The sequence below is a fragment of the Pseudomonas sp. MAG002Y genome (genome assembly GCF_019400845.1).
GTDB lineage: Bacteria > Pseudomonadota > Gammaproteobacteria > Pseudomonadales > Pseudomonadaceae > Chryseomonas > Chryseomonas luteola.
Genome location: NZ_WOEJ01000007.1, coordinates 226,418 through 276,728, shown reverse-complemented (window position 1 = coordinate 276,728; position 50,311 = coordinate 226,418). Strand labels below are relative to the sequence as shown.

At 56.8% G+C, this 50,311-nt stretch carries 45 protein-coding genes and 1 tRNA gene (1 of these 46 only partly in view); 27 read left to right on the top strand and 19 right to left on the bottom strand.

Going from position 1 to position 50,311, the window contains the following annotated elements; genetic code table 11:
- Positions 1-115 precede the first annotated feature (115 nt).
- The 3 genes from GM154_RS12775 to GM154_RS12765 all read left to right on the top strand — a co-directional run bounded on the left by GM154_RS12775 (position 116) and on the right by GM154_RS12765 (position 1,840).
- Positions 116-191 (top strand) — tRNA-Glu (locus tag GM154_RS12775).
- Between the two features lie 177 nt (positions 192-368).
- Positions 369-1,496, top strand: a complete 1,128-nt coding sequence (locus GM154_RS12770) for a GNAT family N-acetyltransferase (protein WP_219652443.1) — start codon at positions 369-371, stop codon at positions 1,494-1,496.
- A gap of 11 nt (positions 1,497-1,507) precedes the next feature.
- Entirely contained in the window at positions 1,508-1,840 is a 333-nt protein-coding gene (locus GM154_RS12765) for a YnfA family protein (protein ID WP_073449370.1), read from the top strand.
- A gap of 13 nt (positions 1,841-1,853) precedes the next feature.
- On the opposite strand, the gene GM154_RS12760 is transcribed toward GM154_RS12765, so the two are convergent.
- From GM154_RS12760 to GM154_RS12745, 4 genes are all read right to left on the bottom strand, one after another.
- A complete protein-coding gene (locus tag GM154_RS12760) occupies positions 1,854-2,105 on the bottom strand; it encodes a YheU family protein (RefSeq protein WP_019365322.1) in 252 nt (83 codons plus the stop codon).
- Between the two features lie 91 nt (positions 2,106-2,196).
- Positions 2,197-3,387 (bottom strand): osmoprotectant NAGGN system M42 family peptidase, encoded by a 1,191-nt coding sequence (locus GM154_RS12755; RefSeq protein ID WP_010795101.1) that lies wholly within the window; start codon positions 3,385-3,387, stop codon positions 2,197-2,199.
- Positions 3,384-5,126 (bottom strand): N-acetylglutaminylglutamine synthetase, encoded by a 1,743-nt coding sequence (gene ngg, locus GM154_RS12750; RefSeq protein WP_219652442.1) that lies wholly within the window; start codon positions 5,124-5,126, stop codon positions 3,384-3,386. The genes GM154_RS12755 and ngg overlap by 4 nt, the downstream gene beginning before the upstream one ends.
- A gap of 18 nt (positions 5,127-5,144) precedes the next feature.
- A complete protein-coding gene (locus GM154_RS12745; protein WP_073449366.1) occupies positions 5,145-6,917 on the bottom strand; it encodes an N-acetylglutaminylglutamine amidotransferase in 1,773 nt (590 codons plus the stop codon).
- Between the two features lie 267 nt (positions 6,918-7,184).
- Between GM154_RS12745 and GM154_RS12740 the strand changes: the two genes are divergently transcribed.
- Together GM154_RS12740 and GM154_RS12735 are read left to right on the top strand one after the other, a co-directional pair.
- Entirely contained in the window at positions 7,185-7,451 is a 267-nt protein-coding gene (locus GM154_RS12740) for a type B 50S ribosomal protein L31 (protein WP_010795098.1), read from the top strand.
- A gap of 120 nt (positions 7,452-7,571) precedes the next feature.
- On the top strand, positions 7,572-8,549 hold the full coding sequence (locus GM154_RS12735; RefSeq protein ID WP_219652441.1) for an SDR family oxidoreductase: 978 nt from the start codon (positions 7,572-7,574) through the stop codon (positions 8,547-8,549).
- Positions 8,550-8,552: 3 nt separating this feature from the next.
- Here the strand turns inward: GM154_RS12735 and metR are convergent, their stop codons facing one another.
- The 5 genes from metR to GM154_RS12710 form a co-directional block, all read right to left on the bottom strand.
- Positions 8,553-9,470, bottom strand: coding sequence for a transcriptional regulator MetR (gene metR / locus GM154_RS12730; protein ID WP_010795096.1), 918 nt, complete (start codon positions 9,468-9,470; stop codon positions 8,553-8,555).
- A 109-nt stretch (positions 9,471-9,579) separates the two neighbouring features.
- Positions 9,580-11,121: a glycerol-3-phosphate dehydrogenase gene (glpD, locus tag GM154_RS12725; protein WP_010795095.1), complete on the bottom strand. Its 1,542-nt coding sequence runs from the start codon at positions 11,119-11,121 to the stop codon at positions 9,580-9,582.
- A 153-nt stretch (positions 11,122-11,274) separates the two neighbouring features.
- The gene (locus tag GM154_RS12720) at positions 11,275-12,030 is read right to left on the bottom strand and encodes a DeoR/GlpR family transcriptional regulator (RefSeq protein ID WP_010795094.1); all 756 of its coding nucleotides are present in this window, start codon (positions 12,028-12,030) and stop codon (positions 11,275-11,277) included.
- Between the two features lie 128 nt (positions 12,031-12,158).
- Positions 12,159-13,664 (bottom strand): glycerol kinase GlpK, encoded by a 1,506-nt coding sequence (glpK, locus tag GM154_RS12715; protein WP_219652440.1) that lies wholly within the window; start codon positions 13,662-13,664, stop codon positions 12,159-12,161.
- Positions 13,665-13,678: 14 nt separating this feature from the next.
- The gene (locus tag GM154_RS12710; protein ID WP_010795092.1) at positions 13,679-14,572 is read right to left on the bottom strand and encodes an MIP/aquaporin family protein; all 894 of its coding nucleotides are present in this window, start codon (positions 14,570-14,572) and stop codon (positions 13,679-13,681) included.
- Positions 14,573-14,875: 303 nt separating this feature from the next.
- On the opposite strand from GM154_RS12710, the gene ybaK reads away from it, so the two are divergent.
- Both ybaK and GM154_RS12700 read left to right on the top strand, forming a co-directional pair.
- On the top strand, positions 14,876-15,346 hold the full coding sequence (ybaK, locus tag GM154_RS12705; protein ID WP_219652439.1) for a Cys-tRNA(Pro) deacylase: 471 nt from the start codon (positions 14,876-14,878) through the stop codon (positions 15,344-15,346).
- 318 nt (positions 15,347-15,664) lie between these two features.
- Positions 15,665-16,450, top strand: a complete 786-nt coding sequence (locus tag GM154_RS12700; RefSeq protein ID WP_019365832.1) for a PhzF family phenazine biosynthesis protein — start codon at positions 15,665-15,667, stop codon at positions 16,448-16,450.
- A gap of 2 nt (positions 16,451-16,452) precedes the next feature.
- Here GM154_RS12700 and GM154_RS12695 read toward each other — a convergent pair whose 3' ends face one another.
- On the bottom strand, positions 16,453-17,487 hold the full coding sequence (locus GM154_RS12695; protein ID WP_219652438.1) for an ABC transporter ATP-binding protein: 1,035 nt from the start codon (positions 17,485-17,487) through the stop codon (positions 16,453-16,455).
- A complete protein-coding gene (gene argF / locus GM154_RS12690) occupies positions 17,484-18,401 on the bottom strand; it encodes an ornithine carbamoyltransferase (protein WP_125888248.1) in 918 nt (305 codons plus the stop codon). Before argF ends, GM154_RS12695 begins: the two co-directional genes overlap by 4 nt.
- A gap of 331 nt (positions 18,402-18,732) precedes the next feature.
- Between argF and GM154_RS12685 the strand changes: the two genes are divergently transcribed.
- From GM154_RS12685 to GM154_RS12630, 12 genes are all read left to right on the top strand, one after another.
- Positions 18,733-19,164, top strand: coding sequence for a hypothetical protein (locus tag GM154_RS12685; RefSeq protein ID WP_010795087.1), 432 nt, complete (start codon positions 18,733-18,735; stop codon positions 19,162-19,164).
- 226 nt (positions 19,165-19,390) lie between these two features.
- A complete protein-coding gene (grxD, locus tag GM154_RS12680) occupies positions 19,391-19,717 on the top strand; it encodes a Grx4 family monothiol glutaredoxin (protein ID WP_010795086.1) in 327 nt (108 codons plus the stop codon).
- Between the two features lie 118 nt (positions 19,718-19,835).
- Complete coding sequence (locus GM154_RS12675) at positions 19,836-20,978, top strand: MFS transporter (RefSeq protein WP_219652437.1); 1,143 nt, start codon at positions 19,836-19,838, stop codon at positions 20,976-20,978.
- 92 nt (positions 20,979-21,070) lie between these two features.
- On the top strand, positions 21,071-23,065 hold the full coding sequence (locus GM154_RS12670) for an FUSC family protein (RefSeq protein WP_219652436.1): 1,995 nt from the start codon (positions 21,071-21,073) through the stop codon (positions 23,063-23,065).
- Positions 23,052-23,255 (top strand): DUF1656 domain-containing protein, encoded by a 204-nt coding sequence (locus GM154_RS12665; RefSeq protein ID WP_219652435.1) that lies wholly within the window; start codon positions 23,052-23,054, stop codon positions 23,253-23,255. The genes GM154_RS12670 and GM154_RS12665 overlap by 14 nt, the downstream gene beginning before the upstream one ends.
- 42 nt (positions 23,256-23,297) lie before the next feature.
- Complete coding sequence (locus tag GM154_RS12660) at positions 23,298-24,200, top strand: HlyD family secretion protein (RefSeq protein WP_019365826.1); 903 nt, start codon at positions 23,298-23,300, stop codon at positions 24,198-24,200.
- A gap of 295 nt (positions 24,201-24,495) precedes the next feature.
- Positions 24,496-24,804 carry a DUF485 domain-containing protein gene (locus GM154_RS12655; RefSeq protein ID WP_010795081.1) on the top strand — a complete coding sequence of 103 codons (309 nt, stop codon included), beginning with the start codon at positions 24,496-24,498 and terminating at the stop codon, positions 24,802-24,804.
- Entirely contained in the window at positions 24,804-26,462 is a 1,659-nt protein-coding gene (locus tag GM154_RS12650; protein ID WP_197872340.1) for a cation acetate symporter, read from the top strand. Before GM154_RS12655 ends, GM154_RS12650 begins: the two co-directional genes overlap by 1 nt.
- 61 nt (positions 26,463-26,523) lie before the next feature.
- The gene (locus GM154_RS12645) at positions 26,524-28,323 is read left to right on the top strand and encodes a DUF294 nucleotidyltransferase-like domain-containing protein (protein WP_219652434.1); all 1,800 of its coding nucleotides are present in this window, start codon (positions 26,524-26,526) and stop codon (positions 28,321-28,323) included.
- Positions 28,323-28,946, top strand: coding sequence for a 3'-5' exonuclease (locus tag GM154_RS12640; protein ID WP_010795078.1), 624 nt, complete (start codon positions 28,323-28,325; stop codon positions 28,944-28,946). The genes GM154_RS12645 and GM154_RS12640 overlap by 1 nt, the downstream gene beginning before the upstream one ends.
- Before the next feature lie 174 nt (positions 28,947-29,120).
- Positions 29,121-29,279, top strand: a complete 159-nt coding sequence (locus GM154_RS12635; RefSeq protein WP_010795077.1) for a DUF3309 family protein — start codon at positions 29,121-29,123, stop codon at positions 29,277-29,279.
- Positions 29,280-29,629: 350 nt separating this feature from the next.
- Positions 29,630-30,043 carry a hypothetical protein gene (locus GM154_RS12630; RefSeq protein ID WP_074823589.1) on the top strand — a complete coding sequence of 138 codons (414 nt, stop codon included), beginning with the start codon at positions 29,630-29,632 and terminating at the stop codon, positions 30,041-30,043.
- 22 nt (positions 30,044-30,065) lie between these two features.
- Here the strand turns inward: GM154_RS12630 and dacB are convergent, their stop codons facing one another.
- Positions 30,066-31,526 (bottom strand): D-alanyl-D-alanine carboxypeptidase/D-alanyl-D-alanine-endopeptidase, encoded by a 1,461-nt coding sequence (gene dacB / locus GM154_RS12625; protein WP_219652433.1) that lies wholly within the window; start codon positions 31,524-31,526, stop codon positions 30,066-30,068.
- Between the two features lie 268 nt (positions 31,527-31,794).
- Here dacB and GM154_RS12620 point away from each other — a divergent pair, with 268 nt between their 5' ends.
- Genes GM154_RS12620 through GM154_RS12595 form a run of 6 tightly spaced genes read left to right on the top strand, consistent with a single transcriptional unit; the run spans position 31,795 to position 42,803 of the window.
- Positions 31,795-32,184 (top strand): hypothetical protein, encoded by a 390-nt coding sequence (locus GM154_RS12620; protein WP_219652432.1) that lies wholly within the window; start codon positions 31,795-31,797, stop codon positions 32,182-32,184.
- Positions 32,175-32,966, top strand: a complete 792-nt coding sequence (bcsQ, locus tag GM154_RS12615; protein WP_219652431.1) for a cellulose biosynthesis protein BcsQ — start codon at positions 32,175-32,177, stop codon at positions 32,964-32,966. The genes GM154_RS12620 and bcsQ overlap by 10 nt, the downstream gene beginning before the upstream one ends.
- 10 nt (positions 32,967-32,976) lie before the next feature.
- A complete protein-coding gene (gene bcsA, locus GM154_RS12610; RefSeq protein WP_219652430.1) occupies positions 32,977-37,350 on the top strand; it encodes a UDP-forming cellulose synthase catalytic subunit in 4,374 nt (1,457 codons plus the stop codon).
- Between the two features lie 2 nt (positions 37,351-37,352).
- Entirely contained in the window at positions 37,353-41,324 is a 3,972-nt protein-coding gene (locus GM154_RS12605) for a cellulose biosynthesis protein BcsC (protein ID WP_219652429.1), read from the top strand.
- The gene (gene bcsD, locus GM154_RS12600; protein ID WP_219652428.1) at positions 41,324-41,785 is read left to right on the top strand and encodes a cellulose biosynthesis protein BcsD; all 462 of its coding nucleotides are present in this window, start codon (positions 41,324-41,326) and stop codon (positions 41,783-41,785) included. Before GM154_RS12605 ends, bcsD begins: the two co-directional genes overlap by 1 nt.
- Positions 41,775-42,803: a glycosyl hydrolase family 8 gene (locus GM154_RS12595; RefSeq protein ID WP_219652427.1), complete on the top strand. Its 1,029-nt coding sequence runs from the start codon at positions 41,775-41,777 to the stop codon at positions 42,801-42,803. The genes bcsD and GM154_RS12595 overlap by 11 nt, the downstream gene beginning before the upstream one ends.
- Before the next feature lie 42 nt (positions 42,804-42,845).
- Here the strand turns inward: GM154_RS12595 and GM154_RS12590 are convergent, their stop codons facing one another.
- The 6 genes from GM154_RS12590 to GM154_RS12565 form a co-directional block, all read right to left on the bottom strand.
- Positions 42,846-44,177, bottom strand: a complete 1,332-nt coding sequence (locus GM154_RS12590) for a deoxyguanosinetriphosphate triphosphohydrolase (protein WP_019365814.1) — start codon at positions 44,175-44,177, stop codon at positions 42,846-42,848.
- A 110-nt stretch (positions 44,178-44,287) separates the two neighbouring features.
- Positions 44,288-45,466 carry an EAL domain-containing protein gene (locus GM154_RS12585; RefSeq protein WP_219652426.1) on the bottom strand — a complete coding sequence of 393 codons (1,179 nt, stop codon included), beginning with the start codon at positions 45,464-45,466 and terminating at the stop codon, positions 44,288-44,290.
- Positions 45,467-45,600: 134 nt separating this feature from the next.
- Complete coding sequence (locus GM154_RS12580; RefSeq protein WP_010795066.1) at positions 45,601-45,954, bottom strand: hypothetical protein; 354 nt, start codon at positions 45,952-45,954, stop codon at positions 45,601-45,603.
- Positions 45,951-46,346 carry a phage holin family protein gene (locus GM154_RS12575; RefSeq protein WP_010795065.1) on the bottom strand — a complete coding sequence of 132 codons (396 nt, stop codon included), beginning with the start codon at positions 46,344-46,346 and terminating at the stop codon, positions 45,951-45,953. Before GM154_RS12575 ends, GM154_RS12580 begins: the two co-directional genes overlap by 4 nt.
- A gap of 16 nt (positions 46,347-46,362) precedes the next feature.
- Positions 46,363-46,743: a YqjD family protein gene (locus GM154_RS12570; RefSeq protein ID WP_019365812.1), complete on the bottom strand. Its 381-nt coding sequence runs from the start codon at positions 46,741-46,743 to the stop codon at positions 46,363-46,365.
- Positions 46,744-46,839: 96 nt separating this feature from the next.
- Complete coding sequence (locus tag GM154_RS12565; protein WP_219652425.1) at positions 46,840-48,795, bottom strand: monovalent cation:proton antiporter family protein; 1,956 nt, start codon at positions 48,793-48,795, stop codon at positions 46,840-46,842.
- Between the two features lie 194 nt (positions 48,796-48,989).
- Here GM154_RS12565 and GM154_RS12560 point away from each other — a divergent pair, with 194 nt between their 5' ends.
- Together GM154_RS12560 and GM154_RS12555 are read left to right on the top strand one after the other, a co-directional pair.
- The gene (locus GM154_RS12560) at positions 48,990-49,232 is read left to right on the top strand and encodes a glutaredoxin family protein (protein ID WP_219652424.1); all 243 of its coding nucleotides are present in this window, start codon (positions 48,990-48,992) and stop codon (positions 49,230-49,232) included.
- A 226-nt stretch (positions 49,233-49,458) separates the two neighbouring features.
- Positions 49,459-49,743 carry a DUF3509 domain-containing protein gene (locus GM154_RS12555; RefSeq protein ID WP_010795061.1) on the top strand — a complete coding sequence of 95 codons (285 nt, stop codon included), beginning with the start codon at positions 49,459-49,461 and terminating at the stop codon, positions 49,741-49,743.
- Positions 49,744-49,900: 157 nt separating this feature from the next.
- Here GM154_RS12555 and GM154_RS12550 read toward each other — a convergent pair whose 3' ends face one another.
- Positions 49,901-50,311, bottom strand: the 3' portion of a protein-coding gene (locus GM154_RS12550; RefSeq protein ID WP_219652423.1) for a hypothetical protein. The gene runs 84 nt beyond the window's last position; only the last 411 of its 495 coding nucleotides appear in the window; its start codon lies beyond the right edge, outside the window; it ends in the stop codon at positions 49,901-49,903.

Genomic DNA, 50,311 nt, shown 5'->3' with positions numbered 1-50,311 from the left:
GCTATAGCTCAGCTGGGAGAGCGCTTGCATGGCATGCAAGAGGTCGACGGTTCGATCCCGTCTAGCTCCACCAAATTTCTAGGGCCAGCAAGTGCTGGTTTCAATCGAAGGTTTTGTCCCCTTCGTCTAGTGGCCTAGGACACCGCCCTTTCACGGCGGTAACAGGGGTTCGAGTCCCCTAGGGGACGCCATCTTTATAAAACCGCCTTTATAGGCGGTTTTTTTTCGCCTGCAATTTTGTCCTTTTAGCGGTCATATCAGCCGTACGAGGCTGACTGACGAATAAACCTGTTTAAGCAGACTAAACAATAGGTCACTATTCGAATCAGGTCTTGCCCGATAGGCCAGTGAATCAACAGGGGATATCAGTGATTATCGAGCGGCTAGATAACCTGTCCGAGCTGCCTGCGCAGGCGTGGAATGCGCTGTTACCAGATAACCAGCCGTTTATGCGGCATGAATTTCTACATGCTCTGGAGATCAGTGGAAGCGTAGGGCGTCGTACAGGCTGGAAGCCTGCGCACTATATTGTGCGTGATCTAGAGGGTACGTTGAGAGCGGCCATGCCTGCCTACATAAAGTACCACTCCTATGGAGAGTACGTATTTGATTGGGCCTGGGCTGATGCCTGCCACCGTACGGGTATTGATTATTACCCGAAGCTTCTTGCCGCTGTTCCCTTTTCCCCGGTAGGAGGCGCTCGTCTGCTAGGGGAGCGTACAGCTTGTGAGGAGCTACTGCATGTAGTGACCAGCAAGCTGGAGGGCCGCGGACTTTCGAGTCTGCATGTCAATTTTACCAACGAAGCGACAGATCACTTGTTGACTGATCAAGAAGGCTGGCTCGAACGGCTTGGGTGTCAGTTTCATTGGCACAACAGAGGGTATCGGGATTTTCAGGACTTCCTGGATGCGCTGGCGTCACGTAAGCGCAAGCAGCTTCGCAAGGAGCGTGAGCAAGTTGCAGGGCAGGGTATCGATTTTGAATGGCGAGAGGGCGGGTCGCTTACTGAGCAGGAGTGGGATTTTGTCTATGCCTGTTATGCCAATACGTACGCCGTAAGAGGGCAGGATCCCTACCTGACCCGTGAGTTCTTCAGCGAACTGGCTGAGCGCATGCCTGAGGCCATTCGCGTTGTGTTGGCTCGTCAGGAGAGCCGACCCGTGGCCATGGCATTTTACCTGTGCGATGAAAAGACCCTTTACGGACGTTACTGGGGCTGTCTGGCCGAGTTTGACCGGCTGCATTTTGAGACATGTTTCTATCAGGGGATTGATCATGCCATTAGTGAAGGGCTGACCCGCTTTGATGCGGGCGCGCAAGGAGAGCACAAGCTGGTTCGGGGATTTGAGCCGGTTTTTACCCATTCATGGCACTATCTGGTACACCCTGGGCTTCGTGAGGCCGTGAGCGAGTTTCTAAATCAGGAGCGCGAAGGCATCAGGCGTTATGCGCAGGCCGCTACAGACGCATTGCCGTTCCGCCAGGACGGCTAAGTGTAAATATCATGCTTAATTATTTCTGGTTCGCCTTAGCTGCCTGTTTTGAGATCGCCGGCTGCTACACATTCTGGTTATGGCTAAGACTGGGCAAGAGTCCGCTGTGGCTGCTCCCAGGGCTTTTATCGCTTACCCTGTTTGCGCTTGTGCTTACACGTGTGGAGGCGGCTTACGCTGGCAGAGCCTATGCTGCTTACGGTGGGATTTATATCGTGGCATCGCTGGCCTGGTTGGGCCTGGTTGAAAAAACCAGACCCGCCTGGACCGATCTGGCAGGGGCTGCACTGTGTCTGCTGGGCGTGGCGGTGTTAGTAATAGGGCCGAAATTGTCAGTGCACTGAATATTCAAGCCTGTCAGGAAAGTGCCTCTTCATCTGGAGTGTTTAGCCATTCCTTGGGAACGTCCCGTCTGAGCATCAGCTGGCACTGGCCGCTGTCCGGCTCGAATACAATAACGGCTTCTCCATTTTCCAGCGCCCGACGTGCACGTGCTACACGCGTCTCCAGAGGTGTTTCATCACCGTTATCCGTTCCTTCTCGCGTAACAAAGTCTTCGAGAAGGTTGCCTAGCGTATCGGGGTTGAGCATGTCGTAGGGTATGAGCATGGCGGCAGTTCCTGAAGCGGGCAGCGATGCTAACGTACAGCTTGGCCAGTTGGCGAGAGGACGCCGCCCAGCGGGGCGGCGTTATCGGTCCCTATGTTTTCCCGCCCTCTTTGATTAATTCCTCGATGTGAGGCAGATGCGTCTGGTTGTCCTGATGCGTCTCTTCCAAATCGAGCTGATGCGTAAAGCGGTCAACGGAATTATCTGCTGGCGCTGCGTCACTATCGAACACGGGCGGGCTGGTCATATAACCCACCAAGAGCTGGCTTAGTGCTGCCAGACTGACAATGTGCGTCCGCTCATAGCCGTGGGTGGCATCACAGCCAAAGGCCAGAAGCGCAATCCGGATGTCATGCCCTGCGTTGATAGCGGAGTGGGCATCGCTGTAGTAGTAGCGGAACAGGTCACGCCTGACCGGAATGCTGTTTCGCTCTGCGATACGCAGCAGATGGCGTGACAAGTGATAATCGTAAGGGCCGCTTGAGTCCTGCAGGGCGACACTGACCCGATGCTCATCGGACTGTTGCCCGGGAGCAACCGGAGCGATATCGATACCGACAAACTCACTGACATCCCAAGGCAATGCACCCGCCGCGCCAGACCCTACTTCTTCCGTGATGGTAAAGAGAGGATGGCAGTCTATGGGGGGTACGATCCCGGCTTCCTGAATCATCTTGAGCGCCGTTAGCAGAGCGGCTACACCTGCCTTGTCATCCAGGTGACGAGCACTGATGTAGCCGCTCTCCGTGAACTCCGGTAACGGATCAAAAGCTACGAAGTCTCCTACGCGTACACCCAGGTATTCCGTCTCTGAACGGCTTTTGGTGGTAGCGTCTAGGCGTAGCTCGATGTGATCCCAGCTGACGGGCATCTTGTCGACTTCGGTATTGAAGGCATGCCCAGAGGCGAGCAGAGGTAGTACGCTGCCACGTAGGGTTCCGTTGTCGGTAAAGATGCTGACCCGGCTTCCTTCGGCAAAACGGCTGGACCAATGGCCTACCGCCGCCAGGCTCAGACGGCCGTTATCCTTGATTTCCCTGACAATGGCACCGATCGTATCCAAGTGAGCGGAAACCGCTCGGTCGGGGCTTTCCTTACGTCCTTTGAGTGTGGCACGAATCGTTCCTCGTCGTGTCAGCTCGTAGGGAATGCCGATTTCACTCAAGCGCTCGGCCACGTACATGACGATTGTGTCTGTAAAGCCTGTCGGGCTTGGAATGGCGAGCATTTCCAGCAGGACACGGCGCAGATAATCCAGATCCGGTGTCGGCAGCTTATTCAAGCGGGCACCTCTCGAGACAGGGGAAACAACAGATCAATGAAGCGCTCCGCCGTAGGGCGGGGTTCATGGTTGGCCAAGCCCGGCCGCTCATTGGCTTCAATGATTACGTATTCACTTTGATCAGCAGCCGGTACCAATAGATCCATGCCTGTCACTGGAATATCCAAGGCCTTGGCAGCAGCTACTGCGGCTTGCGCCAGTTCAGGGTGAAGAATATCGGTAACATCTTCCAGCGTGCCCCCGGTATGAAGATTTGCTGTCTTGCGGACAAACAGGCGGGTGCCTTCTGGTAGGACCGTGTCATAACTGTAGCCGACAGACTTGATCGCGCGCTCGGTTTCTTCATCCAGAGGTATCCGACTTTCGCCTCCGGTTGCTGCCTGGCGGCGGCGGCTCTGGTGTTCGATCAACTCATGAATGTTTCGACGACCGTCACCAATGACCTCGGCAGGACGCCGTATAGCGGCCGCCACGACTTCATGACCAATGACAACAATGCGCAGGTCAAGACCTGCATGGTAGCTTTCGAGCAGCACGTTATCGTCGTAGCGACGAGCTTGGGCAATCGCGGCTTTCAGGTGCTCAGGATCACGTACATCTACGGCGACGCCTTTGCCCTGCTCACCGTTGACCGGCTTTACAACCAAGGCGCCGTGCTTGGCAAGAAACGTTTCGTTTTCTTCATCTTCACTGGCTAGACACTGATCAGGAACCCGTAATCCTGCTTCCTTGAGTGTCCGGATTGTGAGGGTCTTATCCTGACAAAGTGTCATGGTGACAGCGCTGGTCAGGTCCGACAGTGATTCGCGGCAGCGGATTCGGCGGCCCCCCTGTATGAGGGTAAAAAGACCAGCCTGGGCATTATCTACTTGTACATCGATCCCGCGGCGTTGAGCCTCATCTACGATGATCTTGGCATAGGGATTAAGCCCTGCTTCAGGGCCAGGGCCGAGGAAAAGGGTCTGGTTGATTGCGTTCTTGCGCTTGACGGTAAAGGTCTGGAGTTCCCGAAAGCCCAGCTTGTCGTAAAGACGCTTGGCTTGACTATTGTCATGCATGACCGACAGGTCCAGGAACGCCAGGCCGCGGCTGGCGTAGTGCTCAATCAGGTGACGAACCAGAGCTTCTCCCACGCCCGGACGAGGGCAGTCAGGCGCTACGGCCAGACACCAGAGACTTGAACCACCCTCAGGATCGTTGAATGCCTTAGCGTGGTTCAGCCCCATGACCGAGCCGATAATGGCGCCCGTGTCCTGATCTTCTGCCAGCCAGTAGACCGGCCCACCCTTGTGTCGGGGCGTGAGTTTTTCGATATCCACGGGAAGCATATGGCGCGTCTGGTAGAGACGATTGATCTCGCTCCAGTCGCTTTCGCTAAAGGCCCGGCGAATACGAAAGCCGCGGAAGGGCGCATGTGCGGGGCGATAGTCGGTGAACCACAGCCGCAACGTGTCGGATGGATCCAGGAAAAGCTGTTGCGGTGCATAGGCCAGTACCTGCTGAGGCGCAGCCACGTATAGGGCGATGTCTCGCTCGCCGGCCTCTTCCTTGAGAAGTTCCTTAGCCAATACCGATGCGTCGGAGAACGTATGGCCGATTAGAATTCGACCCCATCCGCAATGCAGGCAAACGGATTGGCACGTGGCCCGTTCAGCCCCAGTCATCTGGGCCTGTAGACGCTCATAATTGGGCGTCTGAGCCCTTTGAAGACGCTGATTGTTATAGTAGGCGGCTTTCATCGTGCAATACTCCAACACTTATAGGCCATGTTCACTCAGCCACAAATTAAGGGCGGCGAGCTGCCAGAGCTTGGAGCCCCGTAGCGGTGTAATCTGGTCGTCAGGGTTCTTCAGGAGTCGATCGATTTCTGCAGTATTGAATAGCTGGCGATCCTGGCTGGGATCAAGCAGCAACTCACGTACCCAGGTCAGGGTATTACCTTGCAGATGCTTCAGGCCCGGTACCGGGAAATAGCCTTTGGGGCGGTCAATGACTTCTGCCGGAATCACCTTGCGAGCTGCTTCCTTGAGGACGTGTTTGCCGCCGTCTCCCAGCTTGAACTGCGCCGGAATACGGGCAGACAGTTCCGCCAGCTTATAGTCAAGGAAAGGAACACGCGCTTCCAGGCCCCATGCCATGGTCATGTTGTCGACTCGTTTGACCGGGTCGTCTACCAGCATCACAGTGCTGTCCAGGCGTAGCGCCTTATCAACGCCAGCTACTGCGCCAGGTTGTGCAAAGTGCTGACGAACGAAATCACCTGCAGCGTCGTGATCCAGACGGCGGCTGTCCTGAACAGTAGCTGCGTATTCAGCATAGTCACGATCGAAGAAAGCGGCTCGGTAAGCTGTAAACGGATCTGCCGCACCATCAACCTGTGGATACCAGTGGTAGCCTGCAAAAAGCTCGTCCGCACCTTGGCCACTCTGTACAACCTTGCAATGCTTGGACACTTCACGCGACAGGAGGTAGAAGGCGATACAGTCATGGCTTACCATCGGCTCGCTCATGGCTCTGAACGCGGCGGGCAATTGCTCAATGATTTCAGATTCGTTGATGCGCAGCCTGTGATGCCGTGTACCGTAGCGCTGAGCGATCAGGTCTGAATACTGAAACTCATCCCCACGCTCTCCACCTGCATCTTCAAACCCGATGGAGAAGGTCAGCAGATCGCGTACCCCGGACTCGTGCAGCAAGCCGACCAGCAGGCTTGAGTCCACACCGCCAGACAGCAGCACACCTACATCGCGGGCTGCCCGCTGTCGAATCGAGACAGCATCGCGCAAGCTGTTCAGGACTTCGCCGCTCCAGTCTTCCATGGTGTAGTTGGCTTCATCGGCAGTTGGGCCGTAATTCAGCGTCCACCAGGTTTGCTGTTCGGTTTTGCCGTTGGCGTCAATGACCATCCAGGTGGCTGGCGGCATCTTTTTTACGCCGTTCAGGATGGTACGGGGCGCTGGTACAACAGCATGGAAGTTGAGGTAGTAGTTCAGCGCGACGGGATCGAGAGAGGTATCGATATCATCTGCTTCAAGCAGGGCGGGCAGGCTTGAAGCAAAGCGCAGGCGTTCATTGGTCTGACTCAGGTACAAGGGCTTGATGCCCAGGCGATCGCGTGCAATGAACATTTGCTGCTTATCGCGATCCCAAATAGCGAAGACGAACATGCCGTTGAGTTTGGGCAGCATCTCCTTGCCCCAGGCGTGATAGGCCTTGAGCAGAATTTCGGTATCGCCGCCAGAATGGAAGCGATAACCCTTGGCCTCCAGCTCGCTGCGTAGCTCTGGGTAGTTGTAGATGGCGCCGTTGAAAACCATCGACAGGCCCGTGTCCGAGTCAATCATGGGCTGACCAGAGGCTTCTGCCAGATCCATGATTTTCAGGCGTCGGTGGCCTAGCGCAACAGGGCCTTGGCTATGAAAGCCCCAGGCGTCGGGGCCGCGTTGAGCGAGGCGATGGGTGACCCGTTCCAGCGTGGCCAGGGTGACGGGACGATTATCGAAACGTAATTCTCCAGCTATACCGCACATAGTTCCTTACCGGTTGCTCCGTTGGGGTGGGGAGGTATTGCTCCACAGGGAAACGACAAGCATTTGTGGGGGTAAGTTGCATTTTTCCGCCCGAATGACTCAAGGCAACAGGCTATTACGGGGACTGGGTACCGTTTTCAGACCTTAGTGAAATTAATCTGCTGGTAAGGGTTGAAAGCCACCGGCAAGACCTTATATTAGTAATGTATCGTTATAATGTAACGAAGCGGCTCGATGTAGAGTCCAACCGAGTATCCAGGAGGTACCATGAAACCGAATATTCATCCTAACTATCGGCCAGTGCTTTTCCATGACACCACGGCAGATCATTACTTCCTGATCGGCTCTACGGCACAGACTGATCGTACCCAGGAATTTGAAGGCAAGACCTATCCCTATGTGGCACTGGACGTGTCCAGTGCTTCGCATCCAATCTATACCGGTGAGCAGCGCCAGTTGAAAAGCGAGGGTCGCGTCTCTAGCTTCAACAAGCGTTTTGCAGGGTTTCCGGGCGGAAGCAAGTCTTCCCAGTAATCCGGCCTCACTGAAAAAAGCCCTCATGATTTTGAGGGCTTTTTTATGTCTGAATGAAGGAATGGCTGGCGGTAAGCGGGGTCCTCTTTTAATCAGCTTGAAAGCAAAAGAGGATACCTGATGAAAGCACGCAATCTAGATAGCGCCATTGTGGTCATTACTGGCGCTTCCAGCGGGATTGGTCGGGCCACCGCTCAGGCGTTTGCACGGCAGGGGGCTTACCTGGTATTGGCTGCTCGAGATAAGGCGGCATTAGACGATACGGTTGCCGAGTGTCTTCTCTTGGGAGGCCGGGCGATTGGTGTGCCTACGGATGTCACGTTGATGAAGTCAGTCTCGCAATTGGCCGAGCGTGCGCTGGAATTTGGATACGGACGGATTGATATCTGGGTCAACAATGCGGGTATCGGTGCGGTAGGCAAGTTTGATGAGACGCCTTTTGAGGCGCATGAACGCGTCGTGCAGACCGACCTTCTAGGCTATCTGCGTGGCGCCTACGCCGTTGTGCCGGTTTTCAAACGGCAAGGGTCAGGGGTTTTGATCAATACCTTATCGGTAGGCAGCTGGGTACCGCTTCCCTATGCAGTGGCCTATTCGGCTGCCAAGTCAGGCCTGAGAGGGTTTACCGAAGCCTTGAGAGGCGAGCTTACGCGCTGGTCCGATATTCATGTCTGCGATGTTTACCCTGCGTTCATCGATACGCCAGGGCTGCGAGACGGCGGTAATTACAGTGGAAGGACAATAAAGCCTACGCCACCTGTTTATGATGCTCGAAAGGTCGCCAGAGCCATCCTCTCCATGGCGCGTTATCCACGCAAGTCTACGACAGTAGGGCAGGCCGCCACGGTACTTCGTGCAGCCCATGCGCTGGTGCCTGGTTATGCTCGGCTGTCCCGGATCTTTATGGATCGCGCCTTGAGTCGAATGGAGCCGGTAGAGCACTCCTCGGGCAATCTGTTCAGCCCTCCCAGTGGCAATCGCAGTGTCGATGGAGGATGGCGTCGTCCTGATGAGCGCATGGTCGTGGCAGCAACCAGTGCTGCGGCGCTAGTGTTTGGGGCGTACCTGTACCGGCGACTGACGGAGCGGTCAGATTGATCCCTAACGTGCCGCACTGACGCCTTCAAGCGTAGCGAAGGATGTGTCCTTGGCTGTTAGTAAAAAGTCCTGCATGAAGGGAGCTTCCAGCATGTCCTCTCGAATACCGGCATACAGTGTGGCATACAAGCCTTTCTCACCCAGACGCTTCGCGGTCACATAGCCACGCGAGCTGTACTCATGGAGCGCCCAGTTAGGAAGACAACATACGCCCCGGCCGGATGCTACCAACTGCAGCATCATGACCGTCAGCTCTGCCGTACGTATGCCAGCAGGCTCGACGCCGGCCGGGTCGAGAAATTGCCTGAAGATATCCAGACGCTCACGGTCGACCGGATAGGTGATCTGCGTTTCTTCAGCCAGATCCTCAGGCACGATGTAAGGCTTGCCAGCTAAGGGATGCTGGTTGGCCATGGCTAGCTGCGCTTCATAAGTAAAAAGCGGAATGTAAGTGATGCCGGTGAGATCAATCGGGTCTGACGTGACGACAAGGTCAAGATCGCCACGTGCCAGGGCTGGTAGCGGGGCGAATGAAAAGCCCGAGGCGAGATCCATCTCCACTTCAGCCCAGGAATCACGAAACTGATCAATGGTAGGCATCAGCCACTGAAAGCAGCTATGGCATTCAATGGCAATGTTGAGGCGCCCGGCAGTGCCGCCAGCAAAGCGTGACAGGTCACGTTCCGCACTGCGAAGCTGAGGTAATACCGCATCGGCCAATTGCAGGAGGCGCAGGCCGGCACTGGTAAAGCGCACTGGCTTGGTCTTGCGGACGAACAGGCTCAGACCAAGGCGCTCTTCAAGCTCTTTGAACTGATGAGACAGTGCAGATTGGGTCAGATGAAGACGTTCGGCAGCTTCGACAAGGCTGTCAGCCTCACGCAGTGCGTGTAGCGTTTTCAAGTGACGAAGTTCGAGCATGGCCTGGATCCTGATGAGTGCAGCAGGTATCCATTATGAATGATTTCCAAGCCAAGGAGGGCATGAATGAAACTGGCTCATGATTCGGCCAGTTTCATTCACGTATCCATTACGCTGCTGCGTGACTGGCCTTGCGGATATCCAGACTGCCTAGATAGGTTTCCAGCTTGGTCTTGTCACCAGGGGTAAACTCAAGGCCCAGCTTGGTCCGGCGCCAGAGTATGTCGTCTGCCGCGTTGGCCCATTCGTAAGCATGGAGATAATCCACTTCACGCGCATACAGGTCCGCCCCCAGGCATTCGCCTAGGTCGGCCATTTGCGTAACGCCTTCCAATAGCTTGCGCGTGCGGTTGCCATAGGTGGTTGACCAGCGCTGGGCAAGTGCTGCTGGCAAATCCTTGACCTGTGCCTGTAACTGTTTGGCCAGTGCTTCAGGCGTCGTCATGTCTTCTCCGCCCGGTAGCGTAGCCTTGGCTGTCCAAGGCTGTCCCATCGTCTTGAAGAACGGCTGCAACTGCTGCATGGCCGACTCGGCCAGCTTGCGGTACGTGGTCAGTTTTCCACCAAAGACCGACAGCAAAGGCGCATCGTTTTCAGGAGCCGACAGTGACAGGGTGTAGTCACGAGTAATGGCTGAAGGATTGTCTGACTCGTCATCACACAGGGGACGTACGCCCGAGAACGTATGCAGGACGTCACTGCGGGTCAGCTTGTGGCGGAAGTGTGCGTTTGCCACACCCAGGATGTAGTCAGTTTCCTGCTCGGTAATCTGTACGTTGGCTGGATCACCTTTGTACTCACGATCCGTGGTACCAATCATGGTGTAACGACCCAGGTACGGAATCGCAAAGACAATCCGACGATCTTCGTTCTGCATGATGTAGGCATGATCGCCTTCATATAGCTTGGGCACGACGATGTGGCTGCCTTGAATCAGTCGAATACCATAGGGCGAGCGCTCTTTGATGTTTTCGCGAACGATCTGGGCAACCCATGGACCTGCCGCATTGACCAGGGCTTTTGCCTTAATCGAGAAGGTACTGCCGTCTTCACGCTGAAGGGTCAGGTGCCACAGTTTGTTAGCGCGATGGGCGCTTGTGCAGGTGGTGCGGGTATGAATATGGGCGCCACGCTCGCGGGCAGCCATGGCGTTGAGTACAACGAGGCGTGCATCGTCTACCCAGCAGTCCGAATACTCGAAACCCTGGTTGATATCACTGACCAGAGGGCTGTCGGAACCGAACCGAAGACCACGGGAGGCGGGGAGCTTTTCACGCTTGCCCAGGTGGTCATAAAGGAAGAGACCTGCGCGAATCATCCAGGCCGGACGCAGATGTGGCCGGTGCGGCAGGACGAAGCGCATGGGCTTGACGATATGCGGAGCCTTGGCCAGCAGTACCTCGCGTTCGGCCAACGCTTCGCGTACCAGTCGAAATTCGTAATGTTCGAGATAACGCAGGCCACCATGAATCAGCTTGCTGCTGGCTGAGGAGGTATGTCTCGCCAGGTCGTCACGTTCGCAGAGAAAGACGGACAAGTTACGGCCTGCGGCATCGGCTGCAATACCAACACCATTGATACCACCGCCGATCACGGCGATGTCGTAGATCTCGGAAAGGGGCGGCGTCCCGAGCAAAGTGGACTGAGGCATGGGCGTCTCCTGTTATAAACGAACATCAATGTTCGTATTCGAACAATCGTAGACAAAAGAGTTGCCTTGCGCCAGTCGTAAACCGATAAAAAAACTCTAAAAGGAAAATAAACGAACTTAAATGAATTAAATGTGAAAGGCCTGACACTCTAGTCAGGCGATTTCAAGACGGACTTTGAATTGAGAGAGCAGCCGAGTAAAGGCTTCGTCTGGTTGAGACTCGGTAAAGAGCACATCGATCTGCTCAAGCGAGCCCAGGCGAATCATGGCGCTGCGTCCGAATTTACTGGAGTCGGCTGCCAGAAAGACCTTACGTGCGTTTTCGAAAATGGCCTGTGAAACGCGAACCTCCTGATAATTGAAATCCAGCAGAGTGCCGTCTTCATCGATGCCGCTGATGCCAACCAGCGCGTAGTCCACTTTGAATTGCTTGATGAAGTCAGCTGTCGCCTGGCCTACCACGCCGCCGTCACTGCGCACGCTGCCACCTGCAATCAGGACTTCGAAGTCCTCTTTCGCGCTAAGGATGTTCGCAACATGGAGGTTGTTCGTAATGATCTTCAGGCTACGGTGATTGAGCAGCGCGTGAGCAATCGCTTCGGTCGTCGTACCGATGTTAATGAACAATGAGGCATGATCCGGGACCTGTGCTGCAACGGCCTCCGCGATACGACGCTTCTCATCACGCATTTGTCCAGCACGCATGGTGTAAGCCGTGTTTTCCACGCTGGAGTCATGGGCGGCACCACCGTGATAACGACGCAGCAAACCGCTTTCGGCCAGCTGGTTGATGTCTCGACGAATCGTCTGGGGGGTTACGGTGAAATGCTGGGCAAGCTCCTCGATGCTGACATAGCCACGCTCGCGGACAAGGTCCAGGATGTTCTGCTGACGGGGCGCCAGGCTCATGCAATCTTCCTTCAACGGTGGTTTGACAGGAAGAATGCCGTAGCGAGGCGCCGGGCGCCAGTTCAGTGCATCAACTTCATCGTCCTGATGTGAAAAGGGCGACTTCCCAGTCGCCCCGTCCAATGACATCAGTCCTGCGCCCAGCCGCGAGTACGCTCGACAGCTTTCTTCCAGCCCTTGTAAAGCTCCTCGCGATGGTCGCCATCACAGGTGGGCTCGAACACGCGCTCGATGGTGCTCTTGTTGCGTAGTTCGTCCAGGCTGCTCCAGAAGCCGGTGGCCAAGCCAGCCAGATACGCTGCACCAAGGGCAGTGGTTTCCTTCATTTCGGGGCGCTCTACGCAGGTGCCTAGAAGGTCGGCTTGGAACTGCATGAGGAAGTTGTTTGCGACGGCACCGCCATCCACACGTAGCGAGCGTAGACGCTCGCCGGCATCCTGCTGCATGGCATCCAGTACGTCGCGAGTCTGATAGGCAATCGACTCCAGGGCTGCACGAATCAGATGCTCAACCTTAACGCCACGGGTCAGGCCAAACAGTGCGCCGCGGGCATAGGGATCCCAGTAGGGAGCGCCCAAGCCGGTAAAGGCCGGTACCAGATAGATACCATTGCTGTCCTTCACCTTGGTGGCGAAGTACTCGGAATCCAGGGATTCGTTAATGACCTTGAGCTCATCGCGCAGCCACTGAACGGTAGAGCCACCATTAAAGATGGCGCCTTCCAGTGCGTAATTCACTTCACCACGCGGTCCGCAGGCAATAGTGGTTAGCAAACCATGCTGGGACTGCACTGCTTTCTCACCAGTGTTCATCAGCAGGAAGCAGCCGGTGCCATAGGTATTCTTGGCTTGGCCCGGCTCTACACACATTTGGCCAAACAGGGCGGCTTGCTGGTCACCTGCAATCCCTGCGATCGGAATGCCGGTTTCCTGGCTGCTGCCCAGAGTGGCATAGCCGTAGACTTCGGAGGAGGAGCGAACCTCCGGCAGCATTTCGCGGGGGATATCCAGTGCTTCAAGCATCACGGGATCCCAGTCACGCTTATGGATATCAAAAATCAGGGTGCGCGAGGCATTGGTGTAGTCGGTGACATGGACCTTGCCCTGGGTCATCTTCCAGATCAGCCACGTATCGACAGTGCCGAACAGCAGCTCGCCACGGCGGGCGCGCTCACGGCTGCCCTCTACGTGGTCCAGGATCCACTTGATCTTGGTACCGGAAAAGTAGGGGTCGATGACCAGTCCGGTCGTGCGGCGGATATGCTCTTCCATGCCGTCACGCTTGAGCTGATTGCAGATCTCTGTGCTTTGGCGGCTCTGCCATACGATGGCATTGTAAATCGGGCGGCCTGTGGTCTTGTCCCAGACGATAGCGGTTTCGCGCTGGTTGGTAATACCGATGGCGGCTACATCGTCATGGCTAATGCCTGCATGAGCCAGGGCCTCCACAAAGGTAGCGCTCTGGGTGGCCCAGATTTCCATCGGGTCATGCTCGACCCAGCCGGCTTGCGGATAGATCTGTGCGAATTCACGCTGAGCAATGCTCACCACATTGGCGTTACGATCCAGCACGATGGCGCGGGAGCTGGTGGTGCCCTGGTCCAGGGCCACGATGTAATGCTTGTTATTAGACATGATGGAAATCCTTATTATTGAGCCTGTGACGCGCTGATCTTGGGCTGAGCGGCGGCGTCTTTCTTATTCGTTTCAACTGAGGTTTCTTTGACTGGAATGTCGCACGCTGCTGAGCCAAGACTGGGCAGGTGACGGCAGATGAGTGCCTTGTAAGCAGCGGCACCCAGGCAGGCACCCAGGATGGGCGCGAAGATCGGTACCAGGAAATAGGGTATATCGCGGCCACCGGTCAGGGCTACATCACCCCAGCCAGCCAGGAAGGTCATAAGTTTAGGACCCAGGTCACGAGCCGGGTTCATGGCGAAGCCTGTCAGCGGGCCCATGGATCCACCGATCACGGCAACAAGCAAACCAATTAGAAGCGGGGCCAGCGGGCCGCGCGGAAGACCATTGCCATCGTCGGTCAAGGCCATGATGACGGCCAGCAGGATGGCGGTAATAACCATCTCGACCAGGAACGCCTGACCAACAGACAGGGCTGCGTTCGGATAGGTGGAGAACACACCCGCAAGCTCAAGGCTGGCTACGCTACCGCGTACCATATTGTGAGCCTGTTCGTATTCGAAAAAGAGACTGTTATACAGGCCGTATACCAGCGCGGCGCCACAAAAAGCGCCTGCAATCTGCGAAATGATGTAGAGCGGGACTTTTCTACGCTCGAAGCCGCCAAACAGCCAAAGCGCAATGGTAACGGCAGGGCTCAGATGTGCACCCGACACGCCAGCGCTCAAGTAAACCCCCATGCTGACCGCAATGCCCCATATGATGCTGATTTCCCAGAGCCCCAGAGTGGCTCCGCCAACCTTCATGGCAGCGACGCAACCGGTTCCGAAGAAAATGAATAATCCTGTTCCCAAAAACTCGGCAATGCATTGCCCACGTAGGGTGGGCATTAATGGAGTACTCATACGCGGAGCCTCTTGATTGTTGTATTTATTGCGGTAGTAGAAAAAAAGTGAAACTACATCCTTTCGGAAACGAAAAGTTAGTTTCAAAATCGAACGTTGTCAAAGGTTCTTCTTTCATCCCCATAGAAAATTGTGATGAGCGAAGCAGGATATTTTATGACAGGCAAAACACTTGTTTGAAAGGGAACTTTATAAGGCGTGTTTCAGGTCACGCTTGAGGGACGCCCCAAGTAAGGCGTTACAAGGCTTTACAGGCTGCAAAGGCAGAGACAAACTGGATCATAAAGCCACAAGGATAATGGCATGACACCAGCGATAAACCTGCTCAAAAAGCACAAGATAGAGCATCGCGTGCTCAGTTATGTGCACGATCCCAAAGCCGCTTCGTATGGGCTCGAGGCGGCAGACAAGCTTGGACTTGAACCCGTCCGGGTGTTCAAAACATTGTTGGCAGCTACCGAGAAGGAAGAGTTGCTGGTGGCTATCGTTCCGGTAGGTGGCAGTCTTGACCTGAAAGCCTTGGCCCATGCGGCGTCTGTCAAAAAGGCAGACATGGCGAATCCTCAGGTAGCCCAACGTGCTACTGGCTACCTGGTAGGCGGAATCAGCCCGCTGGGGCAGAAGAAACGCTTGAGAACGTTCATTGACAGCAGTGCCGAGCGGTTTCCTACCATTTATGTCAGTGCAGGCAGACGTGGCCTTGAAGTGGAGCTGTCTGCCCAGGCGCTGGCTAGCCTGACCGCAGGGCAGTTTGCCGAGATTGCACGGGAGTAATGTGCAGGTTCTCTGCTCGTAGGGGTAGTGGGCAAAGGAAGTCCTTTCAACTGAGTTGACCAATCGATTCACTGCGCTATGGTCAATTATTGCCGCTCTGGTGTTTTCCCTTGATCGCTATCTGGCTGCTCGCAATTACAGCGGGCTTTGAGTGTGCCCGTAGCGGTTGTTGACAAGAGTGCCGATGATCCGAGAGATCCTACACAGAGCGAGTTGCCAGCCCAGTTTAACTGTCATAGCTGGTGAACTGTACATTGTGACGTAGGCACGTTTCGCTCATGCTGTACGAAGAACTCAAAAGAAAAGATGGAGCAAACCATGCAACTCGACTTTCACCAAATCGATGCCTTCGCTGATCGTCCGTTCGCGGGTAATCCAGCGATGGTCTACCGTCTCGATGCATGGTTGCCGGACGATCTGATGCAGAAGATTGCCGCTGAGCATAATCTGGCGGAAACGGCCTTTATCCGTCGGGAGGGTGATGTCTGGCGCATTCGGTGGTTTACCCCAAAGGTTGAAATACCGTTGTGTGGCCATGCGACGCTGGCAGCGGCTCATGTACTGTTTACTGTTTATGAGGAAGCGGGAGAAAAGATCGAATTCATTTCCCGCTCCGGCACCCTGCGTGCCTATAAGGAAGACGATGGGCTTCTGGCGCTGGATTTTCCCGCACAGATTCCAAGTGAGATCGGTTCCACACCAGAGCTGGAGCGTGCATTAGGCGTTAGTCCGGTCGATGTACTGGGCGCAGATAAGCTACTGGTTCTCCTGGAGTCGGAAGAGGCGGTGCGCAACTGCAAGCCTGACTTTGCGGCTCTGGCGCGCCTGCGTTGGCCGGGCGTTATCATTACTGCTCGAGGTGAGCGGTATGATTTCGTGTCCCGTTTCTTTGCGCCTGGTATTGGCATCAATGAGGACCCTGTGACTGGCTCGGCTCACTGTAGCCTCATTCCCTATTGGTCTCGTCGCCTGGCGAAGCGGATGCTGCGAGCCTACCAGTGCTCGGAGCGGGGCGGGGAACTCTGGTGCCGTCTGGATGGCGAGCGTGTGAGCATCGCGGGTCACGCTCGCCGCGTCGCCAGTGGTCGTCTATTGTTGGATTGACGTTATGTGGCGCTGAAGGTTGTCAGCGCCGTTTTCTTGAGCGCAATTCCGATCTGTTCACCGGCACTGTGCTCAACAAAACCTGGGAAGGACGCTTCGAGGCGTGCTCCTGACGCAAGCGCCAGTTGATAGCGGGTGCTTGCACCTAGAAATACCTGGTTGACCACCTGCGCGGTCAACGTGCTCGCGGGACTATAGAGGATGTCGTCAGGCCGAAGGAGAACGCGAAGCTCATCGCCTTCCTCGAACGCTTTGTTCCTGGCCCTGACAACCCCAAGTTCCGTTCTGATCGATTCTGAGTCGACGGCACGACCTGGAATGAAAAATCCCTGGCCTACAAACGTTGCCACAAAGGGCGTGGCAGGGGTCTGATAGAGGTGCCCAGGTGTATCCCATTGCTCAAGATGGCCATGCTGAAAAACCCCCACCTTGTCACTTACCGCAAACGCTTCTTCCTGGTCATGAGTCACCAGGATGGCGCTGGTGCCTCGAGCTTTCAGAATATCCCGGACTTCGCTGCTGAGCGATCGGCGAAGCTCTACGTCCAGGTTGGAAAAAGGTTCATCCATCAATAACAGACGAGGCGACGGTGCCAAGGCGCGAGCCAAGGCAACACGCTGCTGTTGACCACCTGACAGCTCATGAGGATAGCGTCTGGCCAGCTGCTCCAGTTTGACCAGCGCCATCAGCTCACCCATGATGCGCTCGCGCTCGGGATGCTTGCGAATACCAAAGGCGATGTTGTCACCTACGTTCAGGTGAGGAAAAAGAGCATAGTCCTGAAAGACCATGCCGATCCCGCGCCGCTCTGGCGCCAGGGTAAACCCCGCTCGGGAAATGACCTGATCGGCGAGACGAATTTCGCCCTGCATGACAGGCTCGAATCCGGCGATGGCGCGCAGCGTCGTGGTTTTCCCGCATCCCGATGGACCAAGCAGACAGCCAATCTCTCCTGACTCAAGAGACAGGCTCAGGTCGTTTACAATCGTGCTGCCACCGTAGCCGCAGGCTAGATGGCTGAGCGTGAGAATGCTCATGCGTTGCGTGTATGTGGGATCAGAAACTCCATCAATGCCTTTTGCGCATGCAGGCGATTTTCTGCTTCATCCCATACGACCGAGCGTGGATCTTCCAGCAGGTCGTGACTGATCTCTTCTCCGCGGTGGGCTGGAAGGCAGTGCATGAAAACGACGTCCCGGCTGGCTTTGTCCAAGAGCTCACGCGAGACCTGATACGCCTTGAACGTTTCCAGACGGATTTTCGATTCCTCTTCCTGGCCCATGGATGTCCAAACGTCAGTACTGACCAGATGAGCGCCTTCTACGGCCTCCGTTGGATCACGAACAATCTGAATGCGGTCACCGGCGCGCTCAACGAAGCGGGCGTTTGGCTCAAAGCCTTCAGGGCAGGCCACACGCAAGGTGAAGTCCAGTTGTTCGGCAGCTTCTATATAGCTGTTGCACATGTTGTTCCCGTCGCCGATCCAGGCCACAACCTTGCCCTGAATGCTGCCGCGGTGTTCGAAGAATGTCTGCATATCAGCCAGCAGCTGACAGGGATGAAGGTCATCAGACAGTCCATTGATAACCGGAACGTTGGAGTTTGCCGCAAAGGTCGTCAGGGTGCTGTGGGCATAGGTACGGATCATGACACCATCGAGCATACGGGACATGACGCGGGCACAGTCATCTACCGGCTCACCGCGGCCTAACTGAGTGTCGCGCGGGGACAGGAAAATGGCTTGGCCACCTAGCTGGATCATGCCTGCCTCGAAGGACAGACGCGTACGGGTCGAGGCCTTTTCGAAAATCATGCCAAGAACACGATTTTTCAACGGTTCGTGGCTGACGCCTCGACTACGCAGTTCTTTCAGCTCGATGCCACGGCGGATCAGCTGCAACAGCTCATCGGGTGTGCAATCCATGAACGAAAGAAAATGCCGAGCGCTCATCATCAATACCTATGAATACAGGCCAGGGGTGCCGGCCGGCTTCAGGAAAAACAGGCTACACCCAAAGCTACTGCCGCACCTATGCGGAGGAAAGGGAAGGGCCGGATCTTATAAGTAATTTATATATTTGCGCAAATGCCTGGCGAGGTGGCAGAAAAGATGAGGTTGCAACCGGTTATTACGCAAAAGGCAAAACTTCACAAAGATTGGAAAATTGTTCCGCTACGGTTGTTACATTTTTGTTAAATGACTACTATGCCGCCCGCCTTTCGAGGCGACGTTATTACCCCGCAACGGGGATATTGGAAAATTGTATGCAAAGGAGTATTGCATGAAACGCGTAGTGTATGCCGCTGCCTTCTCTACTTTGGCCCTGCTCACTGGCTGTGCCAGCCAGAACGTAAGTCAGCCAGCTCTACCTCTGGGTGGCGCGGTTGATACCGGTCTGAAAGCGGATGTCAAAGTAGGTGAAACCATCACAGGTCAGTCTTCCGTAAACGTTCTGTTCGGTATGCTGAAGCTGGGTGGTGATAGCAAGTTCGCAGACGGCGTAACCTATGGTGGTGGTGAAGGTGGTTTTGCTCTGGGACTGGATCCAGTCTCCTCGGCCAAAGCTGCTGCAGCTTACAAGGCTGTCAAGGCTTCAGGCGCTGACGTAATCGTTGCTCCGCGTTATGAAGTCGATGTTCAGGACTACCTGGTGTACAAGGCCGTCAACGTCAAAGTGACTGGTCAGAAAGGCACCATCAGCTCTATCCATTAAGGATGAGCTCGAACCGGCGGACATGGAGTTCGCCGGTTCGAAGAGAAACGACTGCCGCGTTCTCTCTCCCGCCAATTTCTCCTCCTGCGTCAAGTCACGCCGTTATCAGGCTTGTAAATTGTTCCTGTTGTCCTTATCTGTATGGACGGGTGGCCAGAGGCAAAACCGAGCGTTTCACTGGGTTTTCCGTTACACTGGTCAGCACTGAAATTCAGCGAGGTGCACCGTGGATATCATCGAAACGATCAAAGAACAGATCGCCAATAACCCTGTTCTTCTTTACATGAAAGGCTCCCCCAATGCTCCGCAGTGCGGTTTCTCTGCCCGTGCCTCGCAAGCGTTGATGGCGTGTGGTGAGAAGTTCGCCTATGTGGACATTCTGCAAAATCCTGAGATCCGGGCCAATCTGCCTAAGTATGCCAATTGGCCAACGTTCCCCCAGTTGTGGGTAAACGGTGAGCTGGTAGGCGGTAGCGATATTCTGCTGGAGCTGCACGAAAAAGGTGAGCTACAGCAGCTGGTCAAAGGCGCTGCGGGTAAAACCGAGGCCTGATCGGATGGCCAGATGAACTTCTGGTAACCGCTTCGGCTCTGACTGCCTGGGTTGTCTAGTAGTCAACCGGATTCAACAAAGCCCCGCTTTGGCGGGGCTTTGTTTTGTTGGAGTGGTTATGGCTGAGAAGACATTAGCAGGCTCTGCGCGTTGGGCTTGCGCTTATTTCTTTGCTATCAATGGACTGGTGCACGGCAGTCTGATGGCGCGGATACCGGCCTTGAAAATGCAGGCCGGACTTGACGAAGGTACGCTTGGACAGGCGTTGCTGTGCCTGGGGCTGGGTGCCTTGACAGCGTTCCCCCTGACAGGAATTCTCCAGCGCTGGCTGGGTAGCCGCCGGATTGTAATTGGTGGAGGGCTACTGCTCCTGTTTGCCTTTCCCTTGGTCGGACTGGCCCATCAATGGCTCAGCTTTGCCTTGGCGATGTACCTCATTGGTTTGGCCAGTGGCGCAATGGATGTTGCGGTCAACACGCAGTCTGTAGAAGTCGAACGAGCCCTTCGGCGTCCGACGCTTTCGCTTCTTCACGGGATGTACAGTCTTGGCGGCCTGGTCGGTGCGCTAGGGGCGGCTGCGCTGGTGGCATTGTCACCTGTCTGGCATTTCATCTTACTGGCAGTGATTGCCCTTATCTTTCTGCTACCTGGCGGTAAACGGCTTTTGCCTGATGAGCACATGCCTGCGCGTACCCACAAGGGTTCAGGTCTGCGTCTGCCACCCATGGCAGTCGTAGGGCTGGGACTCATGGCGTTGTGTTCGTTTGTGTCCGAAGGCGCTATCGCTGACTGGAGCGCCTTGCTTCTGCATGATGTGAAGAATGCCAGCGAAGGGTTATCCGCCTTGGGATATGCCGCTTTTTCCGCCACGATGGTATTTGGCCGACTCTTTGGTGATCGCCTGCGTGTTCGCTTTCAGGATCACTCACTGGTTCGTGCGCTTGGAGGGTTGGCAACACTGGGGATGGTTGTAGCGCTGCTGGCGCCTGATGTGATCATTTCGATCATTGGGTTTGCTCTGGCCGGTCTGGGGCTGTCGATCATTGTGCCGATTCTTTTCAGCGCTGCAGGCAATCGCCCGGGCATTGATCCGGGCGTTGGCGTCGCCGCTGTTGCCACTCTGGGATATGGCGGGCTGCTCATGGGGCCTCCGCTGATCGGTCTGTTGGCCCAGGCAGTAGGACTCAAGCTGGCCCTGCTATCCATTGTGATGTTATGTGCCGCGCTGTGTCTGCGCGCGGGCATCGTTCGAAGGGCATAGCGAGCCAGCTGCCTGATATTGTCCAAGTGGATGCAAGGAACTTCCTGACGCCTTCGTGAGCCTATCGGTCATCACTCGACGATAATAAGCACGTGCGTATTCCCTGGCAGGTCTTCCTTGCGCCGAGCCCGTTGGCGCTCAAGTTTGCGGTCAAGACGCTTTTTGCGGCGTGTCTGGCCCTATGGCTTGCGTTTCGATTCGATCTTGAACAACCCACATGGTCGATGATGACGGTCTTTATCGTCTCGCAGCCGTTGTCCGGCATGGTGGTAGCCAAGGGTCTGTTTCGTCTGATCGGGACCGTAGCCGGGACGATCATGTCTGTGGTGTTGATTGGCCTGTTTGCACAGACGCCCTGGGCTTTTCTTCTGGCCATGGCGCTCTGGCTCGGGTTGTGCACCGCTGCGTCGACCTTGCTGCGCAATCATGTGTCCTATGCCTTCGTTCTAGCCGGCTACACCGTAGCGATCATTGGTCTGCCAGCCATTGCTCAGCCGCTCGGCGTCTTTGATCAGGCAGTCGCTCGCTGCACGGAAATCTGCATGGGCATCATTGTGGCGTCTATCGTCAGCTCGGTGATCTGGCCGCAACGTGTAGAGCAGAACCTGAGTCAACAGGCCAGCAAGGTGTGGCAGGCGGGTCTGCAGGCAGCACGCGCTGAGGTGGCTGGAGATGAAACCGCAGCGACCGGACTGCTTGGGGTGTTTGGCCAGATCGTGGCTGTTGATGCGCAGCGCGACCACACGTGGTTCGAGGGCCATCGGGGACGTCAGCGTGCCCGTGCGTTGCGATTGTTCTGTCGAGATCTGCTGAGCCTGTTGCGTACCTCGCGGGGCGTGGTTCGCCAATGGCGTAACCTTGAAGCAAATGAGCAAGAGGCGGTAGCGCCCTGGCGTGAAGAGGTTATCCAGCATCTGGATCCGTTCGAGCCAACGGCCATTGAGGCATTGCTCAACCGGCTCCATGACGAGCTCAATGATCCACGTTACAGCAATGACCAGCGCTACTTTCTAGCTCGCCTGGGCATTCTGCTCGGCAAGGCGCTAACGGCTGAACAGGCCGAACGGGCGGTTGCCCGTGGCGTGGCTGATGACAGTGCTCCTTCGGCACTGTCCTGGCACCGCGACATCCAGACGGCGCTGTTGTATGGAATGCGCAGCGCATTGGCATTGCTCGGACTTGCGATCTTCTGGTTGAACACCGCCTGGCCTGCCGCAACCGGTGCCATGCTGTTGGGGGCTGTTTTATGCAGCCTGTTTGCCAACCGCGATAACGCCGTTCAGATCGGCCTAAGTTTTCTTCGTGGTATTGCTTACGCCATCGTGGTGGCCATTGTTGTCAGCCAGGCCGTATTGCCGTCATGGTCCGGCTTCTCGTTATTGTGCCTGGGTATGGGGATTCCGCTGTTTTTTGCCGCGCTTGGAATGGCGGGGCCGCCAGCGGTAGTAGGTACGGCTACTGCGTTTGCGTTGCACTTCATTGTGCTGGTTTCGCCAAACAACCATACCCGCATGGACATGGCGAACCTGCTCAATCAAGCCCAGGCGCTGGTCATTGGAGTTGGCTTTGCTGTCGTGATCTTTCGTTTGATTACGCTGCGTCACCCGCGGCGGCTGATCCGAAGAATTCTTTCAGCCACGACCTATGACCTGCAGCGTCTGACAGAGCGCCCTCTTGGTATTGCTGAAACCTGGTTTGGAGGGCGGATGGCCGATCGATTGCTGCAACTGGCACGCAATATCAACCTCATGCCGCTTCATGAACGTCGTCGCTGGCACGATGGCCTGCTGGCATTGGATCTGGGTAACGAGCTGTTGCACCTGCGCGCCTGCCTTGACGGGGCGACCGGCTCACTGGCGGCGGAGCGCGATCGTTTCCTACAGGCATTTTCGGCAGCCCTGGCAAATGGTCTGGAGCATGTACGGCCGGAGCAGCTGGATGAACCCGCGAACCGATTACGCTCTGTATTAGAAGCCGTACCAGAGCCGGATGAGCCCAAGCGCCTGGCTCATGGAGCGGTTCGCCAGTTGCAGCGAACCTGGACGATGTGGTGCCAATCGCTTGAGGATCACCATGGACCTGCATGAGTGGGCTATCGGCGGCGTTTACCTGAGTCCGCTGTTTCTTTATGCGGTAGTGGCTTTATTACTGACAGGCACGATTCGGCTGGTCATGCATAAACTTCATGCGAGTCGCTGGATCTGGCATGAGGCGCTATTTGGGTGCGCACTGTTTCTGCTGCTGCTCGCAGCCATTACCTGGGTTGCCGCAACGTGACGTGGTCAAGGTGAATATGAACGCTTGGATGAGGAGGGCATGATGCGCAAGGTGGCCCGTGTAGCGATTACAGTGGTCGTGGTGATAGTGGCCGTGCTGGCTGGCCTATGGCTGTGGCGGTTTTACATGCTCTCGCCCTGGACGCGTGATGCACGTGTTCGAGCCGATGTCGTAGTCGTCTCGCCCGATGTGGCCGGTTGGGTGACTCGCTTGCCTGTCAAGGATAATCAGCTGGTCAAGAAAGGTGATCTGATCATGCAGATCGACCGGGAGCGCTACCAGGCTACGCTCAACCACGCCCGCGCCGTTGCCGATACACGCAAACAGCAGCTGCGCCTGCGTGAGAGCGAGGCTGAGCGCCGTAATCGTCTGGGTGTCAGCGCCATTAGTGCCGAAGACAGGGAAAATGCGCAGATCAACGCTGCTGTGGCACGGAGTCAGTATCAGGAAGCGCTGACGGATATCCGGCTGGCGGAGCTTAACCTGGCGCGTAGCCAAGTGCTGGCGCCTCGTGAAGGGCGCATCACGAACCTGCGATTTGCCGAAGGTAATTACGTGCGTACCGGTGAAGCTGTCATGGCGCTGGTTGATACGCGCTCTTTCTACGTCATGGCCTATTTCGAGGAAACCAAGATCCCGCATATTGCAGTAGGGGATGCCGTCAATATCCGCCTGATGAGCCACAAGGGGATTCTCAAGGGGCGTGTGGCCAGCATCAGTAGCGGAATTACCGACCGCAACGCAAGCCCGGACGAGCAGCTATTGGCGGAAGTTCAGCCTACGTTCAATTGGGTACGACTGGCGCAACGTATTCCGGTCCGCGTAGAGCTTTTGGATGTGCCGCCAGAGGTGCAGTTGAGTGCCGGGATGACTGCTAGCGTCTCGGTGCTCGATGCCGAAGGGCATCATCCGCTGGAAGGGTGGCGCAGTCTGTGGGATTACTAGCGGGCCCGCCGACAACTCTCGAGACACATGCCGTCACACAAATAGCTATGGTTGATCAGGCCGGATAGCCCACGTTGCTGTTGCCGCCATAAGCGTATTCGGCATCCGAGCCATATGCCGACCGCTCCAGTCCCGCCGCGTCAGCGGGGCTGTAGGGTCGCACTTTTAAGCCTTTACCCTTTATCCCGCGAAACAGCCCCTTTATCCCGGTTACGACTAAAGTCGTCTGGCTGTCAGGTGCCGGTAGCCTAGAGTACAAATCGACGATCCCCGTCACGCTGTGAGGACAACAATAATGAACGACAGCATCTACCGGCGGATAGAACAAAATCCGCAATTCAAAGAACTGGTTGCCAAGCGTGAGCGTTTTGCCTGGCTGCTTTCCCTGATCATGTTAGGACTCTACGTCGCCTTCATCCTGCTTATCGCCTTTGCGCCACATGTGTTAGGTGCTCGGATCAACCCGGATAGTCCGATTACCTGGGGAATTCCGATCGGTGTCGGTCTGATTCTCTCTGCTTTTATCCTGACAGGTGTGTACGTTCGCCGTGCCAATGGTGAATTCGACCAGCTTAACCGTGCCATTTTGAAGGAGGTTCAATAATGAAAGCGCCTCTCTCTGCAGTAATGGGACTGGCTCTGTTCGCTCCGGCTGCCTGGGCTGCCGATGCGTTGACCGGTGCCGTTCAACGGCAACCTTTGAACGTGGCCGCTATCGTAATGTTCGTTGCTTTCGTGGCGGGGACATTGGGGATCACTTATTGGGCTTCCAAACGCAACCGTTCAGCGGCAGATTATTACGCTGCTGGCGGTCGCATCACGGGCTTTCAGAATGGTTTGGCAATCGCAGGCGACTATATGTCTGCCGCCTCCTTTCTGGGTATTTCCGCGCTGGTATTTACGTCGGGTTATGACGGCCTGATCTACTCCATCGGCTTTCTGGTCGGATGGCCGATCATTCTGTTCCTGATTGCCGAGCGCTTGCGTAACCTGGGCAAATACACCTTTGCCGACGTTGCCTCCTACCGTCTCAAGCAGAAGGAAATCCGTACCCTGTCTGCCTGCGGTTCGTTGGTGGTGGTGGCGTTGTACCTGATCGCTCAGATGGTAGGTGCCGGCAAGCTGATTCAGCTGCTATTCGGCCTTGACTACCACGTGGCAGTGATCCTGGTCGGCATCCTTATGGTCATGTACGTATTGTTTGGCGGCATGCTGGCCACTACCTGGGTGCAGATCATCAAGGCGGTGCTGCTGCTTTCGGGCGCAAGCTTCATGGCCGTCATGGTAATGAAGTCCGTCAACTTCGACTTCAGTGCGCTGTTCTCCCAAGCAATCGCCGTTCACCCTAAGGGTGAAGCCATTATGAGTCCTGGTGGTCTGGTAAAAGACCCGATCTCAGCCTTTTCTCTGGGTCTGGCGTTGATGTTTGGTACAGCAGGTCTGCCGCACATTCTTATGCGCTTCTTCACGGTGAGTGATGCCAAAGAAGCTCGCAAGAGCGTGTTCTACGCTACCGGTTTCATCGGTTATTTCTACATCCTGACCTTTATCATCGGTTTCGGCGCGATCCTGCTCGTCAGCACCAATCCTGCGTTCAAGGATGCTGCCGGTGGCCTGATTGGTGGCAACAACATGGCGGCGGTGCACCTGGCTAACGCGGTGGGCGGCAGCATCTTCCTGGGGTTCATCTCGGCGGTAGCGTTTGCAACCATCCTGGCGGTGGTAGCAGGTCTGACCCTGGCGGGTGCCTCGGCGGTGTCCCATGACCTCTATGCCAGCGTGATCAAGAAAGGCAATGCCAACGAAAAGGATGAGCTGCGTGTCTCTAAGATCACCACTGTGACGCTGGGCGTGGTTGCGATCGGCTTGGGTATCCTGTTCGAGAAGCAGAACATCGCCTTCATGGTGGGTCTGGCTTTCTCGATCGCGGCCAGCTGTAACTTCCCGGTACTGCTGCTCTCCATGTACTGGAAGAAACTGACCACGCGAGGTGCCATGATTGGTGGCTGGTTGGGGCTGATCACAGCGGTAGCTCTGATGATTCTGGGCCCGACCATCTGGGTTACTATTCTGGGTCATGAAAAGGCGATCTACCCTTACGAGTATCCAGCACTGTTCTCCATGCTCGTAGCGTTCATCGGGATCTGGTTCTTCTCGATTACGGACAAATCTACCGCAGCCGATGAAGAGCGTGCTCGATTCTTCCCGCAGTTCGTTCGCTCTCAGACGGGTCTTGGCGCTTCCGGCGCAGTGGCTCACTAAGTCGTACTGAATCGGCAGGCTCGTCAGGGCCTGCCGTTTTCATTTCAGGCGAATTCGCGTCATGCCGGATAATTTCAACTTCGAGGCAGCCCCGTTCGACACGCTCAGTGAGTATGAACGCAACCTGCTTCGCTCGGCGCTATCGGTCGGATACTACGTGCCTGGCGAGATACTGATCGAGCCGGGTAGCGTCACGCTTGCACTCTATATCGTGCTGAAGGGTGTCATTGAGGAGCGTGGCAAGGACGACCAGCTATTTGCACACTATGGGCCGGACGATCTCTTTGATGTGCGGGGGCTTTTTGATGGACAGACCCGGCATTCCTATCGAGCTGTTGAGGAAAGCATCGTCTACGAACTCAACGCCAAGATGTTTCATGAACTGTGCGAACGAAATACCTCGTTTGCTGCCTATTTTCAAGCAAGCCTTGCCACCAAGCGGCAACTGGCGCGCCGGGACGGGCAGAATCTGGCGGAATTCATTCTGACCCGCATTGCCCGTGAGCATCTGCTGCCTGCGGTGGAAGTCGGTGCCGATCTGTCATTGGGCGAGGCTGCCCGTACGCAGCTAAAGGTCGGCGCCGATGCGTTGCTGGTCCGGCTGGAAGACGGCTTTGAAGGACTGGGTATTGTGACCAGAACGGACCTGATGGTTGCCCATTTCCAGCAGGGGCAGGGTGACGAGACACCTGTCGGGACGCTGGCGCATCAGCCGTTGGCTTCCGTAGAGCTGGGCGACTTTCTGTTTGATGCCATGATTCTCATGACCCGCCAACGCATCGAACGGGTCGTGGTCAGGCAAGGTAATCAGGTAGTCGGCCTACTGCACTTGACTCAGGTATTGAGTCTCTTTTCCACCCATTCTCATGTTCTGGCGCTACGGATCGCCCGCGCCGAAACGCTTGATGAGTTGCAGAGAGCCGCCGAAACCCTGGATATACTGATTGCTACTCTGGAGGGTAACGGCATTCGGCTGCGCTTTATCATGCAACTTGTTAGCGCACTGAATGAGCAATTGCTGGCGCGCGTCTTCGAGCAGTGTGTTCCTGTAGCGTATCGCTCCCGTTGTTGCCTGGTGGTCATGGGAAGCGAAGGGCGAGGAGAGCAACTGCTCAAGACCGATCAGGATAATGCGCTGATCCATGCAGACGACATTGCAAACGAGGAGGCATTGGCCTGGATGGCCCGCTTCAACGAGGCACTCATGGGGTTTGGTTACCCTCAATGCCCAGGAGGGGTAATGGCCTCGAATGCGGTGTGGTGCAAACCTGTCAGTGAGTGGCGGCATGAGCTACTGACGGCCGCCCGCGAGGGGCATCCTGAGCAGCTGCTGCGTCTGTCCATTCTGATGGATGCCCACCCTGTAGCCGGAAATGAGCATTGGTTTATGGCTGTGCAGGCTCAGTTGAGCGTGTGGTCTGGCTCGGGGGAGCGCTGGCTGAGCGATATGGCGCTGGCTGCCTTACAGTTTGATACACCGTTGACCTTGTTTGGCGGGTTCAAAACATCTGGCGAACGCCTGGACATCAAGCGTGGAGGTCTTTTCCCGATCGTTCATGGGACCCGAATACTCGCCCTGCGAGACGGTTTGATGGTGCGTGGCACCTTGGGCAGACTGCAGATGCTGGGCGAGCGAGGCATTCTGGATCGAAACATGGCTGATAACCTCGCTGAGGCTTTCGAGCTGTTCGTGCAGCTACGGCTGTCACAGCAATTGGCAGGCGACAGGAGTGGATTAACGCAAGGTATCGATGTGTCGATCCTGAGCCGGGCCGAGCGAGACCTGCTGCGCTTCAGCCTCCATGTAGTTAAAAAATTCAAGCAAACCCTGGGACGTCTGTTTCATCTGGATACGCGTTGATGGCTGCCTACATCTCAAGACCTGATTTGCATTGGCCCCTTTGGCGGCAACGCCTGCATTGGTGGTGGCATGACCCGATGGACGCCGATGAGATCGTTTCGCTGGACTTGGAAACGACCAGCCTTGATCCACGTCGGGCCGATATTCTCAGTGTGGGTGCCATACTCATTCGACAGGGGAAGATGCAGGTAGGGGAACGTCTTGAGCTGTACGTCGAGCCGCCACCCAGTCTGGACGCCGAATCGATCCGCATTCACAAGCTACGTCGGATGGATCTGGAGGGGCAGCTCAATATCCAGGATGCCCTGAGACAACTGCAAGACTTCATCGGAAATCGCCCGCTGCTGGGTTATTACGTATCCTTTGATATCGCAGTGCTCAGTCGTCATTTCCGCCGTTACGGGATGCCCAGGCTGACGAATCCCCGGATCGAAGTGTCAGCCCTCTATCATCGCAAGGTCAGCCGTTTGTTTCCTGACGTGCATCTGGATCTGCGCTTTGACACCCTGTCGCGGGCGCTGGACATACCGGTAACGGGGCGGCATACCGCGCTTGGGGACGCACAAACGGTTTCGCTGATGTTTCTCAAATTATTGAAGGGGCCTGTGCCCAAGCCGTACTAAACAGAAAATAGTGTGCTTCTCGTCAACAAGCGAAGCGGTTGCAGGACTTTTCCGCAGAGGTGGCAGTCCGATAGTACAGGTACGCTTTCTTTTTATTCCCCGAGCTTTTCCGGTCTCGGTGATGGGAAGCGACCTGTGCTGTGGATTCCCGTAGCGGTTATAAGGAGATGCATCATGTCGCTGACTACCATATTGGTTCTGGTCCTGCTTGTTCTATTGATTGGTGGATTGCCCGTGTTTCCGCATTCGCGCAGCTGGGGATATGGCCCGTCTGGAATCGTGGGCGTGTTGCTGGTCGTACTGCTCGTGCTGGTGTTGCTGGGAATGATCTAGCGTCGACGGCTTAAAGATGAAAAGTCTTTCCTAATCAAGTGCTTACGAATCGATAGAGACCGACTGCTCCCCGTTTTTTGCCCCTGCTTGGTGCGTAGGAGAAAATTCTTGCCCAAAGAGGTGCAAGAGAGTAGGGTTCTCTTCACCGGCCTGCCTTGCCGATGTCAGTTGTGAGACAAAACCAGAGCCAAGCGTTGCTTGCTCTGGTTTTGTCTTTTCTGCGCTACCTCTTCTTATTTCACTCGTCTCAGTGCCTTGCATCACGGAGCGATCATTCAGGTGTTGCGCGGCGTTTAATCGGCCAGGCGGCTGTGATAAAAGCCCAAGGAGTAGCAAAGAGGGAGTGTTCCGTGGATTCGGAATCCATAGTGTATGGCTGCATCAAGGATTGGCCGACGAGCGACTCCATGGAGCGCCGCATGCGCCGGGCTTTGAATCGTCGTGTTCTGGCCAATCTCCCTCATGATTCCTGGGCATTTCTGGGGCGGGAGATGTTCAGCCAGTGCGAGCAGGCCGGCGCAGGTCTTTATAAAACCCAGGTCATTCACTTTGGTGCCAGTTATGAAGGCGTCGAGTATGAGTGGAAATTATGGGTCGAAGAGTTCGAGGCCCTGCTCAAACGCCTCTATTGGGCCAGCGCCGTGGTGCATCTGGAAACCGGCTTGAGCGGTACTCATACGTTCCGTTGGGAATCTGAGAAAGGCTTCCATAGCCCACAGGAAGATGACTTACGGGCACGGTGTGCCTGGGAGCGGGAGGGCTGAAGCCCTCCCGTAGCCGCTGTTCTCAGCGAGCAGCAGTGCTGTCCTGCTTGGTACGGTTGTACAGATCCACCATAACCTGATCCAGTACGCTGGACGCACCCCAGGGACGGCTGCTGTTCAGAATCGCAACCACCGCCCACGTCCTGCCATTGGCATCCCGGCTGAAGCCGGCCAAGGCACGTACGTTATTGAGCGTTCCTGTCTTCATGTGGGCCTGTCCGAGCAGGGGGGTATTCTTCAGACGCTTGCGCAGCGTGCCATCCATGCCTGCAATGGGCAGGGAAGAGATGTATTCGTAGGCATAGGGGCTTCGCCAGGCTGCCTGAAGAATCAGGCCCATTTCCCGCGCGCTGATGCGCTCATCGCGGGACAGTCCCGAGCCGTTTTCCATGACCAGGTGCGTGGCGGTGATACCTTTGCGGGCCAGCCACTGACGAATCACACGCTGCGCCGCTACGCCATCATTCGCGTCCGCGCTGGTGCGGTATTGGGCACCAATGGACAGGAACAGCTGTCGCGCCATGGTGTTGTTACTGTATTTGTTGATATCGCGAATGATCTCGACCAGATCAGGCGAAAAGGAGCGAGCCAGCAGCTCTGCGCTCTTGGGTACCGTACCCTCCCGGTCCTTGCCCATGATGGTGCCGCCCAGTTCCTTCCAGATGGCGCGTACGGCACCTGCGGTATAGCTTGGGTGATCCAGCAGTGACAGGTAGCTCTGAGCGCTACAACCGCTAGGCAGGTTGCCCGTCACGATAAGGGCAGTGCCGTCCGCTTCCGTGACTGGGTTGAACCGTATTTCAGGCCACGCAGGGCACTTGCCCTTGCCTACGGCCTTGACCTGATTCTCAACCCGCACATTGGTCAACGGCGGGTCCATCGAGACGCTGGCCTTGCCGTCATCGGCACGAATGACCATGCGGACCGACTTCAGATTGACCATCAAGGCATCCGGGCCAACCAGGAACGGCTTGTTCTCATCGTTGCCGTCATCGTTGAAAACAGGAAGTTCGGGTTTGATGAAGCGGCCGCGATCCAGAACCAGATCTCCGTTGACCTGGGTGACGCCATTGGCGCGCAGATCACGCATCATCAGCCACAGCTTTTCCATGTTCAGCTTTGGATCGCCACCGCCTTTGAGATAAAGGTTGCCGTTGAGCACTCCGTTGTGGAGCTGGCCATCGGTATAGAACTCCGTCTTCCACTGATAGGTAGGACCTAGCAGTTCCAACGCCGCAAATGTCGTAATGAGCTTCATGGTAGAAGCAGGGTTTACGGAAACATCGGCATTGTAAAAGTCAGCGCTTCCGGCAGCATCCAGCGGAATCATGACCAGGGACAGCTCGTCATTGGCCAGTTTGTTCTTTTGCATGAGCTGCTGCACTTTAGGTGGCAGCACGGCAGTGTCGGCGTAGCTCAGAGCGGGTAAGCCCAGAGGCAGAAGGCCTAGCGCAAGTGAAACGGAGCGGAAGAATTTCAGCATTAACAAACCCCAAAAGAAGGCTGGGCCGAGATGAAAAGGTGATAGCCGAGCGATCTGTTACAAGAAACAGACATTATGCAGCAAACCGGTTTATAGCCAATACAGCCTGTGAAATGACTAGCACGCGTTGTCAGCTTTCCGCCTGTAGGGATTAAACAGCCATTTATCTGGCGGATCTCCATAATGTGACAAATATCGCAAAAGATAATGATCGATTGTGCATTAGGTATTAAAATGATAGCAAATTGCCATACAGACGATTGCTATCATGAGCGAGCGGGACATCCGGGACTACATTAACAGCCTTAATGAAGAAAACCTGAACCGGCAGTCTGGGGCATCGGCTCAAGTAGGGGATACGCTGGGGTGGGCACTTCTCGATGCCATTGCCTCGCCTGTTGATCAGCCATTACCTGTTATCCACTCTTCTTCTGCGGTCTCTATCGAGGCTATTCCAGCGGCGATGAGCAATCCTTTACAAGAGGCGCGTGAGCCCTCGTCAGGCATCGTTCCTCCGGTGGGTGTCCAGGCCAAGCCTGCCTCAGCCGCTCACCCGTTTGGCAATATCTTCAAAATTAAACCGGCAGTGGACGAGGTAGACCTTCAACCTCAGGGCTCTCTGAAAGCGCTACTCAAGAGTATTGCCACATGCCGTTAATCTGTGTTGCCTCTCCCAAGGGTGGTGTAGGCAAGACGACCGTGACGGCCAGCCTGGGGTATGCACTTCAGCGTCTGGGGCGTCCAGTGGTGTTGGTTGACTTCGACGTGCAGAACGCTTTGCGCCTGCATTTTGGGTTGCCGCTCGGGCTGAGTCAGGGATTTGTTGAAAGCGCTCTGGCGGGCGCAGACTGGCGGCAGCTAAAGGTAACCTCTCCAAGCAATATTCAGGTGTTGCCATACGGACGGGTTAGCGCAGCGACGCGTCTGGCGTTCGAGCACCGCCTGCTCAATGATCCTTCTCTTCTGAAGGAAGGGCTGGCAGATCTGCTCACGATTCCCAATGTGATTGTATTGGCAGATACGCCGCCTGGCCCAAGCGCTGCTCTGAGCGCACTTATCCATCGGGCGGATCTCTGCATAGCGGTACTGTTGGCCGATGCAGGCTCGGTTGCATTGCTGCCGGACATCGAGTCCGGTGAGTTCTTTGGCAGTGCTGGAACGGAAACCGTGCGCTATGTAGTCAATCAGGTGGATCGGCGGCGGCGCCTCAATCGAGACGTCTCGGTGTTTCTGCAGGCGCGCTGCGGTGGTGCACTGCTGGGCATGATCCATCGTGACGAGTCACTGCCTGAGGCGCTGGCAAGTCAGCAATCGGTTTTCGCATTCGATTCGGCATCGGCCGCCGCCCATGACCTCGATATGCTTGCGCAGCGATTGCTGGCCGCACTTGAGCAGCAGACCACACCTGTATCTGATACGCGTCAACGGCAGTATTCCTGAGGAATCAAGGATGAATTCTGGAGTCGGAAAGCTCGCAGCCAGCGGGCTTGTTGTTCTGGCGTTGCCTATCCTTGCACTGATCATCATGGTGCCGATGAGCATCGAGATGCAGCTGCTGCTAAGCGTGGCTGCCATCCTGTTTACGATGGTGCTCAAGCGCAACCCTTCTTCCCGAATCACTTTGACGCTGGTGGTCATTTCGATCACGCTTTCGACACGCTATCTCTACTGGCGTACCACTGAGACGCTGCATTTCAGCAATGGCGTGGAGTGGGTTCTGGGCATCGGTCTGTACCTGGCCGAGGTCTATGCCTGGATCATCCTGCTGTTGGGCTATTTCCAGAGTGCCTGGCCGCTTGAGCGCAGGCCCAGCCGTCTGCCAGCCGATACCTCGGTGTGGCCAAGCGTGGATGTCTACATTCCGACCTATAACGAGAGCCTGAGCGTAGTACAGGATACGATCCTGGCTGCCCAGAATCTGAATTACCCGGCCGACAAGCTCAGGATCTATGTACTCGATGATGGTCGTCGACCCGAATTTGGTGCATATGCCGCTGCCGCAGGCGTGGGGTATATCGTTCGGCCGGACAACAATCATGCGAAGGCCGGTAATCTCAACCATGCGATGACCAAGACCCACGGCGACCTGATCTGCATCTTCGACTGCGATCACGTCACGACCCGGGTTTTCCTGCAGGCCACGGTCGGGCAGTTCCTCGATGACCCCAAGCTTGCCTTGGTGCAGACGCCACATCACTTCTATTCGCCAGATCCGTTTGCCCGCAACCTCAGTACCCAGGGCAAGGTTCCCAGTGAGGATGAGCTGTTCTATGGCCCGATCCAGAAGGGCAACGACCTGTGGAACGCCACGTTCTTTTGCGGCTCTTGTGCCATCATCCGCCGCAAGGCCTTAGAAGATACGAACGGGTTTGCCGTCGAGACCGTAACCGAAGACGCGCATACGGCGCTCAAGCTGCAGCGCAAGGGATGGAACACAGCCTTTATCAGCATCCCCATGGCAGCAGGCCTTTCAACAGAGCGCCTGGCCTTGCATGTCGGTCAGCGTATGCGCTGGGCGCGAGGCATGACGCAGATCTTCCGGCTGGATAACCCGCTGCTCGGGAGGGGCCTGGCATTGCCTCAGCGGCTCTGCTACCTGAACGCCATGCTGCATTTCCAGTTTGCCCTGCCGCGCTTTGTCTTCCTGACATCGCCGCTGGCCTTCCTGCTGCTGGGGCAGAACATCATCGCTGCCTCGGCGCAGACCATTTTTGCCTATGCCTTGCCCCATCTGGTGCTGTCGATCCTGACGAATGCCCGTATCCAGGGTAAACACCGTCATTCCTTCTGGGGGGAAATCTACGAGACGGTGCTGGCCTTTCACCTGATCAAGCCCACGCTCTATACGCTGTTCAACCCCAGGAAGGGCAAGTTCAACGTGACGGACAAGGGCGATCTGCTGGACCGGGGCTTCTTCGATTTTCCTGTGGTGAAGCCGCACCTGATTACGGTGGGCTTTTTGTGTGCCGGCATCCTGTTTGGTATTGCCAAGTATTTCTGGATCGAAGCGATTCGGCCGGATCTGTTCACGCTGATGCTCAACATTGGCTGGACAGTCTTCAACATGTTGATCCTGTTGGCGGCCATTGCAGCGGCACTCGAGACCCGGCAGGTGCGCCAGACCGTGCGGCTCGCTGTCAATCTGCCGATTCTCATGTACCTGGCCGATGGCCGTGTGGTGCGCAGCGAGTCGGTGGATATTTCCATGGGTGGTGCGCGGCTTCGTTACAAGGGGGGTGAGTTGTCCGCGCCAGTCGAGGAGATCGAGATCCAGTATGGCGAGTCGCCTCTGATCCTGGGCACAGACATGGTTAATGCTCGCGATGGCTATGTGCAGTTGCGTTACAAACCCCTCTCAATTGCCCAACGCCGCGATTTGGTGGCTATCGTCATGGGGCGGCCAGATGCCTGGCTCAAGACGCACCCAACACAGGAAGATAACCCGCTGCGCTCATTGTGGAATGTGATCCGATCGGGCGCGCTACTGGTCAGGCGGCCGACCAGACGCTCGCCCGGCAACGCAACCAAGGCTCGCAAGCCACGGGGATTTGCCAGGGCGCTGATGCCTGCCGCCGCCCTGGTGGTTGTTGCCGTGCTGTGTATTATTTCCTTGCCGTCCAAGGCTGATGAACAGCCCCTTCCGCCGCTCCCGGCCTTGCCGCCACCCGTCAGTACAATAACCTCTGCTGGCATGCCTGCTATGCCCGGCAGGGTTGAATCGATCAGCCTTAGCCGGTTGGGCGTGTCCGATGCACTGATCTTGAAGGGGCGGCGAGGGGAGGCGGGCGTAGCTTTTTCCATCAACCGCCAGCAGGTGGTTACAGGCGCGACGCTGCACCTGCGCCTCAGCTATTCCGACAAGCTTTTAGCCGAGAGCAGCGTCCTGCAGGTATCGGTCAACGATGAGCTGATTCAGAACATTCCATTGGTACCTGCTACCGCCTCGGGACTGGACGTCGACCTGCCCATCAATCCGCTACTTCTCCTGCCTTATAATCGGCTGAACCTGCGCCTTGATGCGCATTATTCACAACAATGTGAGAACCCGTTACATCCTGCGCTGTGGGCCAGAATAGACCCTGCCTCCACGTTGGAGCTGGCTCTGGAGCGGCTGCCTATTACGCGCGATCTGGCGCTGCTGCCGGCACCCTTTTTCGATGAGGCGGACATGAGCCGCCTGCGCCTGCCTGTGGTACTGCCCGATCAACCTGAAGCGGGTGAGATAGAAAGCGCTGCGATGGTCGCCTCTTGGTTTGGTATGCAGTCCCGCTTTCGTGGCGCTGAATTTCCGGTCAGCTTCAATGAGCTGCCGATGGGGAATGCCGTTCTCATTGGCACGGCACGCGAATCCTTTACAGGTTTGACCCTGCCAGCGATTGAAGGTCCTGTGCTGGCCGTGGTCGATAACCCCCGTGATTCCCTGGGCAAGCTCCTGCTGGTGCTGGGGCGTGATGCATCGGAAGTCCGCGTCGCCGCTCAGAATCTGGTACTAAGGTCGGATCGTCTGAAAGGGGAAGCTGCTAATTTAGCGGCGTTTTCGATCCCGGCCCGCCGGCCTTACGATGCGCCGCGCTGGATCTCCAATCAGGTTACCCGCTTCGCTGATCTGGCAAAGCCTGAGGCGCTGACCAGCGACAATCTCTTTCCAGGTGTCATCAAGATAGGTTTTCGCGCTGCACCCGATAACTTTCTCTGGGAAGGCGACAATGTGCCGATGCGCATACGGTTTCGCTTCCCCGAAGGGGATTGGTACGACGCCGCACGCTCCCGACTGGATGTCTCACTTAACGGGCAATACCTGAGTTCAGTATCGGTACTCAAGCCGGGCCTGTATGAAAAGGTAAAGTCACTGCTGGGCTACCCCAGCCGCCAGGAAGATGCGGTGATCGAAGTGCCGCCGTATCTGATCTATGGCGATAACCAGCTAGGGTTTTACTACAACCAGCAGGTCACCAGCACCGAAGACTGCAACCTCGTGCTGCCGGAGTCAGCGCATAGCTACATCGACGGCGACTCAGTGATTGACCTGAGCGGAGCCAAGCACTTTTCACAGCTGCCCAATCTGTCTTTCTTCGTTGGCGCTGGCTTTCCCTTTACACGTATGGCCGATCTTTCCCAGACGGCGCTCATTCTGCCTCATTCACCTCGCGCCAGTGAGATTGAGGCCTTATTGACGCTGATGGGGCGTTTCGGTGATGCCACGGGCTATCCTGCCCTTAACGCAACCGTGCTCTTGGGAACCACACGTCTGCCTGAAGTCTCGGACCGCGACTGGCTGGTGGTTGGCCAGATCAGTGATCGGCTGGATTTTAAGACGCTGTTCCAGGGCTCGTCCTTCACACTCACCCAGAACCAGCTTCGTATCGAGCCGCTCACGCCAACCGGCATGCTTGAAACAGTATTGCTGGGTGACTGGGATCGCCAGATGGATGCAGCCGACCGCACGCTGGCGGGCTATCGGGATTTTCAGGGGTTTGTCAGCCGCCAGTCACCCCTCAACAACAAGCGCGTCGTTGTGATGGCATTGGCTAGCCAGCCAGAACGCCTGCCTAATGTCATTACCTATTTGAACAGCCCGGAACACAGCGCCGAGATCAGAGGCGATATCGCCTTGTTTGGCCGTGATGGTCAGGTGGAGAGCTTTCGTACCGGGCTGCGCTTCACCTATGGCGAGTTGCCTTGGTTCATGTATGTGCGCTGGCTGTTCAGTGAGCGGCCCCTGGTCCTGATGGGGTTGTTGTTGCTTGCCGCAGTGCTGGCGGCATTTGGGCTTCACACACTGCTCAGGCTTCAGGCCCACAAGCGACTGGGCAAAAGGAATTGATCATGCCGAAGTATGCGCTGAAAACCTTATCGGTCGCGGTGCTGTGCGCGCTCAGCGGAATGACCTATGCCAATCTGCCTGATACGGCGATTGCAAATCAGGGTATAGACGTTTTGCTACAGCAAGCCAGCTTTTGGCAGAGCCGCAACCGGCCGGACATGGCTCGTCAGGCGCTCGACCGTGCTTTACAGGTTGATCCGGCATCCGAGAAGGTCCTGTACCGCCAGGCTCAGCTTGCCCTGGGTACTGACAGGGCGGCCTACGAAGGCTGGTTGCAGAAACTCAAACAACTGCACCCGGACAGCGCCCGCATCGAGACCCTGCAAAACCAGGCGCAGGCCAAGACGATTGATCGCAGCGAGTTGCCGCAAATACGTCAGCTGGCAAGCCAAGGTAAAGCTGACGAGGCTGCCCTGCGCTACAGAACGCTCTTCAACGGCAATCCTCCGCCAGATGACTTGGCGCTTGAGTACTACCAGACGCTTGCAGGCACAAAAAACGGTTGGGTGCAGGGGCGCGAGGGGTTGGAGCAGCAGGTTCGCCGCAATCCAGCCGACCTCAAGGCGCGTCTGGCGCTTGCCGAGGCGCTGACCTACCGGGACGAGACGCGGCGGGAGGGAATCCATCAGCTGGCCGAACTGTCAGGCTCGGTGCCTGAGGCGCGGCAATCCTGGCGACAGGCGCTGCTGTGGTTGGGTGCGGAATCTTCCGATCAGGCGCTGTATGAGCGCTACGCCCAGGTCAATCCGAATGATGCCGAGGTCGTTCAGCACTTCAGGACGGTGGTCAACGCTCAGGCCGAGCGCGCCCAGGGGCAGGCAAGGGCAGCAGCCTTCAAGGATTTGAACGCAGGTCGGCTCGATGTGGCTGCCCGTAAATTCCAGCAGGCGCTTCAGGAAGATCCACAGGATGCCGAGGCCTGGGGCGGCCTGGGGATCATCCAATTGCGCGCCCAGGATTACGAAGCGGCCAAGCGCAGCCTTGAGCGGGCCAGCCAGCTTGATCCGACGCAACGTGCTCGTTGGGCGGAGGCCATAGGTAATGCCGATTTTTACGGCCGACTCACCGCCGTGCGCGCTTTACGTGACCGGGGCCGCCTGATGGAGGCCGAGCAGCAGGCACGGGTTCTGGCGCAGGCCACAGGTGAGCAGGGGCGCTCGGGCAAGCTGCTTTATGGCGACATTCTGCTGCGTAATAGCAAGGCAGCCGAGGCGGAAGCCGTTTATAAACCTCTATTGAGCGCGCGCCCGGATGATACTGCCGCAGGGTTGGGGCTGTACAACAGCTATCTCATGCAACAACGCAGTGCCGAGGCGTTGGCGTTGCTCAAGGCGCACCCTGCCGTGGCCAAACAGGCAGCAGGCAGCCTTGAGCAGGTAGAAGCGCAGGCCTTGAGCGAGCGTGCCCGCAAGGCATCCGTGGCCGGTAATAATGAACAGGCGCTGAAACTCTATGCGCAGGCCCTAGCCATTGCGCCAAACAGTCCCTGGATCCGCCTGGCCTATGCACGGCTGGTGCACGGTTCCGACCCGGTGCAGGCCCAGGCGCTTATGGAGCCGGATACGCGCCGCAACGATCCGGAGGCCTTGCACGCCGCCGCAGTATTCGCCATTGAGCAGGCGCGCTGGGAGGATGCCCAGCGGTATATCGAGCGTGTTCCTTTGCCGGCTCGTACCCCGGACATGCTTCAGTTGATCGCGCGCACCGAAATAAACAGCCGTATCGCCCGCGTACGCAGGATCGTTGCCGGTGGTAATCCGATCCAGGCGCGCCAGGCCCTGCGCGAACTCTACGATAATGCGCCTTCGGACCTTGGTGGACGCGGCGCTGTGGCCCAGGCGCTGGTCGATATGGGGCAAACGGCCTGGGCATTGTCGCTGGTCAGAGCGTTCGAGCGTGACGATGGCCAGCAGCCAGTCACCCATTATGTGCCTGTCGTCTCGGTGCTGAGCCAGGCCGGTCAAACGACTGAAGCCGATCTGCTGCTGCACCAGCTGGAGCGGCGCGGGCGATTGTCGGCAGTGGATGAGGCCAGCCTGATCGGCTTGCGCCGGGGGATTGCTGTCAATCAGGCAGACTGGATGCGTAAGCGCGGCGACAACGCCGGAGCGTATGACCTGCTGATGGCTGCACTGGCACAGTCGCCGCGGGACCCGGACCTGCTGTTGGCGATGGGACGGCTCTATGATGGCGGACACATGCCCAGAGAGGCGCTGGGGGTGTACGAGTATGTACTGGCGCAGACCCCTGCCAACGAGGATGCCGTAAAGGGTAGTGTGAATGCCGCTCTGGCATTGAACGATCCGGCACGCGCATCGGCCATTCTCAAGAAAGCCGGGCATACAGACAATGCCACCTCGCTTTATCTTTCAGCCCGGATCGCTCAGGCCCAGGGTAAGACAGACACCGCCATCGAGCTTCTGAAAGCGGCTCAGCGCAAGCAACACGGCGTGGTGCCTCAGGCGTCTGGTTCGTCTGCCGAGTTGGCCGCCTTGGGGCAAGGCAATCCATTCCGCAAGGAGTATGCGGTGGCTGGCTCGCCTTTGATACTGGCCGATGCAGGCGCTGATTCTGCTGTTCCAGGCTATCTGCACACGCAGCGAGCCTCTTCAGGTCTGCCAGCCGATCCATTGATGACCGATATTCAGCGAACCCTGGCGGATCTTCAACAGGCGCGGATGCCCTTCATCCAAGGGGGCATGAACATTCGTGCACGGGATGGCGATACCGGCCTGAGCAGGCTGACTGAGGTCAATGCGCCGTTGACGGTCTCACTGGTGCCGTTCGGTAATACCCGGCTGGAGCTTGCCGCCACGCCTGTTTCCATCAGCGCAGGGTCGGTGGAGGGCGACAGCGCCAACCGGTTTGGCTCCGGTAGTCTCTATCGGCAGATGGCGTTCAACTTCGAGCAGAAGGTTACGACGCATTTTCTGGAAAGCGTCAATTACAGCCGAACCAACATGACGGCGGCTGATCGACAGGCCGCTGCGCAAAGTGTGCGTAACGAACTGTTGAGTGCGGACACCGGCAATGCTTTGGGTGGAAAAGGCCGCGCCCTGCTCGAAAGTCTTGTCAATAACCGCGCCAGCGCCGTGATGGTACCTTACGAGCCGGGTTCGCAGTCCGACTCCGGGGTAGCGCTTAGCGCCGCAATCAGGCATGAACAATTCCAGGCAGATGTCGGCACGACCCCGCTCGGGTTTGAGAAGCAAAACCTGGTGGGAGGGTTTAAATGGACGCCCAAGATCGGTGATAACGGCAAGTTGTCCCTGGCTGTCGAACGGCGCGCAGTAACAGACAGTGTCTTGTCCTATGCAGGTGCCAAGGACCCGCTGACGGGTAAGCGCTGGGGTGGCGTCACCAAGACCGGTATAGCGGCTGAGTACAGTTACGACGATGGCGATGTGGGGGCTTACTATGGTGGCGACTACTTTATCTATCGTGGAGAAGGCGTTGCCGATAACCAGGCCCTGGGAGTCCATGCCGGTGCCTACGTTCGCCCCATCCATGAGACTGACCGTGAGCTCAAGACAGGGATTCACCTCGGCTGGAACAGCTTTGACAAGAATCTGAGCGGCTATACCGTCGGGCATGGCGGGTATTTCAGCCCACAAAATTACGTAGGCGTCTCGTTCCCGATCGAATACACCGCCAAGTACAACAACAAATGGGACACGAAATTCAACGTGGCGCCCGGCTTTCAGGCGTTCAATCAGAAGAGTGAAGACTACTTCCCGACCGACAAGGCCTTACAATCGAGCATGGAGTTCCTTGCAGGGCAGGGCTATGTCAGCAGCGCCCGATACAAGGGCAGCAGTGACAGTGGGCTTGCGCTCAATGCGGGCGCTAAACTCGAATATAGCCTGGGCAAGCAGACCAAGGTAGGCGGCGCGCTGAGTTACGATACCTTTGGTGATTACTCCGAAACCACAGGACAACTCTACTTGAAACACAACCTGGAGAACCTGCCGTAATGCAGTCCAAGGATATTGAACAGGCGACGCTTGCCTATTTGTCCACGCGAGAAGAGCGGGGGCGGTGGGGCAGCCTTATTCTGACGCTGATCAACCAGATGTATGAGTCGGCTGGCAGTACTGATGCGCTGGGTTTTCTGCGACTGGTAGGGACTCGCCTGGGCGAATCCATGGTGTTAAGCGAGCAGCCTACACTTGAGGCATTGGAGAGGGTTGTCAACGAGCGCTGGAAGGCCATGGATTGGGGCTGGGTACGCTTTGGCGTGCAGGGCAAGGCCATCGAGATCGTGCACGGTGGCTATCCAATACTTGAGTCTTCCGAGCGCTGGACCCGGAGCCTGGCTGCCGTATTGGAGGGTCTATATGAGTACATATTCCAGGCGCAGGGAGAGGAGCGTCGGCTGCAGGTTCGTCTGCTGGAGTCGCCCGAAGGCGCGCTGGTGTTTCGCTGTGCAGGTTAGAACATGGCGATGTGTCCTCCTGGCTGTGCTTTGTCTGGCCTCGGCCCTTGTATCAGGAGAGCCCTTGAGCTGCCAGCAGGGTTGGGACATCTATCAGCAGCGGTTCGTGACAGCGCAAGGACGTGTTACCGATACGGGTAACCAGGGCATCAGCCATTCCGAGGGCCAGGGCTACGCGATGCTGATTGCGGAGGCCAATGGTGATCGCAGGGCGTTTGACCGTCTTTGGAGCTGGACGAAGCAGACCCTGCAGCGTGAGGACCGATTGTTCTCGTGGAGGTACGACCCAAAGGCAAATCCTGCCGTCACCGATCGTAATAATGCATCCGATGGGGACCTGCTTATTGCCTGGGCCTTGCAGCAAGCAGGTGAGCGTTGGCAGAACCCTGCCTATGCAAAGGCTTCGAAACAGATTCGTGACGCCATTGCAGCGCATCTGATCCAGCGCGAGCAGGGCTATACGCTGCTGCTGCCAGGTCTGGAAGGGTTCAAGCGTCCAGACGGAACCGTTATCAACCTGTCGTACTGGATCTTTCCTGCCTTGCAAGCCTTTGCGCGGATCGAACCGGAAGGCCCCTGGACGGCGCTTTTCCAGAGTGGCACGCAATTACTTCAAGCCGCGCAGTTTGGTGAGGCCAAATTACCATCTGACTGGATCGCCCTGGGAGCTGACGGCACCCTGAAGCCTGCCGAAGGCTGGCCGTCACGCTTTGGATTCGATGCCGTCCGCGTGCCGCTGTATGGCGCCTGGGCAGAACTTGGCAAGCGCGGTGAGTGGCGCGCAGTCAGTACGTTCTGGCACAGCAAGGATCCGGCTTCGCCCCCTGCCTGGATCGATCTGGCTTCTGGTGAGGTTGCACCCTATGCGGCCTCCTGGGGAGTGCTGGGTATTCGCGCGCTGCTCGACGGTCAGCCGCAATCCCTGCAGGCGGAAGTGTTGAAGCAGGAGGATTATTATTCCTCGTCCCTGCTGATGCTGAGTCAGATAGCGCAGGGTAACTGCGGCAAGGCTCGCTGAACTCTTCAGCCGCTCATGAAAACGAGCGGCTGAAGAGCATGGTCAAACAGGGCTTGAGCGTCCTGTCATCTCGCGGGCCATTTCGGTGGCGTAGCTGTCCGTCATGCCGGCGATAAAGTCGATTACCCGCATGAACGAGCGGTGCAGCGGCCAGTTCGGGTCCGGCGCGCTGTTGCCTAACAGGTCCAGAATGCGCCGGTGCTTGAAGGACGGCTCACGGCCGCGATGCTGTTCAAGCGCTGCGCCACAAAACGCATTGAGCAGAATTTCAAGCGTGGTATAGGCACCGATTTCATGCAGTGTCTTGCGCTTGTCCTGGAAGATTTTTTCCCGGGCCATGGCTTTGGCGCGCTGCACGCACAGCTTGGCGGGACCATCCATGTGCTCAACCAGATCGTCCTTCAGGGTGCCGGCCAGCAAGGCGTCCTGTTGTTCGACAAAGGCGCGTGCCGTGGCATTGGTCAGGTGTTCGATGGCCTTGCCACGCAAGATGGCCAGCTTGCGCCGACGCGAGTCCTGTGGGCCGAGCTGGCGATAGGTTTCGGGCAGATCATCGCCTACGAGGCCCAGCAGCAGGGCTTCCACTTCGGCATAGGTAAGCAGATCCATTTCCAACCCATCTTCCAGGTCGATCAGCGCATAGCAAATGTCATCGGCCGCTTCCATCAGATAGACCAGCGGATGCCGCGCCCAACGCTCCTCGCCAAGCAGAGGAATACCCAATTTGCCGGCAATCTGTTCAAGCAGCGGCAGCTCGCTCTGGTAGCAGCCAAACTTGTGTTTCTTGTAGCCGGGTGCCTCGGCATAGCGGGACGTCCAGGGGTACTTCAAGTAAGTCCCCAATGTGGCATACGTGAGACGTGTACCTCCATCGAACTGGTGGTACTCCAGCTGTGTCAGGACACGAAAGCCTTGGGCATTGCCTTCGAAGTGCAGGAAATCGTCGCGCTCGATGTCGCTCATGTCATCCAGCCAGCCACGGCCGGCCGCTTGGGCGAACCAGTGGCGAATCGCATCTTCCCCCGAGTGTCCGAAGGGAGGATTGCCGATGTCGTGCGCCAGGCACGCTGACTGCACGATTACCCCCAGATCGCTGGGTTCGCACCAGTCCGGCAGCTGATGACGCAGGCTTTCGCCTACGCGCATACCGAGCGAGCGGCCTACACAGGCGACTTCAAGACTGTGGGTCAGTCGGGTATGGATATGGTCGTTGCTGCTGACCGGATGCACCTGCGTCTTACGTCCCAGGCGGCGAAAGGCGCCTGAGAAAATGATACGGTCGTGATCTTTGTGAAACGGGCTGCGGCCCAGTTCGGCGGTGCTGTGCACAGCCTTGCCGAGGCGCTCGCGGGTTAGAAGTGTTTGCCAGTCCAAGGCCTACCTCGCAACAACGGTTTTCGTGTGGCGTACCCTAGCAGGCTTGTGCCTGTAGGCGATACTGGGGCATTGCTTACACGATAGACCGTTCTCGATCAGGCAGGTTTTCAGATCTGGGGCTCCGTCAAAAGCGAGGCGTCAATGTCGATCAGCAGGAGCCGCTGCCCCTGGGCAATGAACTGGCCTGCCGTCATGCAGTACTGGTTGGTAGTGGCGTCCCGGTAGGTAGTGGAGAGATTCAGGCGGCGCTCATCCACGCCCTCGGCAAGGAGGCTGTAAAAGTATGGGCGCCATGACCAGTTGTGGTTCAGGTAGCGACGATTTTCCTGCCAGAACATGCCGTTCCATTCCAGATTCGGGCTTATCTGGGTGCCATGTCGATCGCACTGATACAGGCGCAGCAGCCAGGGCAGGTCATGGGGAAGGGGAAGTGCGCTGATCATTGACCTGCTTTCTGCCCAGGGACGCACCTCCTGGATAAAACGGGCCAGTTGCTGGCGCAATATCATGAGCCTTGTACGCTCTCGTAGCTTGCGCTGCACATAACGTGTTCGCAGGGCCGCAAAGCGCTCGACATGGGCCCCGGTTGGTTGAAACTGATCAGCCGCTTGCGCAAAAAGAAAGCCTTGTATGTAGCGAGCGCCACATTCCAGTGCGAAATCAAGCTCCTCTTCCGTCTCAACCCCTTCGGCAATGATCCAGCAGCCAATCTTCTCAGCCATCAGGGCCATGGCTCTGACGACTTCACCACTGGGTCCACCCCTGGCCGCGGCTTGGAACAGACGCATGTCGAGCTTGAGGATATCCGGTGCCAGGTCCATGACGCGATCCAGCTGTGAATAGCCTGCACCAAAGTCATCAATAGCGATTCTGGCACCGGCGGTACGGTAGCGATGAACCACGTCCAGTAAGCGTTGTTGATTACCTGCCAACTCGGTGATTTCAAACACGATACGCCGAGGGTCAATCCCCTGGCGTTCGACCTGCTTCAGGCTCGGCAATGGGTGATCCGCACGGGCGTGGCTGATCCAGCAGGGGGAAATATTCAAGCTCAGAAACCAGTCTGGTGGCGCGTCGCGGAAGCGGCTCAGGGCATTATCACGGATGTCTCGATCCAGCTGGCGCAGGTCTATGGGTGAAACCGTACGGGACGCGAACAGTGGGCCTACCGACTGACAGCTACCGTCTGCCTGACGCAGGCGGCCCAAGGCTTCTACGCCGGCGATCTGTCCGGTTGCGGTATCGATGAAGGGTTGGAAAAAGGCGAGAGGGTATCCTGTGAGCACGGGGTCCTTCCTGCGGATTAGGTCTGCCGTGAGCTGACCTGAGGTTGAAAAGAGGGTCTCTTTTCTCTCGCAAGAATGCGGCCAATATTCGCTAGGATAGAGCAGGCATATGGCGCATCCGTGCGCCAGTATTCCTAAGGGTAAGGGTGATGAGTACCCTGTTGCGCCGCGTGCTGCGCGTGCTGATTATGACGCACGGTCTGGTAACGCTTGACGAAGGGATACACGGCAAGACCTATTCGCGCCAGGCGTCCAATGGGTCCCAGGCGCTTACCAAACAACGATAGAAGCAGCGTCGCACCAATCACCAACGGCCCCTTGGACTGAGTGACCACGTCCTTGGGACGAACCATCTCCTTCAAGGTCCCGAGCGGATTGTGCAAGGGCTCGGCGTTGTAAACGATCTGCTGACGGTACAGCTCCATGCGCAGTCGTACCATTTCCTTACGCTTCTGACGGCCAACAGCCGCCGTTAGAGGTTGGTTCATGGCAGTAGGCGCTCCCGATTACGGGCCAGCTCTTCAAGCGTGGCATGGAACGGAGGATTTCCCTTTATCAAGCTCATGGCCTTCCAGACACACAGCGCCATCGCGACGGCGTAAGCGGCGGAAAGCAGAAGGGTTGCCAGCAAACGGTGAGTATCCCAGAACGCAATGATGACGGCCGCCGATAGCCCCACCAGGACTAGCAAACCGAAAATCAGGCTCAGGCCGGTCAGCAGGAACAGCTTGAAGGTGCGAACCTTCTCTTCCTGAACCTCGATACCCAGCAGCTCGAGGTGACTCTGGACCAGACCGACTGCCGCACCTGCCATCCGCTTCAGGGACGGCTTGGGTACTTCGTCTGGTATTTCATGGGGATTCGGCGGTGTCATGTCCATTCATCCCACTCCTTTATCAGCGACGGGTGAATAACAGGCCTACTACAAAGCCGATACCGGCTGCGATGCCTACGGACTTCAGCGGGTGCTCGATAACGTATTCTTCAGTGGTCTGAACGGCCGCACGGCTTTGATCGTACACGGAAGCCTGCTGGGCTTTCAGGGTTTCGCGGGCGCGGGCCAGGGTATCAGTCAGGCGGCTGCGGGCTTCATCCATCTGCTCGCCCGAAGACGATGTCGAACCTTTGAGCAGGCGCTCGGCATCTGCAATCAGTGCAGAAAACTCGGCAGTAATCGCATTCTGAACATTACGCAGGTTTTCACGGTGAGTCTGCTTTTGAGTGCTGGAATCGGTCTGGTCTTCCTGCGAGGGTGGAAGAACGCTTTCCATCGTCATATCGATACTCCTTGCAAAGATCGTGAAAGATTGAATTTCATTTGCTTCAGCGGGTTCGAACCTGTCTGGGTCGCAAAGGTTCCGTTTGTCGCTCTTTCATGACATACCGGCCAACAAGCGGGCCTCGGCCTGCTCCAAAGCCGCGACCGGCCCTTTGAGCAGCACGGTGTCATGGGCTTTAAGAAGTAGCTCCGGCGTGATGATCAGCTCCGCGCCATTACGGCGGATGGTTTCCAGACTAAGTCCCAGCGACTCCAGCTCCAGAGAGTCCAGGGACCGCCCGACCGCATGGGCATTATCGGGAAGATAGATGGCATGCAGCATGATGCGGCTGTTGCGGTGAGCATCCAGCACATCGGCTTGTGCGCCTTGGTAATAACCTTGCAGCAGGCTGTAGCGCTCCCGGCGGATAGTGTCGATACGCTCCTGGACGTGGCGCTCCGATAACCCCAGGAGAAGTAGCGCCTGAGATCCCAGCATCAGGCTTGACTCAAGCAGTTCGGGAACAACGGCACTGGCACCTGCAGCGCGCAGGTCGGCGTTGAGGCTGCTGTCTCGTGTGCGCACCAGGATAGGTAGATCCGCCCGTTGCTGACGTGCCAGGCGAACAATGGCCAGCGCCCGGGACGGGTCGTCTACCGCAACAACCAATAGGCGGGCATGGGCAATGCCTACGGCCTCCAGGAGCTCGGTACGACTGGAGTCTCCATAATGAACGCTTGCCTCGATAGCTACGGCTTCCTGGACCCGAACAGGATCGTTATCCAGCGCTGTGAACGGTATTTTCTCCAGGCTCAGCAGGCGGGCGATCGACTGCCCGACCCGGCCGAAGCCGCAGATGATGACATGCCCGGCGAGACCCTCGCTGGCACTGGCTATGTCCGAGACGGGTGTCGGGCTGACCAGCCCCAATGATCGGGCCAGCCGCGAAGCATTGCGCAGCAGCACAGGCGCAATGGCCATGGAAATGAAAACAGCCGTCAACAGCGCACCGGAGAACATTTCTTCCACCAGTCCTTCCTGCCTGGCCTGCGCCACCAGTGCAAAGCAGAACTCGCTGCCCTGGGCCAGCGCCACGCCCGTGCGCCAGCCGGTGGCGTTATCGCCAAAGCGGTTTCGAACGACCAGCGCCACGATGAGTGCCTTCAGGACGACCAGTGCCAGGACCAGGAGCAGTACGAAACCAGGTTGGCGTATGACGACCTGTATATCGATCAGCATGCCGACACTGATAAAGAACAGGCCTAGAAGCACATCTCGGAAAGGACGCAAATCCGCTTCGACCTGATGCCGATAATGGCTCTCGCCCAGCAGCATCCCCGCCAGAAATGCGCCAAAGCCCATGGAAAGGCCCATCAGGTGCGTGAGCCAGGCGGTGAGCAGGACGATCAGCAATGCCAGCAGCAGAAACAGCTCGGCGGAGCGGGAGCTGCCGATTTCACGAAACAGAGGAGGCAAGAGCCAGCGGCTGGCCGCCAATAGGGTGATGAACAGGACGGCCGTCTTGCCCAAAGTAAGGGGAAGGGCCCAATACCACACGGTATCGGCATGCCCGCTGAATACCGGAATCAGGGTCAAAAGCAGTACCGCGATCACATCCTGAAAAAGCAGGACGCCTATGGTGTTCTGACCATGGGGCGTCAGCACTTCGCCCAAGGTGGAAAGCTCTCGCGTCACGATGGCGGTTGAGGACAGTGACAGTCCAACCCCTAACAACGCGGCAGTTCCGGGCGAGGCGCCCAGCAGATTCAGAAGCAGTGCCAGCGGAATGCTGCATAGCAGAACTTGGAAACTGCCCAACCCGAAGACAACCCGACGCAACGCCAGCATGCGAGGCAGGGAAAATTCCAGGCCTAGCATGAAAAGCAAAAACACGACGCCCATCTCGGCAATCAGGGGAAGAGACTGATCCGGCTGAACCCAGCCCAAGGCATTGGGGCCCAGGGCCAGACCTACGAACAGATAGCCCAGCAAGGGCGGCAGTCCGACTCGGCGTATTAGCGAGATGACCACCAGGGACGCCGCCAACAGCAAGAGAAGATCAATGAACACGTAGGCCTCACAGTCCGGTTACATCACTAAGTCGACCACGCAATGAAGGGTTATCTCCCCCTCGAATACGCCAAGCCTCCGTGGTAATGAGCGAAAGTCTAAACGAGCCAGCGTAAACGCCATTGAGGTATATCAATGCCTGGCTTGCTCAATCCGTACCATACTGAAAGATGTTGCACGTTTGGGAGGTGGCCATGAGCCCGCATTGTCAGTTGTTGGTTACCACAGCCTGCCACCTCTGTCATGACGCTGAAAGGGTACTGATGCCCTTCGTCGAGCATGGTCTGCTGGTCGAAGCCGTTGATATTGTGGAATTGGACGGAGGCGTGGAGCGGTACGGCATGCGAATTCCGGTACTGCGTCACCTGGAAAGTGGACGAGAGCTGGATTGGCCGTTCAATTGCGAACAGATCGCTACCTTTTTAATGCAGGATTAGGTCAGTGTTATCACTGCTGATAGAGATAGGAAGGGGGTTATATGGCTCTGCTTCGTCTTTAAACCGCCCATTTTGCCAGTAGATGGCGCATTGATAGCAGCAGGATCGCGACTTCTATTGCATTTTTTCGTGAATTTCAAGTTTTTGTTGTGAACTCTGGCTTCCAAGTCACTGTCTTTCTCATCGCATTCATAAAACGTAAAACTATTTAATGAATGGGGGAATGATGAATAGCGCAACTGAAAAACTGATGACTGCCTTTCCAACTTACGAATGCTCGGTAACTGAGCCTCGTCCTGACGGAAGCGTTGTGTTCTGCGTACAGGATTTGGGCAGCGATGCGCGAGTCACACGTGTGATTTCCGCTCGCCAGCTAAGCGATGACCGCGCGCTGCAAATCGTGATTGACGATATGCGTAAAGACGTCTCGCTTCGTGCGGGGGCGTTGGCACCGCAATCGTTGGCTACCTTGCGAGCCACGGGCGCTACCGTAATGCGTTACGCTGATTGAGGCATAGGCGTCTGTCTATGACAGCGTGTTTTTGCGCTTGCTCAATCGACATCCAGCAGGCTTTGCCTGTTGGATGTCATGCGTGTTGATTTAGAACAAAAAACCCGCCATTGGCGGGTGTTGCTGTTGCGCTAAAAAGTAGGGCTGGCCATCGACGCTAGTACTTACACCCCATCAAACGACAGCCCTTGCAAGGCAGATCTGCAGGGGCTGTCGTTTCCTCCGGACAGGTGTCCGGTTTTTCAAGACCTGTATCCCAGACTGGAAAACCCAGGCCCTGCGCAGTCAACGCGCGTCGGGCTGCCGAGACAGTACCTTTCAGCGAACCGGGTTCGCTGTATTGCACCTGACGAATGCGTGTTGAGCGGTAGGCAACGCGTCCGTACAGATCAAGCACGCTAAAGGAAAATGTTCCCTGCAGGTCAGTCAGTGTTGGCCACACCTTGAGCGGGGCCAACGCGTCTGCCAGCTCATCGCATGCCAACGCATAGCGTGTCGCCATGATCGCGTCGGTAACGACCGTATTTTCTTTGGACGACAGGTTCGCCGCGTCAGCTAGCGGAATTAC

Bases quoted from the DNA above. Each gene is read 5' to 3' on its own strand.
- GM154_RS12735 (WP_219652441.1), top strand. From the start codon at position 7,572: ATGAAAGCACGCAATCTAGATAGCGCCATTGTGGTCATTACTGGCGCT.
- bcsQ (WP_219652431.1), top strand. From the start codon at position 32,175: ATGCCGTTAATCTGTGTTGCCTCTCCCAAGGGTGGTGTAGGCAAGACG.
- bcsD (WP_219652428.1), top strand. From the start codon at position 41,324: ATGCAGTCCAAGGATATTGAACAGGCGACGCTTGCCTATTTGTCCACG.
- ybaK (WP_219652439.1), top strand. From the start codon at position 14,876: ATGACACCAGCGATAAACCTGCTCAAAAAGCACAAGATAGAGCATCGC.
- GM154_RS12685 (WP_010795087.1), top strand. From the start codon at position 18,733: ATGAAACGCGTAGTGTATGCCGCTGCCTTCTCTACTTTGGCCCTGCTC.
- argF (WP_125888248.1), bottom strand. From the start codon at position 18,401: ATGAGCGCTCGGCATTTTCTTTCGTTCATGGATTGCACACCCGATGAG.
- dacB (WP_219652433.1), bottom strand. From the start codon at position 31,526: ATGCTGAAATTCTTCCGCTCCGTTTCACTTGCGCTAGGCCTTCTGCCT.
- GM154_RS12695 (WP_219652438.1), bottom strand. From the start codon at position 17,487: ATGAGCATTCTCACGCTCAGCCATCTAGCCTGCGGCTACGGTGGCAGC.
- GM154_RS12645 (WP_219652434.1), top strand. From the start codon at position 26,524: ATGCCGGATAATTTCAACTTCGAGGCAGCCCCGTTCGACACGCTCAGT.
- GM154_RS12740 (WP_010795098.1), top strand. From the start codon at position 7,185: ATGAAACCGAATATTCATCCTAACTATCGGCCAGTGCTTTTCCATGAC.
- ngg (WP_219652442.1), bottom strand. From the start codon at position 5,126: ATGAAAGCCGCCTACTATAACAATCAGCGTCTTCAAAGGGCTCAGACG.
- GM154_RS12580 (WP_010795066.1), bottom strand. From the start codon at position 45,954: ATGAACCAACCTCTAACGGCGGCTGTTGGCCGTCAGAAGCGTAAGGAA.
- GM154_RS12700 (WP_019365832.1), top strand. From the start codon at position 15,665: ATGCAACTCGACTTTCACCAAATCGATGCCTTCGCTGATCGTCCGTTC.
- GM154_RS12605 (WP_219652429.1), top strand. From the start codon at position 37,353: ATGCCGAAGTATGCGCTGAAAACCTTATCGGTCGCGGTGCTGTGCGCG.
- GM154_RS12710 (WP_010795092.1), bottom strand. From the start codon at position 14,572: ATGAGTACTCCATTAATGCCCACCCTACGTGGGCAATGCATTGCCGAG.
- metR (WP_010795096.1), bottom strand. From the start codon at position 9,470: ATGCTCGAACTTCGTCACTTGAAAACGCTACACGCACTGCGTGAGGCT.
- GM154_RS12665 (WP_219652435.1), top strand. From the start codon at position 23,052: ATGGACCTGCATGAGTGGGCTATCGGCGGCGTTTACCTGAGTCCGCTG.
- GM154_RS12675 (WP_219652437.1), top strand. From the start codon at position 19,836: ATGGCTGAGAAGACATTAGCAGGCTCTGCGCGTTGGGCTTGCGCTTAT.
- GM154_RS12720 (WP_010795094.1), bottom strand. From the start codon at position 12,030: ATGAGCCTGGCGCCCCGTCAGCAGAACATCCTGGACCTTGTCCGCGAG.
- glpK (WP_219652440.1), bottom strand. From the start codon at position 13,664: ATGTCTAATAACAAGCATTACATCGTGGCCCTGGACCAGGGCACCACC.
- GM154_RS12555 (WP_010795061.1), top strand. From the start codon at position 49,459: ATGAATAGCGCAACTGAAAAACTGATGACTGCCTTTCCAACTTACGAA.
- GM154_RS12765 (WP_073449370.1), top strand. From the start codon at position 1,508: ATGCTTAATTATTTCTGGTTCGCCTTAGCTGCCTGTTTTGAGATCGCC.
- GM154_RS12635 (WP_010795077.1), top strand. From the start codon at position 29,121: ATGTCGCTGACTACCATATTGGTTCTGGTCCTGCTTGTTCTATTGATT.
- GM154_RS12620 (WP_219652432.1), top strand. From the start codon at position 31,795: ATGAGCGAGCGGGACATCCGGGACTACATTAACAGCCTTAATGAAGAA.
- GM154_RS12745 (WP_073449366.1), bottom strand. From the start codon at position 6,917: ATGTGCGGTATAGCTGGAGAATTACGTTTCGATAATCGTCCCGTCACC.
- bcsA (WP_219652430.1), top strand. From the start codon at position 32,977: ATGAATTCTGGAGTCGGAAAGCTCGCAGCCAGCGGGCTTGTTGTTCTG.
- GM154_RS12760 (WP_019365322.1), bottom strand. From the start codon at position 2,105: ATGCTCATACCCTACGACATGCTCAACCCCGATACGCTAGGCAACCTT.
- GM154_RS12660 (WP_019365826.1), top strand. From the start codon at position 23,298: ATGCGCAAGGTGGCCCGTGTAGCGATTACAGTGGTCGTGGTGATAGTG.
- GM154_RS12650 (WP_197872340.1), top strand. From the start codon at position 24,804: ATGAAAGCGCCTCTCTCTGCAGTAATGGGACTGGCTCTGTTCGCTCCG.
- GM154_RS12575 (WP_010795065.1), bottom strand. From the start codon at position 46,346: ATGGACATGACACCGCCGAATCCCCATGAAATACCAGACGAAGTACCC.
- glpD (WP_010795095.1), bottom strand. From the start codon at position 11,121: ATGCCTCAGTCCACTTTGCTCGGGACGCCGCCCCTTTCCGAGATCTAC.
- GM154_RS12655 (WP_010795081.1), top strand. From the start codon at position 24,496: ATGAACGACAGCATCTACCGGCGGATAGAACAAAATCCGCAATTCAAA.
- GM154_RS12560 (WP_219652424.1), top strand. From the start codon at position 48,990: ATGAGCCCGCATTGTCAGTTGTTGGTTACCACAGCCTGCCACCTCTGT.
- GM154_RS12570 (WP_019365812.1), bottom strand. From the start codon at position 46,743: ATGACGATGGAAAGCGTTCTTCCACCCTCGCAGGAAGACCAGACCGAT.
- GM154_RS12640 (WP_010795078.1), top strand. From the start codon at position 28,323: ATGGCTGCCTACATCTCAAGACCTGATTTGCATTGGCCCCTTTGGCGG.